We start from the raw sequence: 41,249 nt of genomic DNA on the forward strand, positions 1-41,249 counted from the left end.
TGAGAGTAGGTCATCGTCAAGATTCATTTCGCAAAACCCCTATCTGCGCGAGCAGGTAGGGGTTTTGTCTTTCTGGCTGTCCAATACAGCGACTGAAAAGCCGATCTGGATCGCATCAGCCCCGCGCCAATTCGGCCAGGTGCGCCGTCGCTTCTTCGCTCTTGAGCACCAGTACATCCCCCTCAAGCGAATCAAGCACCACCTCGGCGGTATTGCCGATCAAGGCGCCAGATATCCCCGTGCGCGCCACGGTGCCGACGATGGTGACCACCGCATCGATCTGTTTCTCGGCATAGGGAATCAGTACATCGGCCGGCCCTTCGGCGACATGCAGGCGATCTTCGCTGATATCGAACTCCGCCTGGAATGCCGAGCACGCTTCGCGGTAGCGTTTTTCGATGGTTTCGCTGAGCTGATACACAGGGTCTGACGCCGAGAGCATCGGCGAGGGATGAGCGCTGATGACGTGTAACTCGCCTTTGGCCAGGCTGGCGATCGCATAGCCATGGTCGATGATGCTGGCATGTAGTCGCCGATGATCCCCGTCCTGATTCCCCACATCCACCGCCGCCAGGATCTTGCCGCCGGTCCAGGGCCGTTCGCTTTTGACCATCAGCACGGCGCAGGGGCACTGGCGCAATAGTTTCCAGTCGCTGGGTGTAAGCAGTGCCTTGCGCAGCGGATTGTCCGGACGATGCTCCTTGATCACCAGTTCGCACCCTTCGGCTTGCTGCACACTGACAATCGACTCGTGCAGCGTGTCATGCCAGGCCTGCTCATGGGTGACATTGTCGTAGCCATCATCATGCAGCTGGCTACTCAGCAGGCTGAGCAAGGCGCTGTGGTCCTGCTTCTTGTCGCACATCAGCAGATGCAGGCGTGCGCCGGTCACCCCGGCGATCAGCTTGGCCCGAGTCAAAGCCCGGCTGTGGGCGTGCTCGGGGTCGAGTACGACGAGGATGCTGCGAACGGCTTGCATGGGCATGACTCCCTTGGGATATGAAGACCAATGCCTGACTATAGTCGGCGGTCTGTGTCGCGCCGTTTGACGTGTATCAAGCATAGTCGCTGGCGATCGGCATCGCCCTCGGTATAATCCGCGCTCCTGCGATGTCACCCAGCTGTGAGCCTATGTCCCTGACCCCTGAAATCGACGCCTTCCTTGGCTGCCCTACGCCTGACGCCTGGATCGAAGCGGCGCTCGCCGACCAGGAAACCCTGCTGATCGACCACAAGAACTGCGAGTTCAAGGCCGCCAGCACTGCGCTCAGCCTGATCGCCAAGTACAACACCCATCTGGACTTGATCAACATGATGTCGCGCCTGGCCCGTGAGGAGCTGGTGCACCACGAACAGGTACTGCGCCTGATGAAACGTCGCGGCGTTCCCCTGCGACCTGTTTCGGCAGGACGTTATGCCTCGGGCCTGCGCCGCGTTGTGCGTGCCCACGAGCCGGTCAAGCTGGTCGATACCCTGGTAGTCGGTGCTTTTATCGAAGCGCGCAGCTGTGAGCGTTTCGCGGCGCTGGTGCCGCACCTGGATGAGGAGCTTGGCACCTTCTACCACGGCCTGCTCAAGAGTGAGGCACGTCACTACCAGGGCTACCTGAAACTGGCGCACCACTATGGTGAAGAAGCGGATATCGCGCGGGTGGTGGAGAAGGTGAGGGCAGTGGAGGCTGAGCTGATCAGCTCGCCGGACATGGAGATGCGCTTTCACAGCGGCATCCCGATGGCCCAGCCTGCCTGAGGGCGGCCGGGCCTGTGGAGGTGGGTCAGCTCACTGGCGACGGCCGAGCAGCAAGCCGACCACCAACCCGAATCCTGCGGAGATCGCGACGGTCTGCCACGGGTGGCCACCAATATATTCCTGCGTGGCATCTACCACCGGCTGTGCCTTCTGCCCCAGACGACTGGTGGCCTGGCGAGCCTGGCGCAGCTTCAGGCCGAGCTGGGCGCGCAAGGTATCGGCTTCTTCGCCCACCAGTGAAGCGCTATCGTCGAGGAGCTTTTCGGACTCCTCGATCAAGGCCTGCAGCTCGCTGAACACCTGGTCCTTGATCTGATCGCTATCGGCTGTTGCGGTGGATTTCCTGGCCATGAACACGTCCTCGTAGGTGGATTGACTTGTACAGTGGATAACGGCGTGCGTCGAAAGTTGCAACGGCATACCGGCGGCTCGCCGCTACAGTGTAAGATAGCGCTCATTTTCAAGCGGCAGGAAAGACCATGAGTTTCAATCTGGCCAATAGAGACTTCGCCGAACGTGCACAGATCGAGGCGGAAAAATCACGACTGTTCCAGTTTTGGCAGAACAATCTCGGCAAGGCCAAGGGCGAGGCGGCCCGCATGATCGCCGAGAAGCCTCGACGCAAGGGCAAGTGGGCCGAATGGGTCCGTGCCGAGCTGGAGGGTATGTCGCCTCCGGAGTTCGCCGACATGGTGCGCAGCGAAGTCAACAGGATGATGGCGGCGGCCAGCGCCAACCGTTGATCCTCACCAGCCAGCACGCCCAGGCTGCGGTAAATCGAGCTTGCCTTTATCGGTGAAACGCACCGTGCCCAGCGGCCCACCGGCCAGCTTCCCGCGCAACACATAGGGCAATCCTTGTAGCGACTGGGTCTGGCTCAGGCCGTACGCCTGACGCAGGAACGAAAACGCGGTGATACTCACCGGGACCACGATCACCGCCTCGTCATATCGGCCGATATGCCCACGCTGGTCACTGACACCTGCTGCCAGCGGTTGATCGTTCACCTCCAGGTTCAGTGCAATACCGTTGAAGTCCACCGGCGTCTCGTTGGGGTTCTGCACGCGTATCTTCACGGCCATGCGCAACTCCAGGTCCTGTCCGGGCAGGGGCTCGATGCCTATGACATTGATGTTCAGCGGATCGCGGTTGTGCAGCAGCGCACAGGCATTGAGCGCCAGGGCCAGCAGCAGGGCCAGGCAAAGTCGGGCGGTGTTGCGCAAGCAGATGGTCATCGCAAGGGCCTTGGCTGGAGACGGCCTTTGAGTGTGGCAAATACGTCCCATCGTTGAAACCCTCGCTATCGGCCTGAAGGAAACATCGCGAATCAACTCCATTGGTTTTCATGCTTTTGTCGCGAACCTGAAGCGCCTTAGGCTATCCAACGCTTGGGCGCGATTTTTCGTACCGGAGATGAAGGATGAAACCTACACTGCCTTTCCTGGCCATCAGCCTGCTGCTGTGCCTTCCCGCTCACGCGGCACCCGTGCAGATGCCCTTGCTTGCTGCCAGCGACCGCAATAACCCCTACAACAGCCCAATTCAGCGCGCCAACCCCAACAGCCGCCAAGGCAGTGTGCCAGCGACGCCGCCGGTGCGCGGCCCCTCGACCCAGCCCATTGTGCGGCCACCGACGCTGGACAACCGCGGCATCGGCAACGGTGACAACCTGCGCCGTCAACAACAGACCCCGAACCTGGAACCCACTCGGCCACCGCGCGACTCACAACGTGCGCCCTGAGCCTCTTGATTGGAAGGATCCCTGCATGACGCCACGTATCTGGATGACCACCCTGGCTGCTGCCGCACTGTTCCCGTTATTGGCACAGGCTGCCGACGACAAGCAGTTTGCGAGCGAAGAAGGGCAATTGACCGTCAGTACCGTCGCTGATGGTCTGGCCTACCCGTGGGCTCTGGCATTCCTGCCGGGGGGCAAGGATATGCTGGTCACCGAGCGCACGGGTAACCTGCGCATCGTTGGTGCCGAAGGCAAGGTCGGGCCGCCGCTGTCAGGGGTGCCCAAGGTCTGGGCGCAAGGGCAGGGCGGCCTGCTGGACGTGGTGCTTTCGCCGGAGTTCGCCAAGGATCGCACGGTCTATCTGTCGTATGCCGAGGAAGGCGCGGACGGCAAGGCGGGGACGGCGGTCGGACGTGGCCAGCTGTCGCAGGATCGCGCGCGTCTGGAAAATTTCACCGTGATCTTCCGCCAGCAACCCAAGCTGTCCGAGGGTAACCACTTTGGCTCGCGCCTGGTGTTCGACCGCGAGGGCTATCTGTTCATTGCCTTGGGCGAGAACAATCAGCGCCCCACCGCCCAGGATCTGGACAAGTTACAGGGCAAGCTGGTCCGGATCCTGCCCGATGGCGAGGTGCCCAAGGACAATCCCTTCGTCGGCCAGAAGAATGTGCGCTCGGAAATCTGGTCGTACGGGCACCGCAACCAGCAGGGCGCGGCGCTCAACCCCTGGACAGGCAAGCTCTGGACCCACGAGCACGGCCCGCGCGGCGGCGATGAGATCAACATCCCCGAGGCAGGCAAGAACTACGGTTGGCCGATCGCGACCCATGGCATCAACTACTCGCTGCTGCCGATCCCCGAAGCTAAGGGCAAGCATGTAGAGGGTATGGAAGATCCGCACCATGTGTGGGAGAAGTCCCCAGGCATCAGTGGCATGGCCTTCTACGACAGCCCGACCTTCAAGGCCTGGGATCACAACCTGTTCATCGGTGCGTTGGCCACTCAGGAGCTGATTCGCCTGCAACTCGATGGTGACAAGATCGTCCATGAAGAACGGTTGTTGGGGGAACTCAATGCGCGTATTCGCGATGTGCGGGTGGGGCCGGACGGCTACCTGTACGTGCTGACTGACGCAAAGGACGGGGAGCTGCTGAAGGTCGGCCTGCGCGAGGGTTGATGGCGGATCCGGGAAACCCCCATTACCATGGCGTTTTGCCTGCGATCCAACGCCATGACGCCCTACGCCCTTTATCAGCAAGCCATCGAGCAGCAAGGCTTTGCCGCCGACCCTGCGCAGGCCGAGGCCGTTGCCGCCCTGCAGCAGTGCTTCGAGGCGCTGGAGCAGGGGCGCGGCGGCCAGGGCGTCTATCTATGGGGGCCGGTCGGGCGCGGCAAGACCTGGTTGATGGATCAGTTCCAGCAGTGCCTTGCGGTTCCTTCCCGGCGACAGCATTTTCATCACTTCATGGCCTGGGTGCACCAACGCCTGTTTCTGCTGGCTGGCACCGCCGATCCACTGCACGCGCTGGCCCGGGAGCTGGCCAGGGATATTCGCGTACTGTGCTTCGATGAGCTGTTTGTCAGCGATATTGGCGACGCGATCATCCTCGGTCGCCTGTTTCAGGTGCTGTTCGACCAGGGCGTGGTCATCGTCGCTACGTCCAACCAGCCGCCCGATCAGCTGTACCTCGACGGGTTCAATCGTGAGCGCTTCTTGCCGGCCATCGCCGCGATCCAGCGGCACATGCAGGTCATCTCCGTGGCCGGCGAGCAGGACCACCGCCTGCACCCTGGCGAACAGCGTCAGCGTTACTGGATTGCCGAGGCGGGCAAGCCCAGCGCATTGGCCGAGGTATTCCGGCAACTGAGCGCGGATGACCCCGGCACCGACCAGCCGTTGCAGGTCGGTTCGCGGCAGATCCAAGTGATTCGCCGCAGCGAGCAGGTGATCTGGTGCCACTTCGCCGACCTGTGCGAGCAACCGCTGGCGGCGACTGAGTTCATGGCCCTGTGCGACCGCTATACGGCCATCCTGCTGGAGGGGCTGCCTGCACTGGGCGGGGTGCAACGTGCCGGGCGCATCGCCCGCGGAACCGAGGACGGCGCCCAGCGTGTAGTGGCCGGCGATCGCCAGCTACCGGCGCTGTCGCCCCGCGATGACAGTGTGCGGCGCTTCATCGCGTTGGTCGACGAATGCTACGACCGTCGGGTCGCCTTGTACCTGGAAGCCGAGGTCGCGCTCGAAGCGCTCTACACTCAAGGGTATCTGGCGTTCCCGTTCAGGCGGACCCTGAGCCGGCTGCGGGAGATGCAACTGCAACGCTTCGCCTGAAGGAGCCGACCATGGAGCTGCTGTCGCACCATCTGCTGACCCAGGCCTACAACAACGGCTGGGCCAACCATCGCCTGTACAAGGCATGCCTGCAACTGACCCACGACGAGTTCGTCGCCCCCCGTTGCAGCTTCTTTCCTTCGATCAAGGCCACGCTCAATCACCTGCTGACGGTGGACTGGTTCTACCTCAATGCCCTGGAGTGCGAGCAGCGCGGCGAAGCCCCCGAGGCCGATGGCGAGCGCTTCTTCGAGCCTGAGCAGCCGTTTGCCACCTGTACCGACCTGCATGCCCAGCAGGCCCAGGCCGACCAGCGCCTGATCGCGTATTGCCGGCTGTTGCGTGACGACCAGTTGCGGCGCTATGTGAGTATCGTGCGGGCTGACCGGGTCCAGCGCGAGCAGCGCCTGCGCCTGCTCTCGCACCTGTTCGAACACCAGATCCATCACCGCGGGCAGGTGCATGCGATGCTCAGCGACACCTCGGTGCGCCCGCCGCAGCTGGACGAATTCTTCTGCGAGGAGGAGGCGCCCCTGCGCGCGGATGATTTTGCCGAACTGGGGTGGAGCGAAGGGCAGGTCTGGAGGGCGTGACAGCTTCGTTCACAGAGTCTGTTCAGGAGCGGCCTTGTGGCCGTAAAAGACCGCTCCCAGCCTGCAGCAAGGCGAGTGCTACTGCTGCAACCAGTTGATCAAGGCTTTGTGGAACGCCTCAGGTTCCTCGATCTGCGGGGCATGCCCCATGCCTTCGAAGGTGACCAGTTGCCCTTGGGGGATCAGCTTGGTCACCTGCGGTCCGAGCACTGCGTATTTGCCCAGGCGTGCCTTGACCTCTGGCGGGGCAATGTCGCTGCCGATGGCGGTGGTGTCTTTGTCGCCGATCAGCAGCAGCGTCGGCATCTTCAGGTCCTTGAACTCGTAGACCACCGGCTGGGTGAAGATCATGTCGTAGATCAGCGCCGAGTTCCACGCCACCGCTTCGTGCCCAGGCCCTTTGTTCAGGCCTACCAGCATCTGCACCCAGCGCTCGTATTCCGGCTTCCAGCGCCCGGCGTAGTAGGTGTTGCGCTCGTAGTTGCGCACCCCTTCGGCATCGAGCTTGAGTTCACGCTGATACCATTGATCGACACTGCGATAGGGCACGCCCAGGGCTTTCCAGTCCTCCAGGCCGATCGGATTGACCATGGCCAGGCGCTCCACCTGCTGTGGGTACATCAGCGCATAGCGGGTGGCGAGCATGCCACCGGTGGAGTGGCCCAGCACGCTGACCTTGTCGATGCCAAGCTGTTGGAGCAGTGCATGGGTGTTGTCGGCCAGTTGCTGGAAGCTGTATTGGTAATGCTCGGGCTTGCTCGAGGTGCAGAAGCCGACCTGGTCCGGGGCGATGACCCGGTAGCCGGCTTTGCTCAGGGCCTCGATGGTGGTTTCCCAGGTGGCGGCGCAGAAGTTCTTGCCATGCATCAGCACCACGCTGCGACCATTGGCCTGGCCCTGCGCAAGGACGTCCATGTAGCCCATCTGCAGGGCCTGGCCCTGTGAGGTGAAGGCGAAGTGCTGGAGTGGGTGAGGGTAGGTGAAACCTTCGAGCTGTCTGCCATAGGTTGGCGACTCGGCGGCGATGGCCGAGCTGCCGACGAGGCAGGCCAGGGCCAGGGCGGTTGCGCGCAGCATCGGGGTACTCCGTGTAGGTTCAAGTAGGAAAAGGCGACTGTAGCAGTCAGTTGACCTTCGGAACCGTGAAAGGTGTTACCCGCTGTGAAACCAGCCCAGGGTGATCATCGCGACCACCAGGTAGCGCCCGGCCTTGGCCAGGGTGACCAGTAACAGGAAGCGCCAGAACGGCTCGCGCATGATCCCGGCGATCAGGGTCAATGGATCACCGATCACGGGCATCCAGCTCAACAGCAGCGACCACTGGCCCCAGCGCTGGTAACGCCGTTGTGCACTTTGCAGCTGACTGGCGCTGAACGGAAACCAGCGTTTGTCACGAAAGCGCTCGATCGCTCGGCCCAACAGCCAGTTGACCAGCGAGCCGAGCACATTGCCCAGGGTCGCAATCAGCAACAGCACAAGCCAGGCGTCGGGGTCGCGCAGGAGCAAACCGACCAGTACCGCCTCGGACTGCAGCGGCAGCAGGGTGGCTGCGCCAAAGGCGCTGAGAAACAGCGCCCAGAGACTGAGCATCAGTATTCGGCGACCACAGTGTCCTGGCCGTCCCGGGTCAGGCCGATGACCTGATAGGCATCCTTGTGGTCGCCCATTTCCATGCCGGGCGAGCCCATGGGCATACCCGGCACGGCCAGCCCCTTAAGATCGCTGCGTTTGGCCAGCAGGCGCACCTGTTTGGCGGGCACATGCCCTTCGACGAACTTGCCGTCGATCACGCCGGTGTGGCAAGACGCCAGGCGTGGTGCGACGCCCAGGCGCTGCTTGACCGCGCTCATGTTCGGCTCGACATGGTCGTTGACCGTGAAACCGTTGTCGCGCAGATGGCTGATCCACTGTTTGCAGCAGCCGCAGTTGGGGTCGCGGTAGACATCAATGACCTCGGCGGCCTGTGCCAGGCCACTGATGGCCAGCAGTCCAAAGGCCATCAGGTGTTTGCGTAGCATGGTCGAACTCCTTCAAAAACGCAGGCGCACACCTGCGACCAGACGGGTCTGCGCGGGGTCGTCGCCGTCTTCACGGGCCTGGTCGGCGCGGGTGCCGTGCAAGCGGTTGAAACTGACGCCGACATAGGGTGCGAAGCTGCGCGTGATTTCATAGCGCAGGCGCAGGCCTACTTCGCTTTCGGCCAGCCCCGAACCTTGCTCGCGCCCGGCATCGTTACGGCCGAAAAAGTTGGCTTCGAGGGTCGGTTCAAGGATCCAGCGATTGGTCAGCAGCATAGCGTAACTGGCCTCCAGGCGCAGCGCGGTCTGCTGTCGCTCACCGGCATAGGCGGTGGCCTCGAGCTCCAGCCCATACAGCGGCGTCCCTTGGATGCCGAACGCTGCCCAGGCCTGGCCGCTGGCAGGCTTGAAGTCCTGGCGTATACCGCCGACCAGCTCCCACCAGGGGCTGATGGCATGGCCCCAAAGCGCCTGCAGTTCGGCCTTGTGAGTGATGCCCTGTTCACGTTCACCTTCGCTGCGTAGCCACAGGCGATCGATGTCGCCGCCGATCCAGGCAGTGGCATTCCAGTTCAGCAGCCCGCTGTTGTCGAAGTGCTGGTATTCGAGTTGATCGACGATCACCGCCGCGTTCAGCGCATCGTCATGCACCTGGTGGCCCGGCAGAGGGGGAAAGGCTGCGCGGCGGTCGGCATCGGTGATGACCGGCAACGCCGTGGTGGGCTGGGTCGGGTTTTGCTGCGCGCGCACCTCTTCGCTGGCCAGCAGCACCAGCAGGGTCACACTGGCCAGGAGCCAGCGGCTGTTGAGCTCATTCATCGACCCGTACCTCGCGGAACATGCCGGTCTCCATGTGGTAGAGCAAGTGGCAGTGGTAGGCCCAGCGGCCCAGGGCGTCGGCACTGACCCGATAGCTGCGCCGGGTTCCGGGCGGGATATCGAGGGTGTGCTTGCGCACCATGAAGTTGCCCTGTTCATCCTCCAGGTCGCTCCACATGCCATGCAGGTGAATGGGGTGGGCCATCATGGTGTCGTTGACCAGTGTGATGCGCACCCGCTCGCCATAGGTAAGGCGCAGTGGTTGGGCGTCGCTGAACTTCACGCCGTCGAATGACCAGGCAAAGCGCTCCATGTGGCCGGTCAGGTGCAGTTCGATGTCGCGTGAGGGTGGGCGGCCGTCGGGGTCTTCGAAGCGGCTGCGCAAATCGGCGTAGGTCAGCACCCGGCGGCCGTTGCTGCGCAGGCCGATACCGGGATCACCCAGGTTCGGGCGCGGCGCCATGGTCTGCATATCGACCAGCGGGTTGCCGCTCTCGCTGGCCGGGTGGCGCTGCATGGCGACCATTGCCGCGTGATTCATGCCGGCCATGTTGGCGTGTTCCATGCCAGGCATGTCTGCCATTGCGGCGCCGCCCATGCCGCCGTGCCCCATGTCGTTCAAGGTCAGCCGGGGGCGTGGGTCCGTTGCCGGGATGGGCGCCTGCTGGCCATGAGCATGGGCCAGGGTGCCACGGGCAAAGCCGGTGCGGTCCATGCTCTGGGCGAACAGGGTGTAGGCTGGGGCATCGCCCGGCTCGACCAGTATGTCGAAGGTTTCGGCCACGGCGATGCGCAGTTCGTCTACCGTCACCGGCACCACAGGCAGGCCGTCTGCGGCGATCACCGTGAGTTTCAGGCCGGGGATGCGGAAGTCGAAGTAGGTCATGGCCGAGGCGTTGATCAGGCGCAGGCGTACCGTCTCGCCGGGGCGGAACAGGCAGGTGAAGTTGCCCTCCGGTGGCTGGCCGTTGAGCAGGTAGCTGTAGGTGGCCGCGCTGATGTCGGCAAGATCGGTGGGGCTCATGCGCATGTCGGCCCACATCAGGCGCTCGTCGACGGTCTTGCGCCAGCCGTCGCGCGCGACATCCTCGATGAAGTCACCCACAGTGAGCTTGTGGTAGTTGAAGGCGTCGGACTGCTTCTTGAGCGTCGCCAGCAGTGCTTCGGGGGCCTGGTCGCTCCAGTCGCTGAACAGCAGCACATGGTCGCGTTGGTAAGCGTGAGGCTCGGCCTCGCGGGGTTCGATGACGATCGCCCCATAGACCCCCGCCTGCTCTTGCAGCCCGGAATGGCTGTGGTACCAGTAGGTGCCACTCTGGCGCAGGGTGAAGTGGTAGAGGTAGTCGCCGCCAGGCTCGATGCCGGCGAAGCTCAGGCCGGGAACACCGTCCATGTTGGCGGGCAGGATGATGCCGTGCCAGTGGATCGAGGTGGGTTCGGTCAGACGGTTGCGCACGCGCAGGGTCACGCTGTCACCTTCGCGCCAGCGCAACTGCGGGCCGGGCAGGCTGCCGTTTACGGTGAGGGCCGTGCGCGGGCGGCCGGTGATGTTGACGGGAGTCTGGCCAACGTACAGTTCGAAGTCCTGGCCCTGCGCCGGTTGGCCTGGGCGATGGCCTTCGGCGGCGCTGGCCAGTGGGCGCCAGAGGCCCAGGCCGGCCACCGCGGTGGCGGCGCCGAGGCCTTTGACGAAGGTACGACGGGAGGGGCTGTGGGGCATGAATGGGCCTCAGGCAGGGCTTGGGTAGAGGCCTTGTCGCGATCGGGCGCGCCTTTCGAAGCCGCGGGCTTGCCTGCGAACGGGCCATGGAATAGCCCGATGATCCACTCCCATCCCTGTCAGCCAGCTGAGGCTGTCATTACAGCGCTGTCAGCTTAGGGCCTGCTGCGCAGGCAGGTCACGCATCAGCAACCCGAACTCGAGCGATACCTGTTCGGGAATCGGCAGGTACACCAAGTGCCCGTCGCCTGGCGCCACCTCGATGGCCTGGCCTTGGCGATCACCCAGCCGCTCGAGTTCGAAGTGGTAGTTGCCGCGAGGGGTCATCAGTTCGAGGGTGTCACCCAGCGCAAAGCGGTTCTTCACCTTTACCTCGGCCAGCCCGCCGATACGCAGGCCCGTCAGTTCGCCAACGAACTGTTGGCGCTCCGAGACCGAGTTGCCGCGCTGGTAGTTCTGGTACTCGTCGTGCACATGGCGGCGCAGGAAACCTTCGGTGTAGCCGCGCTGGGCCAGGGACTCGAGGTTGTCCATCAGGCTGCGGTCGAAGGGCCGACCGGCGACGGCGTCGTCGATCGCCTGGCGGTAGGACTGCACGGCTCGGGCGCAGTAGAAGTGCGACTTGGTACGCCCCTCGATCTTCAGCGAGTGCACGCCCATCCGAGTCAGGCGCTCGACGTGCTGTACGGCGCGCAGGTCCTTGGCGTTCATGATGTAGGTGCCGTGTTCGTCCTCGTATGCGGGCATCTCTTCACCGGGGCGATTGCCCTCCTGCAGCAGGAACACCTGGTCGGTTGGGGCGCCAATGCCCAAGTTCGGTTCGCACTCGCGCACGATCTCGCCGGTGGCGTTTTCCCCTGCCGGGGTCGCCTGGTACTTCCAGCGACAGGCGTTGGTGCAGCTACCCTGGTTGGCGTCGCGCTTGTTCAGGTAGCCCGACAACAGGCAGCGCCCGGAGTAGGCCATGCACAGTGCGCCGTGGACGAAGACCTCCAGTTCCATGTCGGGCACCTGCTGACGGATTTCCTCGATCTCTTCCAGCGACAGCTCGCGCGACAGAATCACCCGGCTCAGGCCCAGTTGCTGCCAGAACTGCACGCTGGCCCAGTTCACGGTGTTGGCCTGCACCGACAGGTGCATGGGCATCTGCGGGAAATGCTGGCGCACCAGCATGATCAGCCCCGGATCGGACATGATCAACGCATCGGGCGCCATCTCGATCACGGGCGCCAGGTCCTTGAGGAAGGTTTTGAGCTTGGCATTGTGCGGCGCGATGTTGACCACCACGTAGAAGCGCTTGCCCAGGGCGTGTGCTTCCTGGATGCCCTGTGCCAGGTTGGCGTGGTCGAATTCGTTGTTGCGCACCCGCAGGCTGTAGCGTGGCTGGCCGGCGTAGACCGCATCGGCGCCATAGGCGAAGGCGTAGCGCAGGGTCTTCAGGGAGCCGGCAGGGGCCAGCAGTTCGGGCTTGGCGAGAAGGTTCATGGGTGCACCAGGGCAAAAGGTGCGGATGCTAAGGCGCGGCTGGCGAAGCAGTGTTGATCTGGGTCAAACGGCGTTGATGGCACTTTTGCCGCTTCGCTACGCACTAACGTCCAGGACAATCGAGGAATGCCCATGAATCAAACCGCTCTCCAGAACAGAGCCCTGGCCGTATTGCTGGCGCTGGTCACCGTCGCCTTCGTCTGGATCCTGTTGCCTTACTACGGCGCCATCTTCTGGGCCGTGATCCTCGGCATCCTGTTCGCGCCGTTGCAACGCAACCTGCTGCTGCGTTTCAACCGGCGGCGCAACCTGGCAGCCGGGGCCACCTTGGCCACCTGCCTGATGATTGCGATCCTGCCGGTGATCATCATCAGTGCCCTGCTGGTGCAGGAGGGCGCCACCCTGTACCAGCGCATTGAAAGCGGCCAGCTGGATATCGCCGGCTACATCGAGCGCGGCAAGGACATGCTGCCGCACTTCGTCCAGAACGGTCTGGACCGCATGGGCATGGGCAACCTCGATGGCCTGCGCGACAAGATCACCAAGTGGGCGACACAGGGCAGTCAGTTTCTGGCCGGGCAGGCATTCAGCTTCGGCCAGGGCACCTTCGACTTCCTGGTGAGTTTCGGCATCATGCTCTACCTGCTGTACTTCTTTTTGCGTGAGGGGCCGGAGCTGGCGCGCAAGGTGCGCCAGGCCGTGCCGCTACCCGAGCAGCAGAAGCGCCGCTTGCAGCTGAAGTTCAACCGGGTGGTGCGGGCCACGGTGAAGGGCAACCTGTTGGTGGCGATCACCCAGGGGGCTCTTGGCGGTTTGATTTTCTGGGTGCTGGATATTCCCAGTGCGCTGGTGTGGGCGGTGCTGATGGCGTTTTTGTCGCTGTTGCCTGCGGTGGGGGCCGGGATCGTCTGGGGGCCGGTCGCAGTGTATTTCCTGCTGACCGGCGCTATTTGGCAAGGCATCGTGCTGACGGCGTTCGGCGTGCTGGTGATCGGGCTGGTGGACAACCTGTTGCGCCCGATCCTGGTGGGCAAGGATACGCGCATGCCCGACTACCTGATCCTGGTGTCGACCCTGGGCGGTCTGGCGGTGTTCGGCCTCAACGGTTTCGTGATCGGGCCGCTGATCGCCGCGTTGTTCATCTCCAGCTGGACGATCTTCACCGAGAGCACGCCACAGGTGCAGTTGCCGTGAGGCTGTTCAGTCACGCTCCAGGATGAAGAACTGAAACAGCGCCTGGGTATCAGGGCAGGCGGCGATCGTACCGGTGACCTTCAGGCCCAGACGCTTGGCTTCGGGCTCGATGGCGACCAACACCGGGGTATGGCCGAAGACGATGATTACACCGGCTCGTCGCACACGTCGGCTCAATGTCTGGAAGAGGCGGGTGGCCTGCTGGCGGAGCATGACCTCGGCATTCAGGAAGCGCAGGATCAGCACGTCGCAACTGTCTGCGGCGGCCGAATCAGTGGCGTCGGCAATGTCGAACTTCAGGTTGGGCAGTCGCTGATGCATGCGGGCATGGGCGATCATGGCAGGGGATACGTCGCTGCCCAGGCACTGCGCGTCGGGCAGCCCTTGCGCGAGCGTTGCGATGAAGGTTCCGGTCGAGCAGGCGGGGTCGTGTATCACGGCGCCGGGAGCAAGGCGCTTTTGCAGTGTCGCCAGGCAGTGCTCGCGAAAATGCCGTTCCTGTGCGTCCAGGCGCCGGGCTAGCTGCGGGGTGTCATTCCAGAATGATGCAGGTGCTACTAGCTCTTGGCCCTGTTCGTCCACGACCGGAAAGGGGAAGTGGATGCTGGTGTCGTTGCTGCGCCGGGCCTGGGCGAACACCTGGTGTTTTTCGTCGGTGGACAGCGTCCGATAGTGCATCTGCAGGCGGTTGCCACACTGTCGGGTTCTGAGCAGCGGCCCCAGCAACATGGCCGGTGTCAGTCGGCTTCCCAACTGCCCCTGTTCATCCAGCAGCTTGCGCCCCAGGTATTCGAGGTTTTGCAGGCGGAGTATGAACAGGTTGTTCAGACCATGGCCAACAGGTTCTTCCAGCGTAGCGACCCCGCCTGGAGTATGGGCGCGCGAGGGCAGGTGCCGGGCCAGCCAGCGTTCGTGTCGAGCGTGTTCTGGTTGCATGGCGACCCCTCAAGGTTGCTGACTTCGGTGGGCGAGGCCCCTGGGCCCGGGGCAGACGACATTCCCGCTGCAGACGAGGTGGAAACGTTCGAGTCCGGGAACCACGACGTTCACCAGGCTGATGCCTTCGTGGCCTTGGAACAGCTGGCAGATACCGGCTTGCCTGCCATGGCGTTGAAGGTCTGCGTACAGATATCGCAGCTGTTGACGCACACTGCATCGAGGGCCTGGGTCAGGCAGCGCCACCGTGTGTCCTGCTTTTTCCAGCAGTACGTCGAGGTCGAACTGCAGGCACGATTGCAGGCGAGGAAAAGGCCGCAGCAGGCGTTCGGCCAGTTTCAGCTCATCCAGCGCACCGGGGGGGCGACTGTTGAGCTGTACCTGAACCAGTTCGGTGACCGCGCGGCGCACGGCATGCCAGGGGTCGAGCGAGGCGCCTGCGCCGAACAGCGCGCCATGCAGGCGTGATGCTTGCGACATGCGCAGTGCCAGATAGGTGCTGCTGGCAAACTCGCTGCTGATGTCCAGAACACCAATTGGCGCTTCCAGGCAGTCCTCGGCATGCTGCCAGATGCGTCCGAGCTCGGTGTGCGTGCCGGGTTTGCTTACCCAGCGCAAGGGGGAGGGTTGTCTGTAGTAGTAATGACGCAGGAAGAACAGCGACAGCGCATCGCGTTCGATGCTCTGGTTCAACGCATGCAGTATGGCTTCCTGGAGGGTTGCGCCGATGGCTGACCCATCATTGCTGCTGTAGCGTCGGAGCCCACGAAGGTCGAAGGTTTCGCCGGCAGCCGGGTGATCGGCGTAATCCGGCCGCGTGAGGCACAATGGATAGTCGAACAGCCATTGGCCGTCCAGGTCGTGGTAAGCCTGGCACGCCAGTTTCTCGTGGGGCTGTGCCGCAAGCCAGGGTTGCAGCATGTCATCTTGCAGGGTAGGCATTCGGGCCAAGTCGCTGGCCTCGTTGAGGTGAGCATTACGGGTAAGGTGTTCATCGAGAAAGTGCTCCAGTGCCTCGAAGCGTGCGCCGACCCGAGCTTCTTGCTCCAGGCCTTTTCCGCAGCCTTGGCTGGTAGCCCCGGTCTGTGAGCTGAGGCCTATGCGGGCCGAGCCGACCCATGTGCCTTCCCAGTGCTCTTCAACGTTCAGCGCCAGTTGTGCAAGTTGTTCATCGATGCGTTGTCTTGCCGTTGCCAGGGGGAGTTCACGTTCAGCCACGTACGTCATATGCATGCTGACTCCTGGGAGCAAGGCGGCTTGAGGGCCGCCTTGCAGGCTGGATTATTCGCGTTCGAGCTCGACGTGCTCGTGCTCGGCCAGTTGCATTGCGTCTGCGTGCTCGGTAGTCAGTTCGCCAGCCGCCTGATCTACCACGACCTCTGCTTCCAACTCGTTCAGTTTGTTGCTCATGCCACGATAAATGTATCCCATGGTGAAACTCCTTCTTGAACTCTGAGGGTTGTTGGCGGCGTTCTAAGGCCGCCGACGCAGTGTTCGTCAACAAGACGGTCTACGGAAAGGGAGGGTGCGCGGGGAGCCGTGTTAATGAAATGTGCGGTCACTGTTATGGCAGTTGACTGCATGCTTTCGCAGATCAATCCGCCCACACAGAGGGCTCAGGAGAAAGGAGGCGAGCTTTTGACAGCGGTATTAGGGAAGGAATGAAGCAGTACCTTCGCGCAGTGTCTGTAGGCGCTTTCTATTTGAATGGCGATAACTGCTTTTTGGTCATGCTTTCATACTGCCTTCGATGTTTTTTCTGCATGGTCGAAGGCAATATGCTTGGCCGCCAGATGCTTTTGTATTATTTCAGCGTGTAAGAAACACCGATGTAGGCTGCAAAGCCCTCCCCAGGGGTCGAGCGCGCCATGTCGCTACCCTGGTCGTCATAGCCTGGGGTTACCGTGGCCGCATAGCGTTCGCCCGTCAGATTGCGCAGATCGATCCAGGTCTGCCAGTCCTGCTTCGGTGAGTCCCAGCCCAGGCGCGCGCCAAGCAAGGCGTAGTCGTCAGCGTGATAGCTGTTGGCGTAGTCAACCTGCACCTTCGAGGCCATCTGTGTATTCACACCGGCGTAGAAACCGCTGGGCCAGTCGTAGCGCAACTCGGCCTGGTAGTAATGCATCGGGATACCGGGCAGGCGGTTGTCGCCGAAGCGGTCATCGTCGCGGTAATGGAAGTCGCTGAAGGTGTAGGCCTGGCGCAGCGACAGCTTGCCGACGCCCGGCTGTTGCCACAGCGTGCTGTCCAGACCGGCCTCGACGCCCTGGTGCACAGTGGGGCTGGCGTTGTACTCCTTGAACGGCTGGCCCGGCACGATTTCGACCGCCAGCAGTTCATGGCGCACCTGCGAGTAATACCAGGCCAGGTCCCAGCGCCCCAGCACCGACTCGCCACGGGCTCCCAGCTCCAGCGTGGTGGCTGTCTGGTTCTGCATCTCGATGGGTTGCGTTGCGACTGTCGAACTCCAGATCAACGACCAAGGATGCGGTGGCTCGACGGAGCGGCTGAGGTTGCCGTAGACCTGGGTCTGCGGGTCGATGTCGTAACGCAGGCCCAGGCGCGGTGCATAGTCCCAGTCGTGCTGGCTGACCTTACCGCCGTTGGCAGGGAAGGTGACGGCACTTTCGCGGCGGGTGTAGATCATGGCAAGGCCGGTGGTCAGCCACAGGTTCGGCACCAGCTCCAGGTCGTTGCCCAGGTGCAGCACGGTGTCCGAGCCCTGGTAGCTGAAGTCGCGGCTGCGTGGGCCGAACACATCGCCATTGCGCACGAACTGCGAGGCGCCGCTGTTGGGCAGGTGCTTGGTAGTGCGCCAGCCAACGGTGGTCTTGCTCTCGTGGCCGAACAGGGTATCGCGACGCAGGTAGTTGAGCGTGCCGCTGACATCGGTGTAAGCCACTTTCAGGCGCATCGGGCCTTCGCGCAGGTCCATTGGGTAGTCGTGGTAGACCAGCCCGGCCTCCAGACGTGAGTCATCATCGAGGAAGAAGGTGGTCTTGTTGCCCACCCAGGTGCTGCCAGGCTGCGGACGGCTGTCATCGCGGGCGAGATAGGCCGGGTTGGCGGCGCGCGGGTGGTGCTTGATCTGGTCCTTGGTCAGGCGCCCGGCCAGGTCGTTCTCGGTTTCCCGGTAGCGCAGGTAGAAGCGTGTTTCCAGATTCGGGTTGAAGCGATAGCCGACGTTGGCGGCGATGCCCTTGGCACTGCCGCTGCTGTGTCGCTGGTAGCCGTCGTACTCGGCGTCGGTCAGCGCCACGTAGTAGTCGAGATTGCCCAGCACCTGGCCAGAGCTGATGTGCCGGCGCTGGTAGCCGTGGCTGCCGGCCTCATAGCGCAGTTGCAGGGGGGCGGCGTCATGGCCGGTGTGGGTCACGTAGTTGATCGCGCCGCCGAGGGCCAAGGCGCCCTGGTCGAAGCCGTTGGCACCGCGCAGCACCTCGGCACGGCTCAGCCACAAGGGTTCGAACAGCTCGTAGGGCGTCCCGCCGGGGCCGGTCAGCGGCAAGCCGTCGAACATCGTGTAGACCCCCGAGCCATGGGCGCCTGGCGCGCGGTTGATACCCGAGCCCCGGATCGACAGCTTGATCCCGTCGTTGCCCGCCGACTGGGCGAATACCCCCGGCTGGTAGGCCAGTACATCCTGGTTGCTGGCCACACGCCCCTGGCCGACGCTGTCCATGTCCACCAGGTTGCTGGCGCCGGGTATCTCACGCAGTCGTTCGGCAGCGGCTTCCTGCTCGGACTGCTGGCGGTCCTGGATCAGCACCTGTTCGAGCTCGATGCGCTCGGCGGCGTGGGAGGCGGTGCCGGCCAGCAGGGCCAGCAGCGAGAGGGGGAGGTTCGGACGCATGGGCAGGGGGTTCCAGATCGGGTGCGGGTGTGTGACGCTGCAACTGTCAGACGAAGCACAGTTGTCGATCTGCAGAGCGCAGCGATGGCTCGTGCGTGTTAGCCTTGAGCGGTTCCTGCCGTTTCGGACGCCCTATGGCCAACCACAAGATCGAAATTCGCCGTCGCAATATCGAGAAAATTCTCCAGGCCGCCGAGCAGGTGTTCGCCGAGCAAGGCTACGGCGTCACTTCCATGGGCGACATCGCCGAGCGCGCGCAGTTGCCGCGTTCCAACCTGCATTACTACTTCAGTACCAAGGATGAGCTCTATCGTGCGGTACTGCAGGACTTGCTGGACGTCTGGAAGCAGGATGCCCTGTGTTTCGAGCGCTTCGAAGACCCACGCGTCGTGCTGACCAGCTATATCCGCGCCAAGATGGGACACTCGCGCTCGCGGCCGCTGGGCTCGAAAGTCTGGGCCGAGGAAATCCTCCACGGCGCGCCGCTGCTGGGCGACAGCCTGGACGATTCGCTGGTGCCCTGGGCGCAGTTGAAGGAAGCCAAGATCCGTCGCTGGGTGGAGGAGGGGCGCATCCTGCCGGTCGAGCCGTCGGCGCTGCTCTACATGATCTGGGCTTCGACCCAGCATTACGCCGATTTCGGTTACCAGGTGGCTTTGCTCAATGACGGCGAGCCGCTGTCGGACATGGCGTTCGAGCGGGCGGTGCAGACGGTGACCAGCGTGATTCTGCGGGGCATCGGGCTGGAGCCTTGAGCCTGCCGGGGTGCCTGACAACCCCGGCGAGGGATCTTGCAGGGTTCAAAATCTGAAGGCCAGCCCAGGTCAGCTCGCTTCACGATAGGGGTTGCGCGGATCCTGGGTCCAGTTCAGGTACGGCTTGCCGGTCTCCTGGGCCACCATGTCGATGCAGTTTTCAACCGGGCAGGTGATCTGGCACAGGTTGCAACCCACGCATTCGGCCTCGATCACGCTGTAGACATGCGTTCCATCGGCCTGCAGGGTGTTGGCGATGGCCTGGTGCGAGGTGTCTTCGCAGGCGATGTGGCAGCGTCCGCAGCCGATGCAGGCATCCTGGTCGATATGCGCCACCGACTTGTAGTTGATGTCCAGGTACTTCCAGTCGGTGGTGTGCGCCACGGCCTGGCCGCGGAAGGCTTCCAGGCTGCGGTGCCCGTGCTGGTCCATCCAGCGCGCCAGGCCATCTTTCATGTCTTCGACGATGCGAAAACCGTGCAACATCGCCGCCGTGCACACCTGCACCGCGCCGCTGCCCAGTGCGATGAATTCCGCGGCATCGCGCCAGTTGCCGATACCACCGATGCCGCAGATCGGCAGGCCCCGGGTTTCAGGATCGCGCGCAATCTCGGCGACCATGTTCAGCGCGATCGGTTTGACCGCCGAGCCGCAGTAACCGCCGTGGGTGCTCTGGTCTCCGACGATGGGGTGGGCGACCATGCGGTCCAGGTCGACACTGGTGATCGAGTTGATGGTGTTGATCAGCGACACGGCATCGGCGCCGCCTCGATGTGCGGCGCGGGCCGATTGGCGGATGTCGGTGATGTTGGGCGTGAGCTTGACGATCACCGGCAGCGAGCAGTGCGTCTTGCACCAACGGGTGACCATTTCCACGTATTCCGGCACCTGACCGACCGCCGCGCCCATGCCGCGCTCGGGCATGCCGTGGGGGCAGCCGAAGTTCAGCTCGATGCCATCGGCGCCAGTGGCTTCGACCAGCGGCAGGATGAACTTCCACGATTCCTCCACGCACGGCACCATCAGCGACACCACCAGCGCCCGGTCGGGCCAGTCCTTCTTCACCTGGGTGATTTCACGCAGGTTGATCTCCAGCGAGCGGTCGGTGATCAGCTCGATGTTGTTGATGCCCTGCACCTGGCGGTTGGCGCCGAAGTGCGCGGAGTAGCGCGACGACACGTTGACCGCCGCCGGGTCCTCGCCAAGGGTCTTCCAGACCACGCCACCCCAGCCCGCCTCGAAGGCGCGGACTACGTTGTAGGCTTTGTCGGTCGGTGGCGCGGACGCCAGCCAGAAAGGGTTGGGTGCCTTGATACCGGCGAATTCGATGGACAGATCGGCCATTTACGCTGCCTCCACATTGAGCATGAGTTGGGCATGGATGGCTTCGGCGGCCAGCTTGCCATGTTGCACGGCCTGGACGGTGAGGTCCTGGCCCAGGGCGGTGCAGTCGCCACCGGCATAGATGCCGGGCAGGCTGGTGCGCATCTGCTCGTCGACGCGGATACGTTCGCCATCGCGCGCCAGTTGCGCCGCTACCGGGTCCTTGAGCGCTGCGTCATCGAAGCATTGGCCGATGGCCTTGAAGATCGCGTCGGCGGGCAGCTCGAAGGTTTCGCCGGTATCGGCCAGTTTGCCTTCGACCTGTTCGGTGCGTACGAAACGCATCCCTTTCACGCGGCCGTGGTCGTCCAGCAGCACAGCATCGGGCCGTGCCCAGGTGTGCAGGCGCACCTGGTTGGCCTTGGCGATGTCCTGCTCGTGGCCGGTGGCGCCCATGTCGGCGGCACCGCGGCGATACACCAGGTTGACGTCGCGCGCACCCAGGCGGCTCATCTGCACTGCCATGTCGATGGCGGTGTTGCCCGCGCCTATCACCAGGCAGCGGTCGGCCAGCGGCAGTTGGCGGAGGTCGTCGGCCTGGCGCAGTTCACGGATATAGTCGGTGGCGGCCAGCACCCCAGGGGCCTCCTCGTCAGGCAGGCCGAGCTGGCGCACGGCATTCAGGCCAAGGCCCAGGAACACCGCGTCGTACTGGTCACGCAATTCGCCCAGGGTGAGGTTGTCGCCCAGGCGTTGGCCATGGCGGATCTCGATGCCACCGATGCCGAGCAGGAAATCCACCTCACGCTGGGCATAGTCGTCCACCAGCTTGTAGCGCGCGATGCCGTACTCGTTGAGGCCGCCAGCCTTTTGCTGTGCCTCGAAGACCACCACGTCATGACCATGCAAGGCCAGGCGGTGCGCACAGGACAGCCCGGCGGGGCCGGCCCCGACCACGGCGATGCGTTTGCCGGTGCTGGGCGAGCGTTTGAACGGGTGCTCGCTGAAACCGGCGTTGTCCAGGGCGTAGCGTTGCAACTGGCCGATCAGCACCGGCGCGCACTCCTGGGCGTTGTTGCGCACGCACGCCTGCTGGCAGAGGATTTCGGTCGGGCACACGCGGGCGCAGCTGCCACCGAGGATGTTCGCCGACAGGATCCGCTCGGCGGCGCCCTGCAGGTTTTCATCACTGATGCGGTGGATGAACGAAGGGATGTCGATTTCGCTCGGGCATGCATTCACACAGGGGGCGTCGTAGCAGTACAGGCAGCGCGCGCTTTCCACGGCGGCCTGGCGTGCGGTGAGGGGTGGGGCGAGGTCGGTGAAGGCGTCGGCGAGCTGCTCGGCGCTGGCCCTCGGGCGCGGCAAGTGGTTCAGGGTGTCGATCACGGTTGTAGCCTCTCTCTTTTTTATGGGTACAGGCGGCGGTTACTCGCCCGTCCGTTCTGGGATGGCAGTCAACAGGTGTCTCTGGATTGTTATTGCCGGAGGCGCTGCGGCCCCCGGCTGTTATGGGCTGCTCAGCGGCTGACCGGTATCGGCCGCTGCTGCTCGGCCCGTCGCCCGAGGACCTCGTACACCGAGGGGTAGGCGGGCCTTTCCACATAGCGCCCCGCGCCCGGCTCGGCGCGCAGGTCGCCATCGGCCCAGAGCACTCGCCCCTGGCTGATGGTGTGGCTGGGAATGCCGCGCACCGTGCGACCTTCGAAGATGTTGAAGTCGACCTTCTGGTGATGGGTGCTGGCAGAAATCGTGCGTGTGCCCTGCGGATCCCAGAGCACCAGGTCGGCGTCGGCACCCACGCGGATGGCGCCTTTGCGTGGGTACAGGTTGAAGATCTTGGCCGTATTGGTCGAGGTCAGTGCCACGAACTCATGCATCGACAGGCGCCCGCTGTTCACGCCAGCGTCCCACAACACCGCCATGCGGTCCTCGATGCCGGCGGTGCCGTTGGGGATGCGGCTGAAATCATCGCGGCCCATGGCTTTCTGCTCGGCGCAGAAGCAGCAGTGGTCGGTGGCGGTGGTGTGCAGGTTGCCCGATTGCAAGCCGCGCCACAGGGCTTCCTGGTGTTCGCGCGGACGGAATGGCGGGCTCATCACATAGCCGGCAGCGGTGGACCAGTCGGGGTTGCGATAGACGCTGTCGTCGATCAGCAGGTGCCCGGGCAGTACTTCGCCATACACCGGCTGGCCCTTGGCCCGAGCGTAGGTGATCTCATCCAGCGCTTCTTTGCTCGAGATGTGCACCAGGTACAGCGGTGTGCCCAGCGTTTCGGCAATACGGATGGCGCGGCTGGCCGCCTCGCCCTCGACCTGCGCCGGACGCGACAGCGGATGGGCCTCGGGGCCGGTGATGCCCTGGGCCAGCAGTTTCTTCTGCAGGTGGAACACCAGCTCGCCGTTCTCCGCATGCACGGTCGGTACCGCGCCCAGTTGCAGGCAGCGCTCGAAGCTGGCGACCAAGGTGTCGTCGGCGGCCATGATCGCGTTCTTGTAGGCCATGAAGTGCTTGAAACTGTTCACGCCGTGGTGGGCGACAAGTTCGCCCATTTCCTCGGCGACCTGCTCGCTCCACCAGGTGATTGCGACGTGAAAGCCATAGTCGCTGGCCGACTTCTGCGCCCAGCCGCGCCAGGTGTGGAAGGCCTCCAGCAACGACTGCTGCGGGTTGGGGATGACGAAGTCGATGATCGAGGTGGTGCCGCCGGCCAGGCCTGCGGCGGTGCCGCTGAAGAAGTCCTCGCTGGCCACGGTGCCCATGAATGGCAACTGCATGTGAGTGTGCGGGTCGATGCCGCCGGGCATCAAGTATTGGCCGCTGCCGTCAAGGACCTGGCAACCGCTGGGCACTTCGAGGTCTTTGCCAATGGCGCGGATCAGGCCATCGGCACACAGGACATCGGCGGGATAGCTTTCTTCGTGGGTAACCACGGTGGCGCCACGGATCAACAGGGACATACCGTCTTCCTCGCAGGCTGACCGGTCGTTTTGCCGGTTCTTGAAATTGTTTTTTGCCAGCGGTTGGAGGTTGCGTTGCAATCCTGTCAGTGCTGACAAGATTGGAATCTAGATGCTGATCAAGGATTGATCAAGAAAAAATTTTATGAGTTTACATATTCAATAAATAATTGAAATTTAAGGCTTTTTTGAATAAATCACCAAAATGGACAGGCTGCTCACCATTTTGACGCACTTGACAAGAAGCAGATTTGGTCAAGATTTTCCATGCGAAATCAGCCGTTTGAAACCTGGCTTGCCGGCGCGAACCACGCCGCGCAAAAACCAGGCTGCACCAGATTGAAACCCGGTGCGCAGGCCAGGGCAGGCCTCCACCAGCAAAACGTCAGGGCAGGGCATGACCGTACCTTTCCCTGGCGCTACTCAATGCCTTGCAAATCAGTGAATTACCTCCAGTCGGCGGTAGCCGGCAGGGTTGGCCCGGGCCAATCCGGCATGCAATTTGAGTGCGGCCACAACCGCCAGGCCGGACCGGAGGTGCAGTACAGGTGAGATGTGTAACTCCGGCCATCGATTCAGCCGATGAGCGAATAACTAGAACAATCTGGAGAAGGCCCCATGCAACAGAGCAGATCGCAAGTGATCGAGCAGCACGGGCTGTACGAGCTGTCCGAAGGCACTGACGTCCTCGACAGCCCTCGCTACAACCACGACATCGCTCCGACCAAGGTGCACCAGCGTACCTGGAACAAATGGCACATCACCGCCTTGTGGGTCGGCATGTCCATCTGCGTCCCCACCTACACCCTCGGCGGGGTACTGACCGCCTACTTCGGCCTGAGCGTCGGCGAGGCGCTGCTGGCGATCTTGCTGGCCAACCTCATCGTGCTGATTCCGCTGACCCTCAACGCTTTTCCCGGCACCAAGTACGGCATTCCCTTTCCGGTACTGCTACGCGCTTCGTTCGGCATCCTCGGCTCCAATGTGCCGTGCCTGATCCGCGCGGTGGTGGCGTGCGGCTGGTTCGGTATCCAGACGATGTTCGGCGGTCTTGCCATCCACCTGTTTTTGGGTTCGCTGTTCGATGGCTGGAAGAGCCTGGGCGGAACCGGCGAGGTGATAGGCTTCATGCTGTTCTGGCTGCTCAACCTGTGGGTGGTGCTGCGCGGCTCGGAGTCGATCAAGTGGCTGGAAACCCTGTCGGCACCGCTGCTGGTGGCGGTGGGCGTCGGCCTGCTGTTCTGGGCGCTGCCGCACATGTCGATGAGCGAACTGCTGGCCCAGCCGCCCAAGCGCCCGGAAGGCGCCAGCGTGATCGGCTATTTCTGCGCGGGGCTGACGGCGATGGTCGGGTTCTGGGCCACGCTGTCGCTGAACATTCCCGACTTCAGCCGCTACGCCAGAAGCCAGAAGGACCAGATTCTCGGGCAGATCTTTGGCCTGCCACTGACCATGTTCCTGTTCGCAGCCCTGGGTGTGGTCATGACCGCCGCCTCGGCATCGCTGGTGGGGGAAACGGTGTCGGACCCGGTGAACCTGATCGGACGTATCCAGAGCCCGGGCTGGGTGGCGCTGGCCATGGCGCTGATCATCATCGCCACGCTGTCGACCAACACGGCGGCGAACATCGTCTCACCGACCAATGACTTCCAGAACATCGCCCCGCGCCTGATCGGGCGCAGCCGTGCGGTGTGGCTGACCGGTTTCATCGGTTTGGCGCTGATGGGCCACGAACTGCTGAAAAAGCTTGGCTGGATCGTTTCCGACCTGAGCCTCGAGAGTGTCTATTCCAACTGGCTACTGGGCTATTCGAGCCTGCTCGGGCCGATTGCCGGGATCATGGTGGTGGACTACTTCCTGATCCGCCGCCAGCAACTGGACCTTGCCGGGTTGTACCGCGATGACGTGTACCCGGCCTGGAACTGGGTCGGGTTCCTGGCGTTCGCGGTGCCGGTGGCGCTGACCGTAATGTCGATCGGCAACAGCCGCTTCAGCTGGTTCTACGACTATGGCTGGTTTACCGGTTCGCTGCTGGGGGCGGGGCTGTACTACGTCCTGGGCCGCGTCGCGGTGCGTGGAACGGCGCGCCTGGCCAAACCATCACCCTGAATCTGGCTGGCCGCTACAGCCGAATCACCAGAACAAGAAATCGCCTGAGGAGAGTCCCGATGAAACCGATCAAGGAAGTGCTGCACTCCACCGACCGCCATGTCGACAGCGCGCGCCTGTGGCAATCGCTGATGGACCTCGCGCGCCTGGGCGCCACGCCCAAGGGCGGGGTCTGCCGATTGGCACTGACCGACCTGGACCGCCAGGCCCGCGACCTGTTCCGGCAGTGGTGCGAGGCCGCAGGTTGTAGCGTCAGCGTCGATGCGATCGGCAACATGTTCGCCCGGCGTCCCGGACGCAACCCCAAGCTGCCACCGGTGATGACCGGCAGCCACATCGACACGCAGCCTACTGGCGGCAAGTTCGATGGCTGCTTCGGGGTGATGGCCGGCCTGGAGGTGATCCGCACCCTGAATGACCTCGGCGTGGAAACCGAAGCGCCGCTGGAGGTGGTGGTGTGGACCAACGAAGAAGGTTCGCGTTTCCCACCGTGCATGATGGGATCAGGGGTGTTCGCCGGCAAGTTCACCCTCGAAGAGACGCTGGCCAAGCGCGATGCCCAAGGGACCAGTGTCGGTGAGGCGCTGCAGGCCATCGGCTATGCCGGCCCGAGGGCCGTGCTGGGGCATCCGGTCGGGGCGTATTTCGAGGCGCATATCGAGCAGGGGCCGATTCTGGAGGATCAAGGCAAGACCATCGGCGTGGTGCTCGGCGCCCTCGGCCAGAAGTGGTTCGACCTCAGCCTGCGCGGCGTCGAGGCGCACGCCGGGCCGACGCCGATGCACCTGCGCAAGGATGCCCTGGTCGGCGCGGCGGCAGTGGTCGCGGCAGTCAACCGCACGGCACTGGCGCATCAGCCCCATGCTTGCGGTACGGTCGGTTGCCTGCAGGCGTATCCGGGGTCGCGCAATGTGATTCCGGGTGAGGTACGCATGACCCTGGACTTCCGTCACCTTGAAGGGGATCGGCTCGATTCGATGATCGCCGAGGTGCGTGAGGTGATCGACAGCACATGTGCCAAACACGGGCTGAGTTTCGAGCTGACGCCAACGGCGGACTTCCCGGCGCTGTACTTCGACCGTAACTGTGTCGATGCCGTGCGTGAGTCGGCCAAGAGCCTTGGCTTGGCGCACATGGATATCGTCAGCGGGGCTGGGCACGATGCGATCTTCCTGGCCGAGCTGGGCCCGGCAGGCATGATTTTCGTGCCGTGCGAGAACGGCATCAGCCACAACGAGATCGAGAACGCTACGCCCGAGGATCTGGCGGCGGGTTGTGCAGTGTTGCTGCGGGCGATGCTGGCAGCGTCGGAGGCCATTGCCCAAGGGCGATTGGCGGCCTGACTGCGAGCGGTGCCTGGCATCGGCTCAGCCGGTGTCAGGCATTGGACATGCCCCTTGCCGACGTGACCGTGCTGGCCGGGCGCTGGGCGTTGCACAAGCGCGGCGATTACTGACGCCCGGCCTTCCTGGTTCAGATCACGCCGCAGGCCACGCGGTCGCCGCCACCGCCCAGGGGCATGGGCATGTCGGCGTGGTTGTCGCCACCGGCATGGATCATCAAGGCGTGGCCCTTGATTTCGGAAATCGTCTTCAGGCGCGGCGCCAGGACCGGATAGGTGGAGGTGCCGTCGGCGCTCACATAGAGTGCCGGCAGGTCGCCCAGATGGCCATCGCCATAGGGGCCCAGGTGCTTGCCGGTCTTGGCCGGGTCGAAGTGACCGCCAGCAGTCAGTGCCGCCACGGCCTTGCCATCTTTCATGCCGGGCGCACAGCTGCCGTTCTCGTGCACGTGGAAGCCATGCACGCCTGCGGGCAGGTTGTTCAGTTTGGGGGTGAAGACCAGCCCGTAGGCCGATTCGCTGATGCTGACCTGGCCGATGGGTTGTGCTTTGCCATCGGCGCTGACCAGGTTGACCGGTACATCGAGGGTGGCGGCGTGGGCGCCGAGGGACAGCGTACCCAGCAGGGCGAGCCAGAGGTGACGTTTCATGTTTGCCTCTTCAATTCAATGACGGGAAAGAGCCTTGGCGGGAACCTGAAAGTTGTTCCGGCGGGAGCGAGAATAAGAAGGGCGGCGCGCGAGTGTCCAACTAAAATTGGTAATTAAAAAAAACAGGAAAATCTATGGAATAAACGACGCAAGACAAGTGTTATGGGGGCTATATCGTCAAGAAGTGCTGTTTCATGAAACAAGGGCGATAAATAACAAGATGAGTTCCCTTCACTTGTAGAAATAATTCGTCCGGCGCACTGTATGAAAAAACATCAAGCCGGAAGTTGCGCAGCAGTTTCCCTTTAGGGCGTATGCAGGTGCCAGGCAACGCACGCGAAGGTTTAGGTGCGCAGCAGGTCGCGGCCAGGCGCCGAGGGCTTGGGGCTGTCGTTGAGCAGTGTGCCAATCGTTTGCCTGGCGCGGAACAGCCGACTCATGACCGTGCCGATAGGCACCTCCAGGATTTCGGCGGCCTCCTTGTAGCTGAAGCGCTCCACGGCCACCAGCAGCATCACTTCGCGCTGGCCATCGGGCAGGCTGTTCACCGCCGTGAGGATCTGCTGGTGCATCAGATCGGTTTCCGGGGTGGGCGCGGCCGGGTCGGTCACCGACTCGATGACGCTGTCGTTCCACTCCGAGCGCGAGCGGCTGCGCACGTTGCGCGAGCGCACCTCGTTGATCCAGGTGGTGTGGACGATGGCAAACATCCAGCTCAGCGGCGCAGTGTCCGGTCGCAACTGGTGGGTGCGTTCGAGGGCGCTCCCCCCGGTTCCAGACAGCCTGGTGCGCAACGTCGATGCACTGATCGCGCAGCACGCCGCCCTCCCCCCGGTTCCAGACAGCCTGGTGCGCAACGTCGATGCACTGATCGCGCAGCACGCCGCCCCGGCCAGCGCTGCCCCGTCTGTTCGGTCGCCCCCGGTTCGGTTGGCTGGCCGTGGCCTTCGCCACCGGCGCGGTGTGTTACGGCCTGGTGCTGCAGGCCGGCTTCATCGGCGAAGCGCTGAACACCGACCGCGCGCTGCAGGCCCCCAGCGTGGCCCAGGTACAGGCCTCGCCCTGGGTGATGCAGGCTGCCAGCTATCAGCAGTTGTACACCCGCGACACGGTCAACTACGTCACCCCTGACACCGACGATGTGCGCAAGACCCTTGCCGACATCCGCCAGATCGATGGCCTCGAGCTGCGTGTGCCAGACCTCAGTGCCGCTGGCCTGACCTTCAAGCGGGTGCAGCGCCTGCGCTTCAACAACAAGGCGTTGATCCAGTTGGTGTACCTGCCGCAGCAGGGCGATCCGGTAGCCCTGTGCGTGATGAAGGAGCCCAAGCCCGACCAGTCCATGGTCCAGTTGAACGTCGCGGGCATGGATGTTGTGGTCTGGCGTCAGTCTCAGCTAGGCTACGCGCTGATCGGCGCCCCGGACGGCGTCGACCTCGATGCCGTGGCCCGCGTGGTCGCGGACCGCAGTTCAGGCCAGTTGTATACGGCCAATGCCAGCCTGCCATCGCTGTTGTGGTTCGCCGGTATCCGCCAATAAGGCCCCTGGGGGTGGGCGACCGGATTCTTGGATCGCCTGAATGCCCGCACAGTACCGCCACCACTTCCTCGTTGCCTTCTTCCCGACCCTGTTCACCGGCCTTGCCTGTGCGCTGTTCGTCGAGCGCAATAGCTGGACAGCCCCTCCATCACTGTCCTCTGCGGCCGGCGTTGCCCGCGTCGTCGATGCGTTCGAAGCGGTGTCCGGCCCGCAGCCGGGCTTTCACCGCAATCACGCCAAGGGCCTGCGCGCCAGCCGCGAGCGCCTGGGCGCGGAGTGGGAGCAGGCCTACCGCTGCAGCCCGATCTGGCATTTCGCCTTGGCTGCCGGGGTGTGCGGCGAGGTCGCCTGGGCCGGCGTGATGATGCCCAGTGTCGACCGGGTGGGGCGCTATTTTCCCCTGACCCTGGCCTATGGCGGGCCGGACATACCAGTGCTGGAGCGCCTGCGGCGCGACGGCGCGTGGTACGCCGAAGTGAAGCGCCTGGCATTGTCGACCCTGGAGGCGGGATTCGTGCTGGAGCGCTTCGACCGCGACCTCAGCCAGTTGCCCGCTCCATCCCGGCCCGAGCCCGCAAGCATCGCGCCTGCGTGGGGGCAGCCAGCGATGGGCGCGATGTGGCTGACGTTGCCGGAGCAGGACGGGATGGCGCAGGCGGTCGAACAGTGGTTGATGCAACTGGACGTGCTGGCGGGGCAGCGGTCGTTGGCCGGGCATGCCTTGTTCTGGACCGAAGGCGGGCCGCAGGTGGCGCCGACGCTGTTGGTGAGCCGGGGCTTGCCGGGGGCGGGGTGGTTCGTTGGCATGTTGGGCGGGGAGGGTGGCGGCGCGGCGTGAGCTTGATACCGGCACCGCCCTCATCGCCGTACCTGTGGGAGCGGGCTTGCCCGCGAAAAAGACACCGCGCTGTCTGGCACGAGCTACGCCCGTGCCATGCGCCGCATCGAGGCGCAGCGGGTTGCATCAGCAGCAAGCGGCCACCGCATCAATCTCCACCAGCATGCCATCCAGCGCCAGCCGTGGAACGGGGATCAGGGTGCAGACCGGATGCCCGCTTTCCCAGACCCGATTTGCTTCGCTGACCCATTCACGCAAGCGATGCTCATCATGATCGACGATCAACAAGGTCAGCTTGAACACCTGTTGCAAGCTCGCGCCCTGCGACCGCAGTGCCGTGTCCAAATTGGCGAGTGCCTGCCTGGCCTGCGTGGCAAACTCGGCGGGCAGTCGCCCGTCGACATCCTCGCCACCTTGCCCGGCAATGAACAACAGCCTGGCTCCAGGTGCTACTGCGGCGACGTGGGAGTACCCGTTGCTGCTCGGGTCGTACAGCCCGGGTGGATTGGACAGCGCGAATGCGGGGCGGGAATCTGCGGACATGGGATTGCTCCAGAGAAATGAGCGGGCAGTCTGCAACCTCGAGTCAACTTGAGGTCAAGCGTGTTTGTGGCCTAGAGAAGAAATCTCCTGGACGCAACCCAGTCACTCAATCAGGCGCAAATCCCCCGCCACGATCATGCTGCGCTCGATGCCGTGCATGCACCGCATCGCCTGCTTCGCGGGTAAACCCGCTCCCACGGAGTGGGCGTCGCACTTACGAAACGCGATTTTTCAGTGTCCGAAATGGGTCGAAAGCAGCCACCCGCTACCGCCAGCTTCCCCTCCTAAGGCGGTGGGGAATTTCAGGAATGAGGGTGAGTCGTTGATTGCACGATACCCAACCAAAACCATCAGGGTCAGCTAGAGTTTTGATGAGTACAACGCCGCGAGACAACGATCATGCTAAAACAAGAAGCAGAGAACGTGATTGAGCGTATTCGGGAAGATCTGAAAAGGCACGGTGTGCTGATCGGCTACGATCCCGAGTTTACTACTGCTGAATTCGGGTGCGACCTCGACCATCACGTTGCTCAGGTCAGAGAGGATCCGAACAACCGTGTGTTGCAGATTGCGATACATGACGAAGGGCTCTGGAACCAGCTCCAGCAGGGAAATGTGTATCGGTGTAGCGTCAGTGAATGTCGAGGAAAGCTCTTCGGCATTCCTATTACGATAGAACCGAGAGACGATGAGTCCTACACCATTGAGTACAGGCTCTGAAGTTTCAGGAGGGTAGTCTGCCGTCCAGATTCCCGTCCCGCAGACGAGTCGGCAGATCACCCTCTGTCGGAAGCAAAAAGCCCCCAGCGATTTTCGCAGTGGGCTTGCGTCTATACAGGATGCCAAGCCTCGATCCCATCTGCCCTGATGTCCAGGAACTGCCTGTCGAGCTGGAGTATGGACGGCGCATCAGTTGTTGGCACAGCCATTCCCCACGATTCTGTACTCCATGATATGCCGCTCGCCATTGGAGTCGTCGTAAGTCAGCTGCATCGGCACAACTTCGCAGACATTGGGCACCGGGGTAACAGCCACAACGTGCGCGATATCCAGGTTCTGAGAGTAGCGATAGGGTTCAACCGTCATTGGTGCAGTTCGAGTACCTTGGTCATCGGCCATGGCAACCGAACCAAGGCCGCCTAGGAACAAAACGAGTAAGAGTTTCATGGTGATCACCTGTACTGAGGGCGTAAGAAGGCCTGAGCATCCGATCGGCGCTCAGTCGACATGAATGTTGGAGATGGCCCGGCGCGGTATGGCGCCGGGCTGAGCTACATCAGAAAGGCTTGGTAGGCAGGTACTTGCCGTCCAGGGTGATCACAGCACGGTGACCACCGTCTGGATCTTCGACCTTCTTGATGTCCAGCTTGAAGTTGATGGCACTGATGATGCCGTCGCCGAACTTCTCGTGGACCAGCGCTTTGAGGGTGGTTCCATACACCGACATCATTTCGTAGAAGCGGTAGATGGTAGGGTCGCTCGGCACCCCGTCGAAGAAGCTGCCGCGGATCGGCATCGATTGCAGCAGTGCGACTTGATCAGCATCGAGATCGAGCTTTTCGCCTACGACCTTCGCGGCGCTTTCAGGCAGCGGATGCTGGCCAAGCAAGGCTGCGGTGACAAAGGCCTCGGACAGGCCCGTACCGTCAACGATTTGCGCAAAGGACAGGTCCTTGCGAGCCTTGGCCTGGATGATGACTTCGGTCAGCTCCTGGCGAGCGGTGCGGGTGGCTTGAGTCTGGATCATGGTGAGTCTCCTGGTTAAGAAAAGGTGCAGATACAGGCTTCAGGCGACGTGCCTGGCCGGCTGGGAAACGGCGTGGACTTCTGGGTTTTGCGCGAGAGACACGAAGGTGCCGGTGCTGCCATCAAAAGCGTCGATACGTCCGGTCTCGATGTCATAGATCCAACCGTGCAGGGTCACGCGGCCTTCTTCGAGCGCCAAGCGCACGGAGGGGTGGGTCTGGATGTTGGCCAACTGCGCGACCACGTTTTCGCGCACCATGGAAGCAACCTTGCTTGGGCCGTCCGCATGCTGACGGGCCTCATTGACTACCTTGGCTGAGTCGGCATACCGCAACCAACTGGCTACGGCGGGCATGTGATCCAGGCATTTGCAGGTGGCGATGGCGGTCATCGCGCCGCAGTCGGAGTGGCCGCAGATCACGATGTCTGCAACCTTGAGTCCGGCGACCGCGTATTCGACCGACGCCGAAACCCCACCCGGCTCTGGCCCATACGAGGGCACGATATTGCCGGCGTTGCGGATTACAAACAGATCGCCTGGCTCGCGTTGGGTGACCAGTTCAGGCACCAGTCGGCTATCAGAGCAGGAGATGAAGAGAGCCTTTGGCGCTTGCTGATTGGCAAGGTCCTTGAACAGTTTGACCCGCTCCGGAAAGGCGTTTTTTTGAAACTTCAGAAATCCGTCGATGATCGCTTTCATGGTTGCTGTCTCGATGTCGCTGGGTGTGAGACGGAGATTAAGCAGCGCATGACATAAGGTAAAAGTCTCATTTATTATGAGCTGGATCAGATTATCTTATGGGTTTAGGCATGCTCGCTCGCCACATCCAGTATTTCCTGGCCGTTGCAGAACATCTCAGCTTCACGAAGGCCGCAGCAGCGCTGCATGTCTCTCAGCCGGCGCTTTCTCAGCAAGTAAGGCAGTTGGAAGAGAGCCTGGGAGCCCAGTTGTTCGACCGATCAGGCCGCACGACGCGTTTGACTGACGCGGGGGATGTCTACCTTCTCTATGCGCGCCGTGCGTATCAGGAACTGCAGGAAGCCAAAAGGGCTATACATGATGTCAGCGACCTCAGCCGTGGCTCATTGCGTGTTGCCGTAACGCCGACGTTCACGACCTATCTGGTGGGGCCGCTGATCGAGGCATTTCACTCCAGATACCCCAAGATCACCGTCAACCTGAAAGAGATCTCCCAGGAGCGTATCGAGGAGTTGCTGTTGGCGGGAGAGCTGGACGTAGGGATCGCATTTGATGAAATACATGCGCCGGATATCGAAGCCATCCCCTTGCTGAACGAAACGCTTGCTTTGGTCATGAACCGCAGACACCGCCTGGCCGAGGAACGCTCCATTACCTCGCACGGCCTGAGTGCAGAGTCTTTGGTCTTGCTCAGCACAGAGTTTGCCACTCGCGAGCAAATCGACCGCTACTGCCGCAAACATGAGATTCGTCCCAAGGTGCAGATGGAGGCCAATGCCCTCGGCGCAGTGATCGAGATCGTTCGCCGGACGAATCTCTCGACCTTGTTGCCTGCCAGAATTGCGTTGGCCCATGACGACCTTGTAGCCATCACACTGGAGCCGGAGCGCTTGCAGCGACGGGCCGTTCTGATGCGGCGCAAAGACGCCTTTCTGAGTGCGGCGGTGCGTGTCTTCATCGAGCTGGCTAAAGAAATATCCAGCGATCTTGATCAGTGAGGGTTTGCGCGACCGCAGGATGTGCGTGTGCGCAAGTGCAACGATGATGGCCTAGCCGACCTGCGAAGCGGAGACTGGCAGGGGAGGGAAGCCCCTATTGCTTTCTAGCTGCTGACGGCGCACTGATGTGTACTACATAACCTCCAGCAAGCAACTCACCCCAAAATTAGATGGCTTCCTACACGAACGAATCAGATTTTCGCTATTTGATGTAGGCCCTTTCCTAAGCATCCTTGGCCCGCTTTTGCGCCATCGCAGTCACGGCTAGTCTCGCCGGGCCGCTGCTAAATCAGCGGCCAGGTCTGCAAGCCTGTGCGGTATTACGATGGCGCCCACCTCCTGACGTCTTCGGCGTTTCGCCGTAGGTCCGGTTCAATGGTGGCTGCGTGCGGGTGACCTTTGGGTCAACCGGGTTTTTGCCTCGTAATGCCCCGGTCTTGCAGGCCTGCACGTAGCCGCCACCCTTCACCTGCAAGTGAAGAGTGGACGGTCGGACTTCCGCATTACGAGGTGCATATGCTCAAGATCGTCCCCGACCCACCGCAAACCACCGAAGCCCCCGACTACCTCGAAGACACCCTGGTCGAAGCCATGGAATACACCATGTGTGGCCTGGCGGTAGCCAACCAGTCGATCACCTCCCTCCCCAAATCCCCCGCCACGATCATGCTGCTTAGCGTGATGCACGAGCTCGACGCCGTGCGCTCGCTGTTGGAGTGCGCGTTGGCGCAGGTGCAGCTCAAGAGTCGAGCGCGGCCGCTATCCCTGCATTAGTCCGTACTCATTTCCAAAAGGCTTGCAGGGCCTCTGTGGGAGCGGGCTTGCCCCGCGATCACGGGCAACGCCCGTGCCATATACCGCATCGCCTGCTTCGCGGGTAAACCCGCTCCTACAGGTACCCCGCTGTACTCAAAATCAGCGGAGTACCTGTAGGAGCGGGTTTACCCGCGAAGAGGCCAGCAATGGTTCAGCACAGCCAATTGCCCACAGCATCACCGGTGCCCTCGCACACCCACCCCATTCACAGCACCTCGAAGGACTTCCCCATGGACAAGGACTCACCAGACCACCTCGGCAAGCTCGGCTGGACCGTCGGCACCACCACCTGCCTGGAAAGCGAAGCCAAAGGCAAACACCTGTTCCGCGTTGAACCCGGCAACTGTGCCGACCATGCGCTGCAACAGGCTTCGGAACTACTGGCTAGCGCGCGGCGGGCGTCGTTCATCGAGGTGATGGACGACGAACCGGTGCTGGTTTGGGCGGCGCATTACCTCAGCGAGATGGCCAAGGCGTTGATGGATGATGCGCGTAGGGGGATGCATAAAAGCGATTGAGGTGGAGGTTGGGCGATTCAGAGTTGTCCGTTCGGATCTACGGCTACGTCTTCGGATGACAGCTTCCGACCCAAAGCTGCCGTCCGCGAAAGAGCAGCAAGAGGCCTGTAGCGCCTCTGCGCCTCTACTGCTCGACGGGATCATCATGGCGCACTTCGCCACAGGCATGGTCTAGTTCGAAATCACCATCTTGGCTCTGTGTGGCTAGTCCAAGCATGGCTAGAGTGGGCTCCAACGGACACTAACCCACTGCGAGTACCTGCCCATGAACAACCGCCTTGATTACTTCAAGCTGTCTCCCCAAGCGTCCAACAAACTGGTGGAGTTGACCCTGCAACTGAGCAAGAAGCCGTTGATGGTCGATCTTGCCCACCTGATCATGTTGCGGGCTTCGCAGCTCAACGGCTGTGCGTTCTGCGTGGATATGCATGTGAAAGAGGCGAAGATCCATGGCGAGCGCGAGCTGCGTCTTCACCACGTCGCCGTCTGGCGTGAGTCGCAGCTGTTTACGCCCGTAGAGCGAGCGGCGCTGGAGTGGACCGAAGCCCTGACCCAGTTATCGCCTCATGGTATCTCCGACAGCCTCTATGCGCGTGTGCGCGAGCAGTTTTCCGAGCACGATCTGTCGGATCTGTCGTTCCTGATCGTCGCCATCAACGGCTGGAACCGCCTCAACGTAGCTTTCCAGGCCATCCCGGGCTCATCCGATGAACTGTTCGGCCTGAGTAAGGCCAACCTCAACTGAGTAACGTGCTGATCACTGCGCCAAGCTGCTCGCCAGGAGCAGCCGTGGCGCAGTTGGTAAAGCTCAGGAGCAGACCCGACTGACGCTGCGACGAGGCAGCCCAGCGCGACAACGCCTGTACCGACATGCCCCTGCCCAGCAACTGCTCGGCCAGGGCGGTGTCGTTTACGTCCTTCGGCAAACGCAGTACCAGGTGCATGCCGCCCGGCGAGCGCTCCACCTGCATACCCTGCGGCAAACTTCGCTCCAGTGCTTCGATGGTCAATGCTCGTCGCTCGTTGTAGATGCGGCGCATGCGTTGGATATGCCGGGCAAAGTGTCCTTCGGCAACGAACTCCGCCACCATGGCCTGGGTAATTGACGGTGACCCGGCAGCGAACAAGGCCCGGCCGACGCGCTCGAACGCTGCCACCTGCGCCTGCGGCACCACCAGATAAGCCAGGCGAAGGCTGGGAAACAGCACCTTACTGAAGGTCCCGGCATACAGCACGCGCCCATGGCGATCCAAGCTGGCCAGCGCTGGGAGTGGACGGCTGACGTAGCGATACTCGCCGTCGTAGTCGTCCTCGACAATCCACCCCCCGGTGCGGGCAGCCCAATCCAATAGCAGTTGTCGGCGTGGCAACGACAGTGCCATCGAGAGCGGGCTCTGATGCCCCGGTGTCACCATGGCGACCTGCGTAGCCCGGCCACCCGCGATGGCATGCTCTACATTCATGCCATCGGCATCAACCGGCACCGCTTCCAGCTCCAGTCCGAATTGGCGAAGCACCTGGCGCGTGGGGGGATAGCCTGGGTCTTCCACCCAGGCTCGCGCTCCTGGCTGCAACAAGGTGTGCGCGATCAACGTCAGGCTATTGCGCCAACCGCTGGTGATAAACACCTGGTGGGCACCGCAATCGATGCCTCGGGATACCTGAAGATACGAGGCGATGGCGCTGCGCAACGCTGGCAGGCCGTGGGGTGCCGGATAGTCCAGATCTCCCACACGCATCCCGCGTAGATACCGGGCACCCAGACGCGCCCATATCTTGCGCGGAAAAGCATCCAGCGCCGGCACCCCCATCTGGAATGGCAACAGCTGCGGTGGACGCCAGAGCGAATCAGGGGAGTCTTCGATCACCCGGCTGCTGACGGGTGCTGTGCTGGCCGCCAACGCGGGCTTCTGCAATTCAGGATTGATCACGGTGCCTTTCTGCCCGAGCGCAAGGATGTAGCCCTCGCTGGCTAGCAGTGAATAGGCCAGTTCGACGGTCCCACGGGCCACACCCAGCTCCTTGGCCATGGCGCGCGCCGACGGCAAGCGGTCACCGGCGGACAACGTGCCGGCGGCAATGGCGGCCAGCACGCGGTCGTAGAGTTGGCGATACAGAGGCAGCGCGGACTGCTCTTCCAAGGGGGCGAAAGGCGGTTTTGGCGAAGTCATCATGGACTAGTTCGTATCCCATTTCTTGGCTCAATCAAGTGGGTCAATGGTAGTCCAATATAGCGCCATCACTTACGCATGAGGCCAATCCCATGACATCTACGTTGACCAACTTCATACCCAGCGTGCTCGACCTGGCCGACACGGCCCTGCGTCCCCTGGATAACATCCATGACCTGTGCGGCGCATTCCCGGTAATGCAGCAATTGCGCCCTCATCTGACCAGCGAAGCCGACTTCACCAGCCGCATCGAGCGTATGCGTGTTGAAGGCTATCACCTCATTGGCGCGTATGACTCAGGCGTCCTTGTGGCATTGGCTGGTTACCGCCTACAGGAAAACCTGGTCTACGGCGCATTCCTGTATGTCGATGACCTTGTCACCGCCGAGGCTCATCGGGGTGGCCAGTGGGGGGCGCGCTTGTTGCAAGCCTTGGAGCGACTGGCCCGCGCCAGCGGCTGTGCGCGCCTGGTGCTCGACACAGGTTTGGCCAACGCCCGAGCGCAACGTTTCTACTTCCGTGAAGGCCTGTTGACTGGGGCAATGCGCTTTCAAAAACAGTTCGATACGCCATAACCCGCACACATCCAAGGAGGCAAACATCATGACATCGTCCCGACCGCTACTTGCTCCTTTGCGCGTTCTTCGCCTGGTCGCCAGCCCCAACGCAAACCATTCGGAAAGTCTGAAGCTGTCCCAGCAGATCCTGTTTGGCTTGGCCACCGTGGCCGGCAGAAGGGGTATCCAGTTGACCGATCTAGATCTCAACGCCTTGGCACCCGTCGATGCGCCTTACGCCCAGGCATTAGCCAATCAGCGCATAGTCGCGGTAAGCGGGCGGGACAGTACGTTGAGTCGTTCCAACGAATTGATCGACCAACTGCAAGCATGCGACGTACTGCTGATTGCCACGCCGATGCACAACTACAGCGTGCCCGCCCCACTCAAGATGTGGATCGACCAGGTGGTACGCGTGGGTAAAACCTTTGTTGGCACCGCCAAAGGTAAAGTCGGAAAGCTGACGGATCGTCCGGTCTACGTCGCAATCGCTAGCGGGGGCCACATCAGCGGTCCACAGGCCCGTCAACCGGACTTTCTGCGCCCCTACCTGTCGGCCGTCCTCGCCACCATTGGTCTCACTCAGGTGCATTATTTCACCGTTGAGGGTACCGCCAAGGGGGGGGAGTCACTGAGTACTGGAAGGGCAACAGGGTACGGTGATGTGCAGGCGTTCTTTGGTAGGCATAGCTGTCGAGTAGGTCAAGTCTAAAGTCCGCTTCAAGGCCGACATCTACTCCAAGCGCTTAGGTTTGCATCTCAACTGGGCCGTATGCGAACAAGCGGCCACGCTCTTCATCGCTCATACAAAGGAAAAAATCATGAATCGTCTCAATTGGTTTGAAGCTTCGCCTGGTGCAGCTAAGGCCCTCGGCGGCCTGCATCATTTCGTGACCACCGCGACAAATTTGCCAGCGTCGCTGATCCACCTCGTGTTTCTCAGGGTGTCTCAAATCAACGGCTGCGCTCATTGCATTGATCTTCACTCACGCGATCTGATCAAAGCAGGTATGTCAGTGGACAAGGTGCTGTTAGTGCCGGTATGGCATGAAGCGCAATATTTGTTCTCGGATCAGGAGCGCTCAGCACTGGCTTGGGCGGAAGAAGTCACCAGGGTAAGCGAGACACAGGTATCCGACGAAGCTTATGCAGCCGCATCGGCGATGTTTGCAGAAAAGGATCTTGTTGACCTGACAGCGGCCATTGCCGCGATGAATGCGTTCAACCGTATGGGCGTCAGCTTCCGACTCAAACCTGCGGCTAGGGCTTGATGACCTAGTGACTCGGCCTGGAGAGGTAGTACTTCGGAGACGGCACATCGCTTGTATCGCGTACCGTCTGCTTCAGGCCAATTGCTGCCCTTTCCGAACGACCGCTATGGCTCGGATACGGTCGTTCGCTAATGAACAGCCTTGGGGGCCCAACTCGGCCCCAGGTAACGCACCATTTTCGAAAATGTCAGCAATCCTGTGAGGCCAGCCCCTACCATCTCTCACTCAAACTTCACCAACACCACCGTAGCGTTATCCCGCCCGCCATACTCCGCCGCCAACCGAATCAACCGCTGACTACTCCCCTCCAGACTCTCCCGCCCGGCGCCCTCCAGCACCCGTGCCATCTCATGATGTGGCACACACCCATGAACCCCATCACTGCACAGCATCAGCAAGTCCTCCGCCTGCACCACCTGCACCCACACCTGCGGCTCCACTCGCGGCGCTGGTCCGATCGCCTGCAACAGCACGTTGCGCGCCGGCAGCCGATCGAAATGCCCGGCATCCAGCGCCTGCTGGTACCAGGTCTGGTCGCGACTCAACTGCTCCAGCTCACCGTGGCGATAGCGATACAGGCGACTGTCACCCACATGAAACGCCAACAACGGCCCGCCGGCCTGGGGGCGTCAGATGCCGGTGAGGGTGGTGCCCATGCCGCGCCCCTCGCTGAGCTGACGGGTGTGGTTGTGCGCGTACAAGCGGGTGTTGACCGCTTCGAGCGCCTTGTGCAGCGCGCCCAGGGCCTGCATCGAGGGCACCTGGCAGGTGGCGTCGGGGTCGCTGGAGGCGTGGGTCGATCAGGAAGTGGTCTTCGTTGTGCTGGCGCACCGGGCCGGTGTCGCTGTGACCGAAGGCGATGCCGCCGCGCAGCAGGCAGGGCGCGGTGGCCATGTGGTTTTGTGGCGCGCTCATGGCTGCTCCTCGAGAAAGGCGCTGCGTTGGGCGGGGTCGGGGATGTGTTCGGCCAGGGCCTGCAACAGCGCCTGGCGGGTGCTGGCGTGGGGCAGGGCGCGGCGCATGACGATGCGGGCGATCGGGCCGATCAGCTAGGTCAGGCGCGTTTCGCTGGCCTGCACGAAAGCGGGGTCCAGCTTGGGGGCTGGGTGTCTGTCGTATCTGTCTGGTGGGGCAGGCTGTCGTCTTGCGGCGGGGTTTCGGTCGTGGCCAGCAGCGCTTCGGTGGCGGCGACGAACTGTTCGCGGCCACGCTCGGAGGGAATGTGCGGTAGCAGGGCGCTGCGCAGGCTGGCGAAGTCGTCGGCGCTGGCCAGGCTGCGCTTGACCAGCAGGCGCGCCAGGGGGCCGATCTGTTGCGACAGCAAAGATTCGAGCTGCGGGCGGAGCTGGCGTTGGCGGGCTTCACGTCGCGGTGCACTGCCTTGGGGTACGCCAGTCAACGGTTGCAGCTTGAGCCAGCCTTGCAGCAGGTTGAGATGGGTGGTGTTGCCCGTGTGTTCCAGATACAGACGGGTGTGCGGGCCAAGGGCAATGCGTGTGCCGGCCAGTTGGTCGATGAGCACGCCTGTGCTGCCGGCTTCGAGGTAGTCGGCACTCTGCAGGCGGGTGCCGGCGTTGGCTTGGTAGACGCTCGTGGCACGCAACAGTTGCACGGGCTTTTCCGCTGCGCTTATCACTCCGATCTCTGCCGGGGCGGCGAGCAGAGGCGAGAGTTGGAGCAGGCCAGCCAGGAGGGGGAGGAGCGCGGTTCTGTTCACGGTTCGGTCATCGTGTGTACGGAAGGGGTAACCCCGGGATGAGCGCAGGCTACCGATTCACGGGGTGCGATGAACGTCAATTTTTTCTATGTATTTCAAGGGGATGAATTGAATGAAATCATGGAATAAAACGGCGGCGGCGGGTGTTTTCGTCATGGGCGCGCGGGTTATTCGTTGGCCTTGCTGGCCCTATCGCGGGACAAGCCCGCTCCCACAGGAACTCCGCTGGTTTCAAGATCAGCGGAGTTCCTGTGGGAG

Annotated in this window: 46 protein-coding genes; 20 read left to right on the forward strand and 26 right to left on the reverse strand. The window is 62.5% G+C overall.

All coding sequences use genetic code 11. From position 1 onward, the window contains the following. Positions 1–115 precede the first annotated feature (115 nt). Positions 116–979, reverse strand: a complete 864-nt coding sequence (locus tag HU748_RS25245) for a universal stress protein (RefSeq protein ID WP_186722402.1) — start codon at positions 977–979, stop codon at positions 116–118. Between the two features lie 152 nt (positions 980–1,131). On the opposite strand from HU748_RS25245, the gene miaE reads away from it, so the two are divergent. Then, the gene (miaE, locus tag HU748_RS25250; RefSeq protein WP_186668809.1) at positions 1,132–1,749 is read left to right on the forward strand and encodes a tRNA isopentenyl-2-thiomethyl-A-37 hydroxylase MiaE; all 618 of its coding nucleotides are present in this window, start codon (positions 1,132–1,134) and stop codon (positions 1,747–1,749) included. A gap of 30 nt (positions 1,750–1,779) precedes the next feature. On the opposite strand, the gene HU748_RS25255 is transcribed toward miaE, so the two are convergent. Beyond that, positions 1,780–2,100, reverse strand: a complete 321-nt coding sequence (locus HU748_RS25255) for a DUF883 family protein (protein WP_186668811.1) — start codon at positions 2,098–2,100, stop codon at positions 1,780–1,782. Between the two features lie 128 nt (positions 2,101–2,228). Between HU748_RS25255 and HU748_RS25260 the strand changes: the two genes are divergently transcribed. Continuing rightward, positions 2,229–2,492 (forward strand): hypothetical protein, encoded by a 264-nt coding sequence (locus HU748_RS25260; RefSeq protein WP_186668813.1) that lies wholly within the window; start codon positions 2,229–2,231, stop codon positions 2,490–2,492. Between the two features lie 3 nt (positions 2,493–2,495). Here the strand turns inward: HU748_RS25260 and HU748_RS25265 are convergent, their stop codons facing one another. After that, positions 2,496–2,984: an LEA type 2 family protein gene (locus HU748_RS25265; RefSeq protein ID WP_186668815.1), complete on the reverse strand. Its 489-nt coding sequence runs from the start codon at positions 2,982–2,984 to the stop codon at positions 2,496–2,498. A gap of 185 nt (positions 2,985–3,169) precedes the next feature. On the opposite strand from HU748_RS25265, the gene HU748_RS25270 reads away from it, so the two are divergent. From HU748_RS25270 to HU748_RS25285, 4 genes are read left to right on the forward strand one after another with little or no spacing between them, the layout of a single operon-like run. Next, a complete protein-coding gene (locus HU748_RS25270; RefSeq protein ID WP_151926147.1) occupies positions 3,170–3,490 on the forward strand; it encodes a hypothetical protein in 321 nt (106 codons plus the stop codon). A gap of 25 nt (positions 3,491–3,515) precedes the next feature. After that, a complete protein-coding gene (locus HU748_RS25275) occupies positions 3,516–4,664 on the forward strand; it encodes a PQQ-dependent sugar dehydrogenase (RefSeq protein WP_186722404.1) in 1,149 nt (382 codons plus the stop codon). A 54-nt stretch (positions 4,665–4,718) separates the two neighbouring features. After that, on the forward strand, positions 4,719–5,819 hold the full coding sequence (gene zapE, locus HU748_RS25280; protein ID WP_186722406.1) for a cell division protein ZapE: 1,101 nt from the start codon (positions 4,719–4,721) through the stop codon (positions 5,817–5,819). Positions 5,820–5,830: 11 nt separating this feature from the next. Then, complete coding sequence (locus HU748_RS25285; RefSeq protein ID WP_186668821.1) at positions 5,831–6,412, forward strand: DinB family protein; 582 nt, start codon at positions 5,831–5,833, stop codon at positions 6,410–6,412. Between the two features lie 78 nt (positions 6,413–6,490). On the opposite strand, the gene HU748_RS25290 is transcribed toward HU748_RS25285, so the two are convergent. The 6 genes from HU748_RS25290 to yegQ form a co-directional block, all read right to left on the reverse strand. Further along, entirely contained in the window at positions 6,491–7,489 is a 999-nt protein-coding gene (locus HU748_RS25290) for an alpha/beta hydrolase (protein ID WP_186722408.1), read from the reverse strand. A gap of 75 nt (positions 7,490–7,564) precedes the next feature. Next, entirely contained in the window at positions 7,565–8,002 is a 438-nt protein-coding gene (locus HU748_RS25295) for a YqaA family protein (protein ID WP_186668825.1), read from the reverse strand. Next, positions 8,002–8,430, reverse strand: coding sequence for a DUF411 domain-containing protein (locus HU748_RS25300; RefSeq protein ID WP_186722410.1), 429 nt, complete (start codon positions 8,428–8,430; stop codon positions 8,002–8,004). Before HU748_RS25300 ends, HU748_RS25295 begins: the two co-directional genes overlap by 1 nt. Before the next feature lie 12 nt (positions 8,431–8,442). Next, complete coding sequence (locus tag HU748_RS25305) at positions 8,443–9,249, reverse strand: copper resistance protein B (RefSeq protein WP_186722412.1); 807 nt, start codon at positions 9,247–9,249, stop codon at positions 8,443–8,445. Then, positions 9,242–10,969, reverse strand: coding sequence for a copper resistance system multicopper oxidase (locus HU748_RS25310; RefSeq protein ID WP_186722413.1), 1,728 nt, complete (start codon positions 10,967–10,969; stop codon positions 9,242–9,244). The genes HU748_RS25305 and HU748_RS25310 overlap by 8 nt, the downstream gene beginning before the upstream one ends. A gap of 150 nt (positions 10,970–11,119) precedes the next feature. Continuing rightward, a complete protein-coding gene (gene yegQ, locus HU748_RS25315) occupies positions 11,120–12,454 on the reverse strand; it encodes a tRNA 5-hydroxyuridine modification protein YegQ (protein ID WP_186722414.1) in 1,335 nt (444 codons plus the stop codon). A 132-nt stretch (positions 12,455–12,586) separates the two neighbouring features. On the opposite strand from yegQ, the gene HU748_RS25320 reads away from it, so the two are divergent. Then, positions 12,587–13,648, forward strand: a complete 1,062-nt coding sequence (locus HU748_RS25320) for an AI-2E family transporter (RefSeq protein WP_186709855.1) — start codon at positions 12,587–12,589, stop codon at positions 13,646–13,648. 6 nt (positions 13,649–13,654) lie between these two features. Here HU748_RS25320 and HU748_RS25325 read toward each other — a convergent pair whose 3' ends face one another. From HU748_RS25325 to HU748_RS25340, 4 genes are all read right to left on the reverse strand, one after another. Beyond that, on the reverse strand, positions 13,655–14,584 hold the full coding sequence (locus HU748_RS25325) for a methyltransferase domain-containing protein (RefSeq protein ID WP_202885244.1): 930 nt from the start codon (positions 14,582–14,584) through the stop codon (positions 13,655–13,657). Positions 14,585–14,593: 9 nt separating this feature from the next. Beyond that, on the reverse strand, positions 14,594–15,817 hold the full coding sequence (locus tag HU748_RS25330; RefSeq protein WP_186722415.1) for a YcaO-like family protein: 1,224 nt from the start codon (positions 15,815–15,817) through the stop codon (positions 14,594–14,596). A 48-nt stretch (positions 15,818–15,865) separates the two neighbouring features. After that, positions 15,866–16,015 carry a hypothetical protein gene (locus HU748_RS25335; protein WP_186668837.1) on the reverse strand — a complete coding sequence of 50 codons (150 nt, stop codon included), beginning with the start codon at positions 16,013–16,015 and terminating at the stop codon, positions 15,866–15,868. Between the two features lie 373 nt (positions 16,016–16,388). Continuing rightward, the gene (locus HU748_RS25340; RefSeq protein WP_186722416.1) at positions 16,389–18,437 is read right to left on the reverse strand and encodes a TonB-dependent receptor; all 2,049 of its coding nucleotides are present in this window, start codon (positions 18,435–18,437) and stop codon (positions 16,389–16,391) included. Positions 18,438–18,571: 134 nt separating this feature from the next. Between HU748_RS25340 and HU748_RS25345 the strand changes: the two genes are divergently transcribed. Next, positions 18,572–19,192: a TetR/AcrR family transcriptional regulator gene (locus HU748_RS25345; protein ID WP_186668841.1), complete on the forward strand. Its 621-nt coding sequence runs from the start codon at positions 18,572–18,574 to the stop codon at positions 19,190–19,192. A gap of 69 nt (positions 19,193–19,261) precedes the next feature. Here the strand turns inward: HU748_RS25345 and preA are convergent, their stop codons facing one another. The 3 genes from preA to hydA form a co-directional block, all read right to left on the reverse strand. Beyond that, positions 19,262–20,536, reverse strand: a complete 1,275-nt coding sequence (preA, locus tag HU748_RS25350; protein WP_186668843.1) for an NAD-dependent dihydropyrimidine dehydrogenase subunit PreA — start codon at positions 20,534–20,536, stop codon at positions 19,262–19,264. After that, positions 20,537–21,904, reverse strand: coding sequence for an FAD-dependent oxidoreductase (locus HU748_RS25355; RefSeq protein ID WP_186722417.1), 1,368 nt, complete (start codon positions 21,902–21,904; stop codon positions 20,537–20,539). A 131-nt stretch (positions 21,905–22,035) separates the two neighbouring features. After that, positions 22,036–23,475: a dihydropyrimidinase gene (gene hydA, locus HU748_RS25360; RefSeq protein WP_186668846.1), complete on the reverse strand. Its 1,440-nt coding sequence runs from the start codon at positions 23,473–23,475 to the stop codon at positions 22,036–22,038. Between the two features lie 618 nt (positions 23,476–24,093). Between hydA and HU748_RS25365 the strand changes: the two genes are divergently transcribed. Then, the gene (locus HU748_RS25365) at positions 24,094–25,584 is read left to right on the forward strand and encodes an NCS1 family nucleobase:cation symporter-1 (RefSeq protein WP_186668847.1); all 1,491 of its coding nucleotides are present in this window, start codon (positions 24,094–24,096) and stop codon (positions 25,582–25,584) included. Positions 25,585–25,643: 59 nt separating this feature from the next. After that, complete coding sequence (locus HU748_RS25370) at positions 25,644–26,927, forward strand: Zn-dependent hydrolase (protein ID WP_186722418.1); 1,284 nt, start codon at positions 25,644–25,646, stop codon at positions 26,925–26,927. Positions 26,928–27,057: 130 nt separating this feature from the next. Here HU748_RS25370 and sodC read toward each other — a convergent pair whose 3' ends face one another. Together sodC and HU748_RS25380 are read right to left on the reverse strand one after the other, a co-directional pair. Further along, positions 27,058–27,576 (reverse strand): superoxide dismutase family protein, encoded by a 519-nt coding sequence (sodC, locus tag HU748_RS25375; RefSeq protein ID WP_186722420.1) that lies wholly within the window; start codon positions 27,574–27,576, stop codon positions 27,058–27,060. 344 nt (positions 27,577–27,920) lie between these two features. Further along, positions 27,921–28,316: a sigma-70 family RNA polymerase sigma factor gene (locus HU748_RS25380; RefSeq protein ID WP_272979763.1), complete on the reverse strand. Its 396-nt coding sequence runs from the start codon at positions 28,314–28,316 to the stop codon at positions 27,921–27,923. A 200-nt stretch (positions 28,317–28,516) separates the two neighbouring features. Between HU748_RS25380 and HU748_RS25385 the strand changes: the two genes are divergently transcribed. Further along, positions 28,517–29,116 carry an anti-sigma factor gene (locus tag HU748_RS25385; RefSeq protein ID WP_238343457.1) on the forward strand — a complete coding sequence of 200 codons (600 nt, stop codon included), beginning with the start codon at positions 28,517–28,519 and terminating at the stop codon, positions 29,114–29,116. Between the two features lie 40 nt (positions 29,117–29,156). Beyond that, a complete protein-coding gene (tagF, locus tag HU748_RS25390; protein WP_238343458.1) occupies positions 29,157–29,954 on the forward strand; it encodes a type VI secretion system-associated protein TagF in 798 nt (265 codons plus the stop codon). Between the two features lie 126 nt (positions 29,955–30,080). Here the strand turns inward: tagF and HU748_RS25395 are convergent, their stop codons facing one another. Further along, positions 30,081–30,497, reverse strand: coding sequence for a RidA family protein (locus HU748_RS25395; protein ID WP_186668854.1), 417 nt, complete (start codon positions 30,495–30,497; stop codon positions 30,081–30,083). Between the two features lie 399 nt (positions 30,498–30,896). On the opposite strand from HU748_RS25395, the gene HU748_RS25400 reads away from it, so the two are divergent. Next, the gene (locus tag HU748_RS25400; protein ID WP_186709870.1) at positions 30,897–31,217 is read left to right on the forward strand and encodes a hypothetical protein; all 321 of its coding nucleotides are present in this window, start codon (positions 30,897–30,899) and stop codon (positions 31,215–31,217) included. Between the two features lie 189 nt (positions 31,218–31,406). On the opposite strand, the gene HU748_RS25405 is transcribed toward HU748_RS25400, so the two are convergent. The 3 genes from HU748_RS25405 to HU748_RS25415 form a co-directional block, all read right to left on the reverse strand. Further along, positions 31,407–31,664 (reverse strand): DUF2790 domain-containing protein, encoded by a 258-nt coding sequence (locus HU748_RS25405; RefSeq protein WP_186668858.1) that lies wholly within the window; start codon positions 31,662–31,664, stop codon positions 31,407–31,409. Between the two features lie 109 nt (positions 31,665–31,773). Then, complete coding sequence (gene cynS / locus HU748_RS25410) at positions 31,774–32,244, reverse strand: cyanase (RefSeq protein ID WP_054895305.1); 471 nt, start codon at positions 32,242–32,244, stop codon at positions 31,774–31,776. Positions 32,245–32,283: 39 nt separating this feature from the next. Beyond that, positions 32,284–32,943 carry a carbonic anhydrase gene (locus tag HU748_RS25415; protein ID WP_186668860.1) on the reverse strand — a complete coding sequence of 220 codons (660 nt, stop codon included), beginning with the start codon at positions 32,941–32,943 and terminating at the stop codon, positions 32,284–32,286. A 110-nt stretch (positions 32,944–33,053) separates the two neighbouring features. Between HU748_RS25415 and cynR the strand changes: the two genes are divergently transcribed. The 4 genes from cynR (at position 33,054) to HU748_RS25435 (ending at position 36,020) form a co-directional block, all read left to right on the forward strand. Further along, the gene (gene cynR / locus HU748_RS25420; protein ID WP_186668861.1) at positions 33,054–33,941 is read left to right on the forward strand and encodes a transcriptional regulator CynR; all 888 of its coding nucleotides are present in this window, start codon (positions 33,054–33,056) and stop codon (positions 33,939–33,941) included. A 516-nt stretch (positions 33,942–34,457) separates the two neighbouring features. Continuing rightward, the gene (locus HU748_RS25425; protein WP_186668862.1) at positions 34,458–34,715 is read left to right on the forward strand and encodes a hypothetical protein; all 258 of its coding nucleotides are present in this window, start codon (positions 34,458–34,460) and stop codon (positions 34,713–34,715) included. 272 nt (positions 34,716–34,987) lie between these two features. After that, positions 34,988–35,275, forward strand: a complete 288-nt coding sequence (locus HU748_RS25430) for a DUF3077 domain-containing protein (protein WP_186722424.1) — start codon at positions 34,988–34,990, stop codon at positions 35,273–35,275. Between the two features lie 265 nt (positions 35,276–35,540). Beyond that, a complete protein-coding gene (locus HU748_RS25435) occupies positions 35,541–36,020 on the forward strand; it encodes a carboxymuconolactone decarboxylase family protein (protein ID WP_153773441.1) in 480 nt (159 codons plus the stop codon). On the opposite strand, the gene HU748_RS25440 is transcribed toward HU748_RS25435, so the two are convergent. Continuing rightward, positions 36,013–37,449 (reverse strand): PLP-dependent aminotransferase family protein, encoded by a 1,437-nt coding sequence (locus tag HU748_RS25440; RefSeq protein ID WP_186709874.1) that lies wholly within the window; start codon positions 37,447–37,449, stop codon positions 36,013–36,015. The genes HU748_RS25435 and HU748_RS25440 overlap by 8 nt on opposite strands. Positions 37,450–37,538: 89 nt before the next feature. Here HU748_RS25440 and HU748_RS25445 point away from each other — a divergent pair, with 89 nt between their 5' ends. The 3 genes from HU748_RS25445 (at position 37,539) to HU748_RS25455 (ending at position 39,274) form a co-directional block, all read left to right on the forward strand. Beyond that, positions 37,539–38,021, forward strand: a complete 483-nt coding sequence (locus HU748_RS25445; protein ID WP_186668865.1) for a GNAT family N-acetyltransferase — start codon at positions 37,539–37,541, stop codon at positions 38,019–38,021. Between the two features lie 28 nt (positions 38,022–38,049). Next, a complete protein-coding gene (locus tag HU748_RS25450) occupies positions 38,050–38,715 on the forward strand; it encodes an NAD(P)H-dependent oxidoreductase (RefSeq protein WP_186668866.1) in 666 nt (221 codons plus the stop codon). A 109-nt stretch (positions 38,716–38,824) separates the two neighbouring features. Beyond that, positions 38,825–39,274, forward strand: coding sequence for a carboxymuconolactone decarboxylase family protein (locus HU748_RS25455; protein WP_012314951.1), 450 nt, complete (start codon positions 38,825–38,827; stop codon positions 39,272–39,274). 221 nt (positions 39,275–39,495) lie between these two features. Here the strand turns inward: HU748_RS25455 and HU748_RS26540 are convergent, their stop codons facing one another. The 3 genes from HU748_RS26540 to HU748_RS25465 form a co-directional block, all read right to left on the reverse strand. Then, positions 39,496–39,879, reverse strand: coding sequence for a hypothetical protein (locus tag HU748_RS26540; protein WP_238343459.1), 384 nt, complete (start codon positions 39,877–39,879; stop codon positions 39,496–39,498). A gap of 24 nt (positions 39,880–39,903) precedes the next feature. Beyond that, the gene (locus HU748_RS26665; RefSeq protein ID WP_272979764.1) at positions 39,904–40,026 is read right to left on the reverse strand and encodes a hypothetical protein; all 123 of its coding nucleotides are present in this window, start codon (positions 40,024–40,026) and stop codon (positions 39,904–39,906) included. A 302-nt stretch (positions 40,027–40,328) separates the two neighbouring features. Continuing rightward, positions 40,329–40,886 (reverse strand): hypothetical protein, encoded by a 558-nt coding sequence (locus HU748_RS25465; protein WP_186668870.1) that lies wholly within the window; start codon positions 40,884–40,886, stop codon positions 40,329–40,331. Between the last annotated feature and the right edge of the window lie 363 nt (positions 40,887–41,249).

Source organism: Pseudomonas sp. RW3S2, assembly GCF_014268955.1.
Lineage (GTDB): Bacteria > Pseudomonadota > Gammaproteobacteria > Pseudomonadales > Pseudomonadaceae > Aquipseudomonas > Aquipseudomonas wayambapalatensis.

Coding starts and splice junctions, on each gene's coding strand:
- HU748_RS25260 (WP_186668813.1), top strand. CDS start 2,229: ATGAGTTTCAATCTGGCCAATAGAGACTTCGCCGAACGTGCACAGATC.
- HU748_RS25295 (WP_186668825.1), bottom strand. CDS start 8,002: ATGCTCAGTCTCTGGGCGCTGTTTCTCAGCGCCTTTGGCGCAGCCACC.
- zapE (WP_186722406.1), top strand. CDS start 4,719: ATGACGCCCTACGCCCTTTATCAGCAAGCCATCGAGCAGCAAGGCTTT.
- HU748_RS25245 (WP_186722402.1), bottom strand. CDS start 979: ATGCAAGCCGTTCGCAGCATCCTCGTCGTACTCGACCCCGAGCACGCC.
- HU748_RS25340 (WP_186722416.1), bottom strand. CDS start 18,437: ATGCGTCCGAACCTCCCCCTCTCGCTGCTGGCCCTGCTGGCCGGCACC.
- HU748_RS25455 (WP_012314951.1), top strand. CDS start 38,825: ATGAATCGTCTCAATTGGTTTGAAGCTTCGCCTGGTGCAGCTAAGGCC.
- HU748_RS25335 (WP_186668837.1), bottom strand. CDS start 16,015: ATGGGATACATTTATCGTGGCATGAGCAACAAACTGAACGAGTTGGAA.
- HU748_RS25440 (WP_186709874.1), bottom strand. CDS start 37,449: ATGATGACTTCGCCAAAACCGCCTTTCGCCCCCTTGGAAGAGCAGTCC.
- HU748_RS26665 (WP_272979764.1), bottom strand. CDS start 40,026: ATGCAGGCCCTGGGCGCGCTGCACAAGGCGCTCGAAGCGGTCAACACC.
- yegQ (WP_186722414.1), bottom strand. CDS start 12,454: ATGAACCTTCTCGCCAAGCCCGAACTGCTGGCCCCTGCCGGCTCCCTG.
- HU748_RS25365 (WP_186668847.1), top strand. CDS start 24,094: ATGCAACAGAGCAGATCGCAAGTGATCGAGCAGCACGGGCTGTACGAG.
- HU748_RS25255 (WP_186668811.1), bottom strand. CDS start 2,100: ATGGCCAGGAAATCCACCGCAACAGCCGATAGCGATCAGATCAAGGAC.
- HU748_RS25270 (WP_151926147.1), top strand. CDS start 3,170: ATGAAACCTACACTGCCTTTCCTGGCCATCAGCCTGCTGCTGTGCCTT.
- preA (WP_186668843.1), bottom strand. CDS start 20,536: ATGGCCGATCTGTCCATCGAATTCGCCGGTATCAAGGCACCCAACCCT.
- HU748_RS25345 (WP_186668841.1), top strand. CDS start 18,572: ATGGCCAACCACAAGATCGAAATTCGCCGTCGCAATATCGAGAAAATT.
- HU748_RS25430 (WP_186722424.1), top strand. CDS start 34,988: ATGGACAAGGACTCACCAGACCACCTCGGCAAGCTCGGCTGGACCGTC.
- HU748_RS25310 (WP_186722413.1), bottom strand. CDS start 10,969: ATGCCCCACAGCCCCTCCCGTCGTACCTTCGTCAAAGGCCTCGGCGCC.
- HU748_RS25290 (WP_186722408.1), bottom strand. CDS start 7,489: ATGCTGCGCGCAACCGCCCTGGCCCTGGCCTGCCTCGTCGGCAGCTCG.
- HU748_RS25450 (WP_186668866.1), top strand. CDS start 38,050: ATGACATCGTCCCGACCGCTACTTGCTCCTTTGCGCGTTCTTCGCCTG.
- sodC (WP_186722420.1), bottom strand. CDS start 27,576: ATGAAACGTCACCTCTGGCTCGCCCTGCTGGGTACGCTGTCCCTCGGC.
- HU748_RS25275 (WP_186722404.1), top strand. CDS start 3,516: ATGACGCCACGTATCTGGATGACCACCCTGGCTGCTGCCGCACTGTTC.
- HU748_RS25405 (WP_186668858.1), bottom strand. CDS start 31,664: ATGAAACTCTTACTCGTTTTGTTCCTAGGCGGCCTTGGTTCGGTTGCC.
- HU748_RS25320 (WP_186709855.1), top strand. CDS start 12,587: ATGAATCAAACCGCTCTCCAGAACAGAGCCCTGGCCGTATTGCTGGCG.
- cynR (WP_186668861.1), top strand. CDS start 33,054: ATGCTCGCTCGCCACATCCAGTATTTCCTGGCCGTTGCAGAACATCTC.
- HU748_RS25445 (WP_186668865.1), top strand. CDS start 37,539: ATGACATCTACGTTGACCAACTTCATACCCAGCGTGCTCGACCTGGCC.
- tagF (WP_238343458.1), top strand. CDS start 29,157: ATGCCCGCACAGTACCGCCACCACTTCCTCGTTGCCTTCTTCCCGACC.
- HU748_RS25425 (WP_186668862.1), top strand. CDS start 34,458: ATGCTCAAGATCGTCCCCGACCCACCGCAAACCACCGAAGCCCCCGAC.
- HU748_RS25435 (WP_153773441.1), top strand. CDS start 35,541: ATGAACAACCGCCTTGATTACTTCAAGCTGTCTCCCCAAGCGTCCAAC.
- HU748_RS25330 (WP_186722415.1), bottom strand. CDS start 15,817: ATGCATATGACGTACGTGGCTGAACGTGAACTCCCCCTGGCAACGGCA.
- HU748_RS25400 (WP_186709870.1), top strand. CDS start 30,897: ATGCTAAAACAAGAAGCAGAGAACGTGATTGAGCGTATTCGGGAAGAT.
- HU748_RS25370 (WP_186722418.1), top strand. CDS start 25,644: ATGAAACCGATCAAGGAAGTGCTGCACTCCACCGACCGCCATGTCGAC.
- HU748_RS25395 (WP_186668854.1), bottom strand. CDS start 30,497: ATGTCCGCAGATTCCCGCCCCGCATTCGCGCTGTCCAATCCACCCGGG.
- HU748_RS25285 (WP_186668821.1), top strand. CDS start 5,831: ATGGAGCTGCTGTCGCACCATCTGCTGACCCAGGCCTACAACAACGGC.
- HU748_RS25415 (WP_186668860.1), bottom strand. CDS start 32,943: ATGAAAGCGATCATCGACGGATTTCTGAAGTTTCAAAAAAACGCCTTT.
- HU748_RS25305 (WP_186722412.1), bottom strand. CDS start 9,249: ATGAATGAGCTCAACAGCCGCTGGCTCCTGGCCAGTGTGACCCTGCTG.
- HU748_RS25265 (WP_186668815.1), bottom strand. CDS start 2,984: ATGACCATCTGCTTGCGCAACACCGCCCGACTTTGCCTGGCCCTGCTG.
- miaE (WP_186668809.1), top strand. CDS start 1,132: ATGTCCCTGACCCCTGAAATCGACGCCTTCCTTGGCTGCCCTACGCCT.
- hydA (WP_186668846.1), bottom strand. CDS start 23,475: ATGTCCCTGTTGATCCGTGGCGCCACCGTGGTTACCCACGAAGAAAGC.
- cynS (WP_054895305.1), bottom strand. CDS start 32,244: ATGATCCAGACTCAAGCCACCCGCACCGCTCGCCAGGAGCTGACCGAA.
- HU748_RS25300 (WP_186722410.1), bottom strand. CDS start 8,430: ATGCTACGCAAACACCTGATGGCCTTTGGACTGCTGGCCATCAGTGGC.
- HU748_RS25325 (WP_202885244.1), bottom strand. CDS start 14,584: ATGCAACCAGAACACGCTCGACACGAACGCTGGCTGGCCCGGCACCTG.